Genomic DNA, 57671 nt, shown 5'->3' on the forward strand with positions numbered 1-57671 from the left:
TCCTGAGGGCACGAAGTTCACCCCTGGCGAGAATGCTCCTGGTGGTGTGACCATCGACAAGGACACTGGTGAGATCACGGTTACCATCCCTGGGGATGCTAAGCCTGGTGACAAGATCACTGTTCCGGTTGTTGTGACTTACCCGGATGGCACGAAGGACAACGTCGACGTCACCGTCACGGTTGAACAGCCTGACGCTCCTGCGCCCAAGCAGAACGAAGAGTTCGAGCCCGGCTACGAGGATGGTTCGGGTAAGCCTGGCGAGGACGTCAAGGTTCCTGCTCCTGGGTTCAAGGACAAGGACGGTAAGGACACTAAGGCTCCTGAGGGCACCAAGTTCACCCCTGGCGAGAATGCTCCTGATGGTGTGACCATCGATGAGAACACTGGTGAGATCACCGTTAAGGTTCCTGAGGATGCGAAGCCTGGTGACAAGATCACCGTTCCGGTTGTGGTGACTTACCCGGATGGTTCGAAGGACACCGTTGACGTCACCGTCACGGTTGAAGAACCTGAGGCTCCTGCTGAGAAGCCGGACTGGAATGACGACAAGGGTCAGCCTGGCGATAAGGTCGAGATTCCGAACACCGGTGGCCCCGTTGAAGACGGCACTACCGTTGAGACGGAAGGCCCTGGTAAGGCTGAGATCGATGAGGACGGCAAGATCACTGTCGACATCGATAAGGATGCCAAGCCTGGTGACAAGATCGTCGTTGTTGTGAAGGACAAGGACGGCAACGAGATCGACCGTGTGGTCGTCGAGGTTGAGAAGCCTGCAGACAAGCCGGCCGAAAAGCCGGACTGGAAGGACAACAGCGGTAAGCCTGGCGAGAACGTTGTGATCCCGAACGAGGGTGGCAAGGTTCCGGAGGGCTCGACCGTTGAGACCGAAGGCCCCGGTAAGGCTGAAATCGATGAGGACGGCAACCTGGTTGTCGACATCAACGATGACGCTAAGCCCGGTGACAAGGTCACTGTTGTCGTCAAGGACAAGGACGGCAAGGTAATCGATACGGTCACGGTGACTGTTGAGAAGCCTGAGGCTCCTGCGGAACAGCCCGCGCCCGGAGGCAACGACAACGGCACTGCTCAGCCGAAGCCTGGCACTTCGAACGGCAACGGCCCTGTGAAGAGGGTGCCGCTGCCCAGGACCGGTGCTGAGGTTGCAGGTGTGGCTGGTGCTGCGGCTGCTCTCATCGCAGCAGGCCTCGGCCTCGTGTTCTCGCGCCGCCGCCGCGAAGGCGAAGAGAACTGATCGCCTAACCGGTAATAGACCGGCATAACTAGTGAGGGTGAGATCGCATCGCGATCTCACCCTCACTAATCATTAACACGAAGAAAACCGACCACCCATAGCCACCACCGAAACGCGCGGGTACTCCGGAGAGCGCAGCCCAGTCAGGTGCTGAAGCTGCGGACAGCGACCAGAAGCATTCCCTGGAAGGTCGCCATAATCGAGCCCATTGCCGGCACGAGGATTCACCCACGAACGCAGCTGAAGTGAAGAAAGCGTCGGAGCCTCGCAGGGTGGTGCGCCCCGACGCGCACCGGGCCGGCCGCTCGTCGAGACCGAACGACACCTCCTAGAATGATCGGAGCCCGGTCACTACTGCGAGGAGGGAAAGCATGAATGCACCAAGCGTGCTGTTCGTGTGCGTGAAAAACGGCGGCAAGAGCCAAATGGCAGCAGCACTCATGCGTCACCATGCACACGGTGCGATCGAGGTGCATTCAGCGGGTACGAAGCCGGGAACGGCGCTCAATGAAGCTTCTCGCGCAAGCGTGGCAACCGTCGGAGGAAATTTTGACGGGGAATTCCCGAAGCCGATCGACCCAAACATCCTGCGCACCGCAAACCGCACCATCATTGTGGGTGGAGACGCGCACGTCGAACCGATCGAAGGAATGCGCGGCACTATTGAAAAATGGGATATCGACGAACCATCCCTGCGCGGAGTCGAAGGGGAGGAGCGCATGGCTCTTATCCGCGACGATATTGACCGACGCGTGCAGGCCCTGCTTGCAGAGCTGACCGCAAGCGCCGAGTAAGCGAAAGGACAATTGTGCAGGATACTGCCGCACCTCGGCTGTCCATTCTTGACCGCCTTTTGCCGCTTTTCATCCTTGTGGCGATGGGCGTGGGAATTGCGCTGAGCGTATGGGTTCCGCAAACCGCGGAAGTGCTCAACCACGTAAAAATTAGCGACATTTCGCTGCCGATCGCTCTCGGCCTCCTCGTCATGATGTACCCGCCTTTGGCGAAGGTGCGGTTTGAAAAAGCGAGGGAAATCGTGCGCGACAGGCGGCTCATGATCCTCTCGCTGCTTCTCAACTGGATCCTGGGTCCACTCCTGATGTTCACCCTCGCGTGGGTGTTTCTGCCGAATGAGCCAGAGCTAAGAACCGGTCTTGTGATCGTGGGTCTCGCGCGCTGTATCGCCATGGTGCTTGTGTGGAGCGATCTTTCGTGCGCGGACCGTGAAGCAACGGCCGTTCTCGTGGCGATCAATTCCGTGTTCCAGCTCCTCATGTTCTCGGTGCTCGGCTGGTTTTACCTGCAGGTCCTCCCGGGATGGCTGGGGCTTGATACCACCAGTGTGCACTTCTCCTTCGCGGCGATCGCGAAAAGCGTGCTCATTTTCCTCGGCATCCCGCTCGCCCTCGGCGTGCTTTCACGCATCCTCGGTGAGCGATACAAAGGCCGGGAATGGTTCGAGCACTCCTTCCTCCCGAAGGTCTCGCCACTCGCGATGATCGGGTTGCTTTACACGATCGTGGTGCTGTTTTGCCTCCAGGGCCGGCAGATCCTGCAGTACCCCTGGAGCGTCGCAAGTGTTGCCTTGCCACTGCTCGCCTATTTCGTGCTCATGTTTGGAATCTCGCTTATCGTCGCCCGCGCTTCGGGAATGAACTATGCGCAGAGTGCCTCCACAGCTTTCACCGCTGCCGGAAACAATTTTGAGCTCGCGATCGCCGTGACAATCGGAACTTTCGGGGCGGCATCGTCCGAGGCTCTCGCGGGCACGATCGGGCCGATGGTGGAGATTCCCGTGCTGGTTGCGCTCGTGTACGTGATGCGCGCCGTGGGGCCCCGCCTCTTCCCGGGGGATCCGACGCTACCGCGCGTCACGCACGGCGCCTGATCTGCGAGCCATGAGCGGTGGCGCGAGCCGGGTAGGGCTTCGACCGGCTACTCAAGGTGTTGCGCAGTCGATGTCGTGGACCTGACGGCCGAAGGGCCTCACCTCAAGACTGAGGCAAGACCCTTCGAGAAATTAGCGCCGCTAGCGTCTAAGCGGGGGCTGGTGCTGACGTATCGGTGTCGAGAGCCTTCTCCGCCTCTTCCTCACGCGCATAACGTTTACGGTGACTGAGCCAGGTGCTGAAGCCGAGAACAGCAATCAGAAGTACGCCCCATACGAAGTTGGAGGCGAAGGCTGAACCTGACCAGGAGCCAAGGACCATGTTGATACCGGTTTGGAGTTCTTGCATGGCGATCGCTCCGATGGCGATCATCCACAGACGGCCGGCGCCGCCGTAGGGGTCCATACCGGCGATCACGGCAATCAAGATGGCTTGCATGAGGTAGGAGCTGGCGAACGACACGTTCGCTGCGTTGGTTGACGCGAACATGAGAAGTCCCGCGATCGAAGCAAGCACCCCTGAGGAGGCATAGACCACGAGGATCGTGCGGTCCACGGGGATGCGGGCGAAGCGTGCCACCTTGTTTGATTCACCGATCGTGTACATGTGGAAACCGAAGCGGGTTTTCAACGTCACGAGGGTGAAACCGGCAAGCAGCAGCAGGAAGATCACGAATGACATGGGCATGAGCGCCACTGTTGTTGTTGCGATAATCCCCGCGTTCCCGCTTCCGTACACGGTCGCGCCTTTCGTGAGACCCGTGCTGATGCCGAGGTACACGCTCATGGTGCCGAGCGTGATAGGGATCGGGTGCACGCGCAGCGTGGCGATAAGGAACCCGTTGATCGCACCTGCAGCGGCTCCGACGACGAGGGCGGCGATACTGGCGAGGACAGTCGCCAGCGTCGAGCCCATTGACGGCAGGAGGGCCTCGCCTACGAGCGCGGCAGTGATCGCAGCCGTATTTGCTACTGCCACAACTGACAGGTCAATGCCGCCAATAAGGAAGGTGATCCCGATGCAGATCGCGAGCATCCCCAGCGGCGCGATCTGTCCCATCATGCTCTGCATGTTGAGAATCGTCGGGAAGGTGTGTGGCGCCATGATGCTGAGCGACACTGCGAGTACAACGACGAGTGCGATGAGAGTCCACACTTGGGCGCGAGGCCCGAGACGAGCGTCGTTCATTCTGTCACCACCATTCCTCGCCGGCGTTCAACACGGCGGTCGCGAATTGCCGGCACGCACACTCCGAAGAGCAAGAACGCACCGATGAAAAGGTCTTGCCACGCCGCGGGAATTCCAACGAGCACGAGGCTCGAGCCTACGACGGTGATGAGGAGGACGCCGAGCATCGTGCCGAGAACGCTGCCGCGACCTCCCGTGACTGCGGCACCACCGAGAACCACGGCGGCAAGTACCGTCATCTCCAGCCCCGTGAATGTCGAAGGGTCCGCGGCGCGGTTCATGGCGGCATAGAACAGGCCTGCCAATCCCGCGGTGGCACCCGACACGATGAACGCGGAGGTGCGAATGAGGTTGACCTTAACCCCCATGCGCTTTGCCGCCTCTTCATCGTCACCGATCGCGTAGATATAGCGGCCCCACCACAGACGGTGCAGCAAGAACGCAAGCACGACCGCGAGCACGATGAGAATGAGGACACTCGCGTGGAGCGAAACCGTGCGCCCAGCACTTTGCGTGGTGAAGAGCTGGGCGCGCGCGAAATCAGACATTTGCGCGGGCAGGCTGCGGATTCGTTCGGTTCCGACGAACGCCAAAAGCCCGCCTCGGTACAGGGTGAGCGTGCCGATCGTGACGATCATCGAGGGGAGCTTGAGCCACGCGACAAGGACGCCGTTGATGAGACCGAGGATGGCCCCGATGAGAACGGCGAGGGCGATTGCCACGAGGAATGTGCCCTGAAAGTCGATGGCTTGAAGTGTCACCGTCGTCAGGTACATGGATGACACAGCGATCGCTGAGACCGACACGTCGATGCCGCCGGTGAGCAGCACCAGAAGAACCCCAAGCGCCATGATTCCAACGACAACTGCGGATCGGCCGATGCCGAAAAGATGCGCGGCAGAGAGGAACGTGGGGTTTCCGAGAGCAAACACGATGCATGTCACCACGATGACGATGCCGAGGAGCAGTTCACGCTTAGCGAGCAGGGTTGCGAGCCACGACCTGTCTGGTGACTGCGTTGCCTGAGTTTCAGCCACAGAACTCATACCTGACTCCTTTGACCATTGATATCGATGATGTTTTCCTCGGTGAGCTCGGTAGCCTCCGCTTGTTTCACGATCTTGCCCTGCACCACGAAGGCGATTTCGTCGCACAGGCTCATGAGCTCCGCAGGTTCATCGGATACGAGAAGAACGGCGGTTCCCTCATCAGCAACCGACCGGATGAGATCGTGAATGTCGGCGCGAGAACCCACATCGACACCTACGGTCGGATTATTGATGATGACGACTTTGGGCCGTGGCGCGAGAGTGCGGGCAAGCAGCACTCGCTGTTGGTTACCACCGGAGAGCGACGAGGCTGGTGCGCTCACGCTCGGGGCTTTGATGCGCAATCGCGAACGCCACTCTTTCGCACTCGCCATGATTGAGCGCGCAGAGATGAGACCGCTTTTTCCACGCACGTTGTGCAGGTTGTTGACAGTCATGTTGTCGGCGATCGACCAGTCGAGGAAGAGCCCTTCAGTGAGCCTGTCGTCGGGCACGTATTGGATCTCCTTCTTTGAGCGAAGATCCTTCGTTGGCTTGCCGTTGAGCTCAATAGTGCCTTTATCGCAGCTGATGAGACCGGCGAGGGCGAGGCCAATCTCGATCTTTCCGCAGCCGACGAGTCCTGAAAGCCCGAGGATCCTGCCGGGGTGAAGCTCGAGATTAATATCGTGGAACTCGTGGCCAAGGCTTATCCCTCGAGCTGCCACAATCGGTTGTTCGGCGCGCTCCCATGCGCTCTCGCGGCGCTCATTGAGAACGTCGGTTCCCGTCATGAGTTTCGAAATACGTTCCAGATCGTAATCAGCCGCGGGGCCTGTTGCGATGAGGTTGCCGTCGCGGATTACCGTAACGTCATCAGCAATCTCGACTACCTCGCGCAGCTTGTGCGAAATGAAGATGAAGCTCATGCCTTGCGTCGCGAGGTGACGCACAGTTTCGAGGAAGGAGTCGATCTCATCTTGGGTCAGAGCCGCAGTGGGCTCGTCCATGAGGATGATGCGGCCGTCCGCAGAAACGGCGCGGGCAATTGCAACGAGCTGACGTTCAGCCGTCGAAAGGTCGCCGAGACGCGTGTTCGGCGAAATGGTCATCCCGAGCGTGGCCAGTGCTTTTTTCGCGCGTGCGCGGGCTTCGCGAGAGGGAACAATTCCGACGGGGGCTTTCGATCCGTCGAAACTGATGTTCTCAGCGACGGTCATGTTCGGGAAAAGGGCGAAATCCTGGTAGATCACGCGAACGCCGTGAGCCAAAGCATCGCGCGGGGTGACGGACTCGATGACGTTGCCTTCGAGTTCGATCGTTCCTGAATCCGGGGAGTAGGCCCCCGCAATAATTTTGGTCAGGGTGGACTTTCCGGATCCGTTTTCACCGACGAGCGCGTGCACGGTTCCCTGGCGCAGGGTGAGTGAAACGTCGTTGAGGGCCTTGACGGTTCCGAACGTTTTTGAGATGCCGCTGACGCGAACGGCAGCCTCACCGTTCGCGTCAGTAGCGTGTACGGGTTTAGTAGTCATAGTCGCCGGCGTTGTCCTTGGTCACGTTGATCCAGGCATTGTCGCCGTACACGACCTTGTCTTCGATGGTGATCTTGCCGTAACCGTCGATGCCGAGGTCAGTGCCTTCTTCAACTTTCTTGTCGTCGAGGAGAAGCTTGGCGATGGCGTTTTGAGCCCACGCAGCGTGGCCCGGATCCCAGAACTGGATCACGTCGATCGCGCCACTTTCAAGAAGGTCTTTGGTGTCCTTCGGGGTGGATGTACCAACCACGGCGATTTTGTCCTGAAGTCCTGCCTCATCTACTGCCTGGCCCACGCCAACGACGTCAGTCGAGGCGGAACCCTGCACACCTGCGAGGTTCGGGTGAGCCGAAAGGAGCTCTTGCATGGCCTCGTAGGCCTTTTGGGAATCGTCGCTTGTTTCGACGAAATCGCCAACCTGCTTCATCTCCGGGAAGTTCTTCTCCTGGTACTCCTTGGCGGCGTTGACCCACTCCATGTGCGTGGTGGAGGAGAGCGAGCCCACCATGATCGCGTATTCGCCCTTGTTGCCCATCTTTTCCGCGAGGAGCTTCATGAGGTTGATGCCGTAATCAGCGTTCTTGAACGCTTCAACGTCATAGTCAGCGTTTTTGATGGACGGAGCTTCGTGGGTCACGACCTTAATGCCAGCGTCCATTGCCTTCTTGAGCGTTTGCTCGACAGCATCGGGCTGGAAAGGCGTCACGCAAATCGCAGCGACCTTCGAGGCGATGAGGTCTTCAAGAACCTTAACCTGTGCCGCGGCATCGGCTTCGGATGAACCCTGGTAGTAGGCGTTTTCGCTCGTTTTCTTGGCGTATTCCTTGACGCCTTCTTCCATGCGGTTGAACCACGCGATACCGGTGAGTTTGGGAACGGTGACCATGGCGCCGGCGGCATTGCCACCGCCCTCACCGCCGCTCGTTCCGCCCTGGGTGGTTCCACACGCGGCGAGGGAGGGGATTGCGAGGATACCGAGCGATGCGAAAAGCATGGCGCGGCGACTTGGGGCGAATTCAGCGTTCATTGTTTTCTCCTTTGAAAATGGTGGGGATCAGGAAAGGGGGTTAGTTGTCGTGGACTGTTGCGGCAAGGGCTTCGAGGAAACGCAATGCCGCAACCTGGCCTGGATCTTTATGGCCGATGGAGCGCTCGCCTACCCAGGCGGCACGGCCGCGTCGCGAGGGTAGGGAGGCAGACTTTTCAACGACATCACGCGCGAGGCTAACGGCCTGGTCAACGCGCTCCTGGAGCGTCTGGCCCGCGGAGTCTTCGAAACTGTGCAGCACTGCATCGAGAACGTCGAGGACTGTCTTGTCACCGATGTCGGCACCGCCGCGCTCTGCGATGCGCGAGATAAGGGCCGAGAGGGCAACAACGGGTGTATCGCCCTCTTCATCATCTTTGGCGACTGCCGTGGCAGCAGCGAGTGTTCCTCCGCCGAGAAGCGCCGCAAAGGTCGAGGGGTTCGCGGAGGCGAAGGCCGTTCCTGCGGTGCGGAGGACTTCGTGTACTGCCGCATTTTCGGGAAGCGCGGTCAGAGCTTCGTGAACGGCGCGTGCGCCGGAGGATACGGTGATACCAAGGTCACCGTCGCCGAGTGCGGCATCGAGTTCGCGAAGCTCCTCCGCATGGGAAGGCAGCGTCGCTGTGACGCCGAGAAGGAGCTCTCGTGCGGGACCGGGATTATCGACCGTCGTGATGTCGCGTGCAGTGGTCGCGCGCGCGACGGGCACATCCTTTGCTTGTGCTTCCGTAGGCTCCGCGTGAGCACCGTGGGCCGAGCCGGCGGCTTGCTCGAAGAAGGGAGAATCGGCGGGAGCCGAGAGAAGTTCGGATAGCTCATCGTCGAGGTGGCACAGTGAAACGGAGGCGCCCGCCATTTCGAGGCTTGTGGCGTACTCGCCGATGTAGACGTGGGTGAGGCGTGCGCCGCGCTCGGTGATGGTCGCGTGGAGACGGCGATAAATCACGTAGAGCTCTTCGAGCGGAGTTGCGCCGAGTCCGTTGACCAGCACGGCAAGTTCGTCCCCTTCGCCCACGGGAAGCTCGCGAAGCAGCTCCGTGGTGAAGCGGTCGGTAATTTCGTCGGCGGTTTCGAGGGGACCGCGGTGCTGGCCAGGTTCACCGTGGATGCCGATTCCAATTTCCATTTCGCCTTCGTCGAGGGTGAAGGTGGGTTCACCGGCGGCCGGCAAGATTGTGGGGGAGAGGCCGACGCCCATTGTGCGTGTACGGTCGCATGTGCGTTGGGCGATCTCGGCAACCTGGTCGAGATTGTCGCCGCGTTCGGCAGCGGCACCCGCGGTTTTGTAGGCGAAGAAGAGACCCGCGACGCCGCGGCGGGTTTCGGCGCGCTCGGGCGGCGCGGAGAGGAGATCGTCGGTCCCGAGTACGGTGCGCGTGCGAATCCCGTCGCCTTCACACATGTCGGCCGCGAGGTCGAACGTGTATACGTCGCCGCCGTAGTTGCCGTAGAGGTAGAGCACGCCGGCGCCGTCGTCACTTGCCACGGTTGCGGCATGGATCTGCTCTGGCGAGGGCGAGGAAAAGACATTGCCGACGGCAACGCCCGAGGCGAGGCCCTGCCCGACGTAGCCGAGGAAGAGGGGGAGGTGGCCGGAGCCGCCGCCCGTGACGATGCCGACCTTGCCGCCCGTGCCCGCATCTGTGCGAACGATCGCACGGCGGTTGGGGTCGGCTGCCCGGAGCTTGTCGCCGTGGGCGAGCAGGATGCCGTCGATGACCTCATCGACGAAGTTCTCGGGTGAGTTGATGATCTTTCGCATGTCGGCTCCTTTGCCTTGTGGTGTGGGCGCGGTTAGTGGGTGGAGTTGGCCTGGATTTCTCGCAAGCTGTGCATGAGGGAGCGTTGGTCAATCCCGAAGGTGTCGTGAATTGCGCGGTAGTGGGTGTAGATCTCGTTGTAGGCCTCGTGGGCGGTGGGGTTGGGCCGGTAAACGGTCGCGATCGCTGACTCGGCTTTGCCGGCGCTCTCCCAGGTCAGCTCTCCTGCGGCGATCGCGCCGTGGAGGGCCGCGCCCAGGGCGGAGGTGTTCGCGGAGGAAGACACCTCGACCGGCATTCCGATGACGTCGGCCAAGATCTGCATGAGCAGGGGGCTCTTGGCGGGGATTCCGCCGCACACGATGAAGCGGTTGATCGGAACCTCGGCCTCTTCGAATGCTTCGAGGATGATCCGTTGACCGAAGGCGGCACCTTCGAGGAGTGCGCGGTAAATGTGGTAGTCGCGCGTCTCGAGGGTGAGCCCGACGATAGCTCCGGAGAGGTTCGAGTCAATGAGCGTGGAACGGTTGCCGTTCATCCAATCGAGCACGATGAGACCAGAGCCGCCGGGTTGCAGGGCCTGGGCTTTCGACTCAAGGACCTCGAAGGTGGAGGTCGCGGAAATGGAGGCGAGATCGGCGATGTCGGCCGAGGTCATGTTGTGGGCGAACCACCCGAAGGTGTCCCCGAAGCCCGCTTGGCCCGCTTCGTACGCCCAGTGGTCGGGGAGGATGCCGTTTTTGACGACTCCCTGGATTCCGCGCGGGGTTCGGTGCTCTTTCGAAACGACGAGATTGCACACGCTCGTGCCCATGACGGCGACCATGGTTCCGGGCTGGGCGGCGCCAGCACCGAGGAAGGCGGCATGCGCATCGATGTTGCCCGCGGCGACGGTGACGTGAGTGTCGAGCCCGAGCCGCGTGGCCCACTCAGAGGTGAGAGTCCCTGCGCTTTCGCCTGGAGTGAGGAATTCGTGTCCCAGTTTGTCGAGAACGCCCGCGAAGCCGGGTTCCAGCGAATCGAGGAAATCGGGGGAGGGGTAGCCCCCTGCTTCTTCGCGATAGTTGCCCTTGAAGCCTGCGACGGACGCTCCGCGCACCTCCGTGCCCACGAGCGTCGAGACGATCCAATCCTCTTGCTCGATGATGCGTGAGGTAGCGTCGTACACCTCCCGATCCTCGCGGAGGGTTTGCAGGGCTTTCGGCAGCACCCATTCGGATGAAAGACGCCCTCCGTATTGCGGCAGGAAGAGGCCGCCTTCGGCTTCGGCGGCGCGGTTGATGTCTTCGGCGTGGCTTTGCGCGGCGTGATGCTTCCACAGCCTCGCGTAGGCCAGCGGATGCTTTTTCCAGCGCGGGGAGCGCGGGAGCGGAACGAGATCGTCGTCTGTCAGCACGATTGTGCAGGCGGTGGTGTCAACACCGAGGCCAACGATCTGTTGAGGATCCACCCCGCTTCGGTCGACAACGGCGCGCACGACCTTTTCGAGGGCGACGAGGTAATCGTCGGGATCCTGCAGTGCGGTGTTGGGGGCGAGCTTTTCCCCCGAGGCGGCGAGCGTTTCGGTCATCACGCCGTGTTCGTAGAGGTGGGTCGCGGTTTCGATCTCTGCGCGGTCGGCAAGCCGCACCAAGACTGAACGTGCGGATTCGGTTCCGAAGTCGACGCCAATCGCGTATGTGCTGCTTTCTGCCATGTCACTCCTCTTCGAGTGGGTGTATGCGAGAGCCTCGGGCGGGTGGCCCGCTACCCCAGCGTGACGTATGCTCAAATGAGCGCTCTATGCCGCTCACATGAGCACATTAGCCCTTAGTGTGATCCATGTCAATCACGGTAGAGTGCGTGGAGCAGGCCAAGCGTCTGAGGAGACCAGGACATTTGAGGAGAGAGGCACCGATGGATGCCGAGTTGCCCGAGCCGCAATTGATTGCGTCTCTCGCGCGCCGCCACTACCTCGAAGACGTCTCCAAGGTGCAGCTCGCCAAAGAGTTCGGAATCTCCCGTTTTCGCATTGCGCGGCTCCTAGCAAAGGGCCGCGAAGAAGGCATCATTCGCCTTGAGATCATCGATCCTTCCACTGATCTGCCCATGCTCTCCGAGCCCCTCGCGAGCCACCTCGGCCTTCGCTACGTGCGGGTGATCGGTTCCAACGGGACAGACACCGATGTGCGCACGCAGCTCGGATCAATGGGAGCGCAACTGCTCGGCGAACTCGTGAAACCCGGGGACAACCTGGGCCTCGGGTGGGGGCGGACGGTGGCCGAGGTCGCGAAGAACCTCCGACACCTTCCTCCCATCACCGTCATCCAGATTTCTGGCGCCCCAGCGGCCGCACATGCGTCGTCGCCAATCGACAACATCCGCGAGGCTGTTCTCAGCGCCAACGGCTACATCCATGACCTCCCGGTTCCCTTCTACGTGCGCTCGCCCGAAATGCGCCGCCAGCTCTTCGAAACCCACTCCTATGTGCGTGGGCAATTCGAACACCTTGACACGGCCCTCGTGTCGATCGGCTCATGGGAACACAAAGAAACACAGCTCTATCGCGAATTCCCGCCCTCGGTGAGGGCGCGGCTCGATCAGGTCAAGCCCGCCGGCGAACTCGCAGGCATCTGGTTTGACGAGACCGGCAGGGTCCTCGCTCCCGAAGTCACCAGAATGTGCATGACTCTCGAAACTCACCACTTGAGCCAAACCCCCCGCGTCATTGCGGTCGCCGCGGGGGTGAAGAAAGTGTCGGCCATTCTCGGCGCGGCCCGCACCGGACTCATCACGGGCCTTGTCACCGACCGCGACACGGCTGAGGCTCTTCTCGACGCGCACTAGGGCGAGCGAAGCTGCCCGGTAACGTGGATACAGACACCATCGTTACCGCGTCCAGGAGCCGCCATGCCGAAGCCTCTCGTTCTTTCTGATATCCGCAATCGCGCGGGCGCGTTCATGGCGGAATGGCGCGATGCGGAAGGTTATGAAAAGGGCGAGGCACAAGAGTTTGTGCGCGGCCTCCTTCGATGCTTCGGCATCAGCGGCCGCACGGCCGCCGTATACGAGAAGCGCGGTGGACCTGCCCTGAAGGGCATTCGTTCAAGGCTCGCATTCTAGATGTCACGAATGACCATTTCTCCTGTCCTGAGTGTCAGGAGATTCGGCGGGTTGCCTGGGAAGAGAAAAGAGCCTCTTTTGCAGGTAAGACTATTGCTGATGTACCCGAGCTGTTGGCCGCTTGGGACGACGACCTCCCTCCTGAGAGTGTTCGAGTCGACGAGAACCGCTGGGGTTCGGGTTATAGATTCCGGTGTCCTGCTGGTCACCGAAACACGCGTCAACCTCTCAGCTATCTGTGTGGGGGCTGTTCTGCTTGCAAGGCAATTAAGACCAGGAAAGCAAATGCGGATGCTGCGGCAGCCGATCCCTCCGCGAGTAGGTTGACACCAGAGATCAGCAGCCAGTGGCACCCACCAAGAATGGCAATTTGCGCCTTGCGGACGTCTCTCCCGAGTCCCGTCGCATGGTCTGGTGGCGTGACCCTGTCTGCGGACATGAGTTCTAAGCCACTCCCCGAGAACGCGATAAATATGAGCGGTGGCGCTGCCCGGTGTGCCATACAATCCTTGATTCGCTGGCATACCACTATCCAGAGGTTGCCGAGGAATGGTCGCCAGACAATCCGCTCTCGCCGTGGGAGATCCGTCCGAACACCTCGCAACTGGCTGAGCCACCCCTTTGGGTATGCAAAAACGATCCGGCTCATGTGTGGCGAGCCATGCCCGCAGCGCGAGTCAATGGGTCGCAATGCCCGGAGTGCATCGAAACAGGAAAATCACGGATCGAGACCGAGTACTATTCAGCAGCTCTTGCGCACTGGGGAAACGCGAAATCTGGTTCCCGCATTCATTCCGCAAAGTTCCAGACTCACTCCTGCTGGACTGTTGATATTTGCGTGGATCTTCCATCCGGGAAACGATTCGCCATCGAATATGGCGGCTCGTAATGGCATCGCGACAAAGCGGACGTTGATCGCGTCAAGACCGTAGATCTCCTAGCAGACGGGTTCCTTGTTGTTCGACTCCGTGAAGCCCCACTCCCTTCGCTGAACATCGCACACCCGAACTACCGTGAAATCACCGTGTACTCCGGCGCCCAAAACCCTGTACACAATGTCGCAGTTATTGCTGAGACGATCATTTCTTGAGCGAGATTGCTTGCGAACTTCCATCCCTGAACGTGAACGTGATGGTGCCGTCGACGCTGATTTTGGCGTGGTCGACGAGGGTGTGCCATAGGTATGGCGTGAACTCGATGTGGTCGATGTCGAGTTTGTCGAGTTCTTCCTGGTAGTGGCAGTAGGCGGCTTGCCGGTTGTCGAGGTCGCTGATCTGGTCGAGGAGCCGGTGGTACTCCTCTAGGAGGGTGGCGTGTTTGCTGGTGAGTTTGTCGAAGCGGCTCTGGTATTCGGCCTGGTCTTGGGCGATGCGGGCGTTGCGGGCTATCAGCGCGTCGATCGTCTTGGCGGTCGCACCGACGCGCGCGAAGAGTTGGTCGGTTTCGATATGAAGGTCGGTGGAGTCCAGTTCGGCTCGTACGGCCTTGTCGACCAGCTCGTCGACCTGGTCCCGGCTGGCGAGGAAGTGGTGGACGGCGTCGAGGAACGCGGTGGTGATTTGTTCGTCGCTGACGTGAGGGGTCGCACACGGGGTTCCACCTGCGTATTTGTGGTTGCACTGCCAGATGTGTTTTTCGTATTTGGTGCCGGCATGCCAGGTTTTCGACCCGTACCAGACCCCGCACTAGGCGCACCTGATTTTGCCGGAGAAGGTGGGGTCTGCTGAGGGGTTGGTTGACTCCTGTCCACTCGTGCATGCGGGTGGGGTGAAGGAGAATGATTAGTGATGAAGTACGCAGAAGAGTTCAAGTAAGACGTCGTCGCGTTGGTGCGGGCAAGTGCCACGCAACGCGAGGTGTGTCGCGATCTTGGTATCTCGAGATCAGCAATGTCGAAATGGGTCGCTGATGCTGACAGACGTGACGCTGGCCTGCCGGTAGCAAAAGACGTGACCCCGGGGCGAGGATGCGCAGATTCGTGAATTGATGCGTCGGAACCGGCTCCTCGAGCAGGAGAACGAGGTACTCAGGCGTGCGGCGGCGTATTTGTCGCAGATTCATATCACGCCCCCAAAATAGTGTTCCCACTCGTCCAAGAGATGGCCGCGCCCGGTGCCCGCATTCGAGTGCCGGTGGCGGTGGCGTGCCGGGTGCTGGGGTTTACGAAGCAGGCGCATTACCAATGGCTGAAACAGCCGTTGTCTGCCCGAAAGATTGCTGACGCGCAGATCATTCAAGTATTGGGTGAACTCCACGAGGACGACCCCGAGGGCGGGTGCCGGGTGCGCGATCGATTCCCGCATGAAAGCGTCGCTCGCGGTTCGAGCGTTGGAGAACGCGCTCATGCAGCGTGGCTGGGTAGAAGGCGTGGTGGCGCGTAGCGATAGGGAAAGCCAATTTCGGAGTCGGGAGTTCCAGAAGGCGCTTAAGAAGCACAAGTTGAAAGGTTCGATGGAGCGTGTGGGGATAACGCAGCCATGGAGTTATTTTTCAGTTTGTTGCAGAAGAACGTGCTTGATCGGCAGCCGTGGCGTACCCGGCAAGAGCTCAGGCTCGCCATCGTGCACTGGGTTGAAGCGAAGTCTCACCGTAAACGCAAACCACGGGGCCTGGGAAAGTTGACACCGGTCGAGTGTGAGGGTATAAAGAGAGATGTAGTCGGTTTGGCTGCCTAATAGTGGAAACCCGAGTCAACCAAACCTTCAGCAGACCCTAGTTAGTTTTTTTGCAGTACCCCTTGTTGGGTGACTATCATTTGTTATGCGTTGATGGGGTTGCGTTGTCGAACCTTTTTGGCGGTCCTCTCCAGTACGCTTCTTGACGGTTGACGGACAACTGAAAGGGGGGGATGCTGAGTGGTACGGTCAATCTCGACAAAACTTCAGCAGTCTCCAACGCGTAGAATCGCGCTCACGGTTCTTGCCGCGTTCATCGCGGTCATCATGGTTTTCTGTTCGCAAGTGGTATACGCCTTAGGTAGTGGCGATACAAACGGCGACACCAAGGCTTATGAGCTAGAAGGTGTATGGAAGAACCAGCCAGAGGTTGTTACCTCGGGTCTCGATGTTCTTTCGATGGTGTGGCACCTGGACATCAACGATTCGGCGCCAGCGCCAGGCAACAAGCCCACTGCTGACAACCTCCTGTCTGTCACGGTGAAGAATGCGCACTTTGGCGAGATCCCCGCTGAGTGTCTCAGTGGAGATAAGGGTGCTTCAAAGATTTCAGAAGATAAGCGCACTCTGACTTGTGACATCGGTGAGCGCGATGAGGGTACAGCTCAGATGGTGCTATCGGGTGTCAAGGTTGATGGCCCGGCTGAGTCGAAGGTCTCTGCGAAGGCAACCTTCCGGGGTCTTGAAGCTGAGCTGCCAGAGATCCCGATCGTCGCGCCGTTCATCATGGACGCTAAGTTTGATGCTGGTGCGCCGAGCTCATTGACTGGTCAGCCAGACACGTACCAGGTCATGTCTTTCCCGTTCTCGTTGGCGCATTCAACGGGATCCGCGGCGGGCCCGGAAAGCGTGAGTTATGACATCACGATCAATGGTGTCCGCGGCGAAAGAATCACTACGCAGGATGTAGCGTGCGCGCCTATTGATCGCGTGCATTCTGGTTATCCGTACTCAGCTCCGGGTAAGCCGCAAGAGCAGACCGCTAACTTCCCTACATGCGAGTTCACTCTGGTTGACCCTGAGACGAACACCTTCCGATTGACGTTGTCTGATCTGGACTATGTTTCGAAGCGGCCGGAGCTTGACTCGAATGGTGTTCGTTTGCCGCAGGTTCAGCCGAAGCATCCGCGCGAAGTTATCGCCGCTGGAGAGCTGCGCATCAAGGTTCCGTATAAGGCCACCGGGCCTGGTTCGAACCGAAACACCAACGTGACGCTGAAAGCATCGACGCCGACGTACACCGCCGTCGATGGCTCAACGAGTGAAGACGACCCATCGAACAACCAGAACCGCGCCCCGATGATTCGCGGCAACTGGACGGGTGCATGGGTTGTCGGGTCCCAGCATCCGAAGGCATACCCAGGTATCGGATGGTCTGATACGTCGCGTGCTCCGGTGGGCTCTACTGTGATGTCGGTTTCCGGAATCGCTCCTCCGCGTGTTGAGGGCTTCTCTGACAACTGGATTTGCAACACCCTGGATACCGAGCGCGTCGATTTCGTCAACGCCCGCGTTGTTGCTGACCCCTACGCGAAGCCGAACGTCTACTATGGCGAAAACGTGGAGGACCTCAAGATCCTCTACTACACGGGTGAGGTTGAGGACCCTAACCTTTTCAAATGCGGAACTGAAGAAACCCCGTTTGATGAAGGTAAAGATGAAAAAGACGGCTGGAGCTACACCAAGCCTGCAGATCTCTCCACAGTGAAGGCTGTCAAGTTGCGTGTGCCTCGCGATAAGGGGCACCTGTCGAAGCTCCCGCAGTCATACTTCTACCTGGTTATCGAACAGAAGATTCACGATGACGTAGAGATTGGCGCAGACGTGTGGGCGTGGACTTCTGTTCTCAACGAGACACGAACCGACTGGACGATGGGTCTTGACGCGAAGATTGCTTATGACCGCGTCACTAACGAACGGGAGATCACTCCTGGGTTCGCATCCCCTGGCGTTATCACCGACGGGGTCCGCTATCCATATGCAGGCCCGGGGCGTGACCTTTTGCGCGTGGTTCCCTCGCTGCCTGTTGTAGTCAAGGACGTCGCCCAGCCGGAGTATGGTCCGGGTGAGGAAGCTGACTATACGATTCGTTACGGCCTCGAATCCGAGGTTGCGAACATGCCTAAGGATCAGGTGGTTATCGAAGACACCCTGCCGGCGGGCATGGAGTATGTTCCGGGTAGCGCTGACGTTGAGCCTGACGTGAAGACCAACGCTAACGGCCAGCAGGTTTTGACGTGGACGAAGGATGGCGTTGAGCCTAATATCCGCGTCTTTGAGGACGGCAACGCTTACGTCATTAACTACAAGGCGAAGTTGCCTAAGGACGCAAAGCCTGGAGCGGTTTACACCAACGAGGTCGCGGCATCGAGCCAGGGCCAGACCCGCAAGGCGACAGCTAAGGTGACGGTGCCGCGGGCCGGCTACACGTCGCTGAAGAAAAACGTTGAAACGCCTGTTGTTGAGACGACTCGGAACGGTGTTGCGGCTAACGAATGGACGCTTAGCCTGACGTCGAATGACCCGACACGTTCGAACCTCACTGACGTGATCGATGTGCTTCCGTCAAACGATGATTCCCAGGGTTCGAAGTTTGATGGCACACTCAAGGTGACCGGAGTTGAAGGTGCTGAAGGCGCGAAGGTCTACAGCACCACTGTGGACCCAGCTGAGATTGATGAAGACCCGAATGCCAAGGTCAATGGTGGCACCGGAACGCCGTCTGACATCTGGGAAGAAGGCGTGAAGGAGGACGCAACCGCGCTCCGCGTTATCACCAAAGCCCCGCTGGCATTTGGGGATAGTCAAACGATTACTGTGAAGACTGAGCTGCATCAAGCCCAGCATGGCGATGTTGTTGTCAACAAGGCCGTGGGTCGTGCTGAGAACACGAAACTGCGGATGCGTACGTCTGCGCAGTTCACGGTGCGTACGCCTGTCGACGTCAGCGTTGAGAAGGTGTGGAAGGACGAGAACGGCGAGACTCTTACGGAGACTCCGGACTCGGTGCAGGTGCAGTTGATGCGCCAGCAGGGAGATAAAAGCACCCCGGTGGGCGAGAAGGTTGTGCTTTCGGCCGCAAATGGTTGGAAGCACACGTTCGAATCGCTACCAGCCACGGTCGATGATGAGCCGGTCAGTTATACGGTGCAGGAAGACTCGGTTGAGGGCTACACCTCGCAGGTCAAGGTGGCGGACGCCGGTAGCGTCTTCGAGGTGACGGTCACGAATACACGTGAACCGGAGCCAACACCGGATCCGACACCGGATCCGACTCCTGAGCCGACACCGGATCCGACACCGGATCCGACTCCTGAGCCGACTCCTGAGCCGACACCGGATCCGACTCCTGAGCCGGCGCCAGAACCAACCCCGGAGCCAACACCGGAACCAGGTGAGGAACCAACGCCGGAGCCGACGCCGGAGAAACCGGGGGTTCCTGAGAAGGGGCTGCCTCGAACTGGTGTGGAAGTTGCAGGCTTCCTCGCGATCGCGACCACGTTGCTCGGTGTTGGATTGTTCCTCAGGAGGCGACCACGTAAGCAGTGAAACTGCTGTGGTGAGAACCTGGAGGAATAAAACGAACTGACGAGTATACCTCTGCAGGCTACAAAAGGGCTGGGCATGGACTTCAAAATCTATGCCCAGCCCATTTCGTTGTTAGCCGATTGGTTCTAGCATTGGTTTGATGGTGTAGGCGATCGCGATGGTGTCGTCGGTGTCTGGGTTGGTCATCGCCACGCGCCATGCGTTCGCGAACTGGTTGACCTCGCCATCTATAGGGATGGCGCCGGAGATCAAGATGGTGCCTTCTTCCGCGTCGCCGCGTTCGGTGACTTTCTCGATCCAATACTTTGGTGGCAGAAGCTCTGCGAGGGTTCCGTTCTGGATCTGTTTTCCGTTGCGGTCAGCAGCGGTGACGAACGCTTCAAGGCGGATCGCGTCGAGGTTTTCTTCAACGTCCTTCAGGCGCCATGCTTTCTTGCTCAGCACGTCTGGGGACGTTTTCTTGCTCCAGGCAACGCCGTTCTCTTCCAACGCGCGGTCGGTGAGACCGCAGGCCACGGTGGGCAAGACGTCGTTGGCGGTGAAGACTATGGCCCACTTGGCTTTGCCGGATGTCATGTTGTGCTGGAGGGACTGCTGAAGGTTTGGTTGACAGTTTTCCTTCTGTTTTTTAGGCCGTGAGTGGTGCGGCTGCTCCCGTGATGGTTCCGTATTCAATGCGTGTCAATTTACCGGGCGCGCGTTGGCGTCTCTTGCGGTGCTAGGTGCTTTCGATCCAGTGGCGATCGCTACGAAGAGCTCTTGGCGGTTGGCCCAGGATTGACGGTTAGGGACATTCTTTTGCACAAGGGCGCAGAATGACTCTATGGCCGCGTTATCCCCATAGGCTCCGGCCCTGCCCATGGGGCCCTTGGCATGGTAGGTCTTCAATGCGGCACGAAAACTCCTAGAGCAAGGTTGTGAGCCTCGATCGAAGTGGACGATCACGCCACGGGGATGTCCTCGTTTCCTCCTTGCGTCATCTAACGCGGCCACAGCCAAACCTGATTTTATCCGCGCACTAGTGGCGTAGCCCACGATTTTACGCGAGTGCAGGTCTTTGATCGCACACCGAGACAGTTTTCCTTCGCCTGTCCAATGCTCAGTAATGTCGGTCACCCACGCAGTATTTGGGGTATCGGCATGGAAGTGCCTGGCAGGCAGATCATCGTGGACCGGCCCACCGGCTTCTTCCTACGTGGTTTGCGCCTGGAGATCACCGAAGAAGATCTCAGCACTCGAGTACAATCGCCACACTCGTCGCTCAGAAATCTTTACCCCTTGAGCATGGAGTTCATCAGCGATCAACCGGTAACCGAACTCAGGATCATTGTGGTGGATCAGACGAATCTTAGCTATAAGCTCCTCGTCCCCTCCATCGTCTGTCCGAGAGCGGCTTAGCCAGCCACTTGTAGAATGCTTGGCGAGAAAACTTTAACACCCGAGTCGCGATCGTCAAGGTTGCCTTACCCTTTGCGACCTGTGCTTCCATGGTCGGGAAGATCCTTTTGGTTGGATTGTTTCCTGGCTCAAATAAGCTGCTGCAGCCCTAAGAACCTCGTTTTCCATTTCTAGTTCACGGATCCGTTTCAGGACAGCACTCATCTCTTTGGCCACCACGGGATCATTTGACGGGCTCATCCCATGAGCCTGCAGACGCGCGTCCGTCACCGCATCAGCTTTGAACTGCTCACTATAGACCTTCGGCATGATCAACATCCTTCCCGCCCCGCAACCGCGAAGCAACCCAAACGTCAACCAAACCCTCAGCAGTCCCGAGCATTTTCGAAGAATGTATCGGATGCAGTAAAGAGCTCTGGGAGATGTGAAGTATGCGGCGTTGCTGGTGGAGTGTTACAAGTTGATCATCGCATCCCTTTTGAGATTGACGGGTAAACATACCCCATGTTCTTGCTGAGTTAATGTCGCTGTGCCCTTTGTGTAATCGAGCCAAATCATGGCAATGTGAAAATTGTCCAACCTGGGCAGCTAAGAATCCAAAACCTGCGGTAAATGTATGTAGGCATCGCCATAAAATTACTTGAAAGGTGCCACCAAAGAGATTCGAGAAATTCGCCCTGTATTACAGGGTGTGGAATCTGTGAAAGCGTTTGATGCCCTGCGGCCATCTGTGTCTGCTCTACTTGTGCAATGGCTATTAGGGCTGCCCTCAAGCAATGGATCGAAAGTTGATAATTCCAGCGATTAGAATCGAACTCAGCGAAGTTTTTCAACTTGACACTTTGAACGTTAGCGGATCCCTCGACGCTCCTGCCGAGTGTGCTCCTGTATCCAGTGGCGGCTGGAGGTTGTGTCCGTAAGTAGTGATGTAGGTAGCTGTCGTCTCACCATCGATGCGCGGAAATTTTGACTGGTTCACTTCGACACGGAGGCAAACTCGGACTTTGCAGGGGCGTTTCCCCAGCTTGATAACCCAGCTCTAAATCCGTTTATCGAGTGCAAAATCGGTAGTCATCACGGCTGTCGGCGCCTGATTGTGGTGGTTCTTCGAACCGGGTTCTTGTATCCAACGTGAGTGCTTGTGCGAAACTTTCATGGCACGACGGGTACAAACAAGCGGGAACTACGATTTAGTCGCTTGATTGGTTCACTTCCAGCGGGTGAAGATCACTTGCCAATCTTCTGGGAAACGAAGAGCTTGCGGTAGTGGGGATCCCCGTCTTTACGCGGGTAATAGTGCCAGCCGATTCCTGACCAAAATTCGTCAGCGCCTTCGGAGAAAGCGATCAAGGGAAAGCCTGAGTAGTGGCTGATCAGATGCCTTGCAAACGCAGCCCCATAGTGATGTCGGCGAAGATCACGGCGGATTTCAAAGAACCAGATTTCTTTGGTCAGCACTTCCGAGTCGATCCCGATGTAGCTATCGGAGAGTGGCCAATCTGTCACCTCAGCGCGCCCGACTTCCACACCATCGGCAAGAAACTGGATGTACTCCTTGCCCTCCGGGGAGTCTTCGCCGACTCTTCCAGCCCTGTCGTGCCACCAGCAGTCATCGAATCCCTCGACCACCTGGAACGGCGTCACGTAGTCCTCAACTTGCTGAAGAACCCTCAGTTGTAAGCGATCCACCATTCCGAGAATACGCAAGCGCCCACCAAGTAGAGGCGGGCGCTTAGACATAGATACTGGGTTACTGTTTGATGGCTACTACTTGGGTGCTGCCGTCGCGGAATTGAAAGGTGACCCTGCCGTCGACATCGACGGTGCCTTTGTCGAGCAAAGCTACGCAGAGGTATGGGCTGAAGACCAACTGTTCAAGTTCAAGGTTGGCGGTCTCTTGCCTGTAGTAGTGGTAGGTGGCCAGCCGGTTGTGCTTGTTGTGGATTTCGTCGACCACGGCAGCGTGCTCAGCTAACAGCGCCTGGTGCTGTTCTTGGCTAGCGTTGAACGCCTTCTCGTAAACCTGTTGGTCTTGCGCGACGCGTGCGTTGTGGGCGATTAGTGATTCGAGCTTTTTCGCTACCTGGTCGATCTGGGCGATCAGTCCGGCTGCTTCGACTTCGAGGTCGCTGGTGTCGAGCGCGTCGAGTACGGCGTGGTTGACGGTGTCATCGGCAGGTGAGCCGAAGCGGAGGCGGATAGCCTCGAGGAACATGTACTTGAGTCGTTCATCGTTGATGTGCCCAGTAGTGCACATGGTGTCGCCTTTGTATTTGTGGCCGCAGCGCCAGATGACCTTTTCGTATTTGCTGCCTGCGTGCCAGGTTTTCGAGCCGAAGAAGTGCCCGCACTGGCCGCAGACAAGGGTGGATGAGAAAGGTCGGGTGCGGTGTTGGGCTCGCTGATTCGCGGTGCCTTTGGCGAGTTCTGCTTGGACGAAGTCCCACACTGCGGGGCTGATGATGGCCTCGTGGTTTCCGGTGACGTAGTACTGGGGTACTTCGCCCTCGTTGATGACTTGCTTCTTAGTGAGGACGTCTGCGGTGTAGCTCTTTTGCAGGAGTGCGTCTCCTTTGTATTTCTCGTTGGTGAGAATGGAGCGCACGGACTGGTAATGCCAGGTTTTATTCCCTGCTGCCGTGTAGGTTGCTGGCTCGTCTGTCAGGGTGTGCGCGATATGCCTGATGGAGTGGCCTTCCAGGTACATGCCGTAGATCCGGCGCACAGTTTTGGCTTGCTCGGGGTTGATGACGAGGCTGCCGTCTTCACCTTTGTCGTATCCGAGGAACCGAGAGTATGGGACGGTGACCTTGCCGTCGGCGAAGCGTTTGCGGTGCCCCCAGGTGACGTTTTCGGAGATGGAGCGGGCTTCTTCTTGCGCCAGCGAGCTCATGATGGTGATGAGGAGCTCGCCCTTTGCGTCGAAGGTCCAGATGCCTTCTTTTTCGAAGAAGACCTCCACGCCTTTGTCTTTGAGCGCTCGAACGGTGGTGAGCGAGTCGACGGTGTTGCGGGCGAAACGGGACACGCTCTTGGTGATGATCAGGTCGATCTTGCCGTCGAGCGCGTCGGTCACCATCTGCTGGAATCCGGCGCGGTGTTTGGTTGAGGTGCCGGTGATGCCTTCATCGGTATAGACCTTGACGAACTGCCAGCCTGCGTGGTCGCTGATGTAGCGGGTGTAGTAGTCGACTTGGGCTTCGTAGGACGTGACCTGATCGTCGTGGTCGGTGGACACGCGGGCATACCCGGCGACCCTGCGCAGGGTTGTTTGTCCAAGTGGAGCACCAGTGTGGAGCGCTCGGGTGGCGGGGATTGCTGTGACGGTGCGGGCCATTTAGCGTTCGCCTCGCTCGGCGCGCAGCCGCTCAGCCTCTGCCTTGGCCACGGCCCGGTACTTCGCCAGCGCTTCTGGTGGTGTTGGTGCTTGCCGTGGGTTGTCCAACCCGAGCCTTTTGGCTTCGGCCCAGCGAGCACGCACGAGTTCACCCCAGGCGGCTTTTCTTACTGGGGTCCACGAGCTCTTCTTCAGGTTTGGTCGCCACGTGTGCGAGCTGCTGGTGCCATCGGTGTCGTGGAACGTGTAGCGGTCTTTTCCCTGCACGTCGATGTGGTCGATACGCTCGGTGAACACGTCCTCGTCGAAGGCCTCGATACCCAGGACTCGGGCGATGAAGCCTTTGAGTGCCGTGTCAGAGATCTCGCAGGTGCCGCATCCGGTTTTCCGGCCTTTCTTCCGTTCGGTGCAGATCCAGTGCTCGGTGGAGATCGAGTTTTGGGTTTTCGGATTGCGTACGTTGCGCACGAACGAGCAGTTGCAGGACACGCATTTGATCTTCGACGTCAACGCCACAGTTTCTATGGACCAGTTCGCCCGGGCCCCGAGTTCGCGTCGGCGTGCAATCTCGGTTTGAACCGCGACGAAGGTGTCGCGGTCGATGATGGCGGGGATCGCGTTTTCCACCAGGTATTGCGGCAACTGGCCGGTGTTGCGCACTGCTCGTCCAGGCTTACCCTCCGGAGTGGACCATCGCCCTAACAGGAGGTCGCCGGTGTAGTGCGGGTTCTTCAGGATGTGACGGACCCATTCGCCGGGCAACTTGTTGTCAGCCAGGTGTGGAACCCTGCCGTCGGCGATGAGCTGCGCGGCCATCTTTTCGCACGAGATCTTCTTCATGTACTGGTCGAATATCCAGCACACCACGGCTGCTTCTTCTTCGATGATCTGGACGTCGGTGCCGTCAGCGGAGTCGGTGTAACCGTACAGGTGGAAGCCGTTCGCTTTTCCTTCTTCGAAGCCTTTCCAAATGCGCCACTTCACGTTTTGGCTGATTTGCTCTGATTCTGCCTGCGCGAAAGAGGCCAGCAGGGTGAGCATGAGTTCTCCGTCAGCGCTGGTTGAGGAGATGTTCTCTTTATCGAATCGCACCTCCACCTCGAGGTCTTTGAGCTCGCGGACGGTTTCGAGCAGGTCGACGGTGTTGCGAGCGAATCGCGAGATCGACTTGGTGAGGATCAGGTCGATTGCCCCTTCCCGGGCAAGGGCCAGCATTTCTTGGAACTGGGGTCGATGCGTGGGCTGCGTCTCTGCGTAGGCTCAACGTCTAGCTCAAGGGAATTGACCCCAGTCGGGAGTTAGGTTAGGCTAACCTAAGTGAAAGGGGGGTTTGTTGTGACAGACCGATCCGGTACAGTTCGACGCTCAGCTCGCGGAGGATTAACCGACTCAATTCTAGGTACCCGAAATCTCATGATGGTGGCCTCCCTGTCGGTGGTCGGCCTCATCATCCTCATCCCACTGAGCTACATCGCGCCGGCGGGTGCGGCTTCGCAGAGCGCAGTCTGGCTCGGGGTGTCCCTTCTCGGACTTTGGATCATTCCCTACCTCCTTCCTCTGACCGTTGTGCGAAGGCCGGGCGCTTCGCTGCTGGCCGCGCTGATCATCGGAGTTGTGAGCGTATTTACTACTCCCACTGGGCCTGCCGCGATTGTCGGTAACGTCATTGGCGGGCTCCTGGTTGAGTTTCCCATGGCGTTGATGCTGTACCGGAAGTGGACGTGGTGGGCGTATCTGATCTCCGCCGCATTCTTCGGGGCATTTAACAGCCTGTTGTACCTCACGCTGCTCAAGCACGCGGTGGGAATCTCGGTATCGGGACTGATCGTGCTGGTGGGAGTCACGTCGTCCGTCATTGGCGGTTTGGCCGTCGTCGGACTAACCCGTTTGCTCAACAATGCAGGCGTAGGGGTAGACCATCGTGAGTGAAACGCTGGCCTCCACTTTGAGCAGCGAGCAACGGTCTGTGAGCGAGTCCGCGCGGGCGCTCCTGGCGGTTGAGGATCTTTCCGTTCACTACTTGGGTCAGGACCGGTGGGTGCTGCAACGTCCAAGCCTGGTCCACCTGAGCGGTCAGGTAACGGCCGTCATTGGGCCCTCTGGATGCGGTAAAACTACCTTCGTCCGAGCCGTGTGCGGCCTTGTGCCCCACTGTCTGCCGTCCGAATACTCCGGCAGCGTTCAAATTGCCGGCGCCGAAATCGCCGACGCCACGGTCCAGTTGATCGCTACCAATGTCGCCTACGTGGGACAAAATCCGGATGCCGCAGTCATTACCCGTACGGTGTATGACGATGTCGCGTTTGCGCTGCAGAACCTCTGCCTGCCTGTTCCTGAGATTGATCGACGGGTACGCGAGGCATTGGCTGCGGTTGGTCTGGAGACCAAGCTGTGGGAGAGCCCATGGAGATTATCGGGCGGCCAACGCCAGCGCCTAGCGATCGCGGTAGCACTGGCTATGCAGCCCCGCTTATTAGTCCTCGATGAGCCAACATCGACTATTGACACGCAAGGCACGGACGAGTTTTACAGCGTCATCCAACAGCTGGTTAGCGATGGCGTGGGCATCGTGGTGATCGACCATGACCTCGACCCGGTCCTACCCCTGTGCGATCACGTCATAGCGCTCAACGCGCAGGGCGCGGTGATCGCGCAGGGAACTCCACATGAGGTTTTTCTCAGCCATACCGCGGAACTTGAGGCGTGCGGAGTGTGGCTGCCCCGTGCGTTACGCGACGAATCCCCGCACCACGCCTTGACCTGCGAGCAGGCGGGCATTCGAGTTCCCCGCATCACGGATATCTGTGGTGATTCGGTGCAATATCAGCGGCGCACCGAAGCAGGATGGGAAACCATCGATGCGATTGACACGCTCGACGGTGGAGGCAGCGCCACGGTAGAGCTGGCAGATTTCTGTGTTCCCGGACGTTCCCCAGCTATCTCTATGCGGCTACGGGGTGGCGAGTTTATCGCGCTTATAGGGCCGAATGGCGCAGGCAAAACATCCCTGCTCGCGGCGCTGGCGGGTCTCATACCATCAAAGGCACAACGCGCTACGGTCTGCGGAGAGGTTGTGCGGCGAGGGCGGCACCAGGTCGGCTACGTGTTTCAAAACCCGGAACATCAGATGGTTTGTTCCACCGTGGCTGGCGAAATCTCCACGGGGGATGTTTCCGCGTCTAAAGCCGAGGCTATTGTGGAGCAATTCCATCTCTCCCAGTATCGAGACCAACACCCGTTGACTCTCTCAGGCGGCCAGATTCGTAGACTATCGGTGGCTACGATGGTCGCCGAGAGCCGCGATGTGATTGTCCTTGACGAGCCCACGTACGGCCAGGACTGGGCGAATACCTGCGAACTCATGGCCTTCATCGACGAACTGCGCGCTGAGGGCAGAACCGTCATCATGGCCACCCACGACCTAGAACTTGCCCTATCACGCTGCAGCCACATCATCGCGCTACCTGCTGCCGTTAGCGAAACTCGTGAAAACGCCGCATCCGCAGCACCAGCGAACCCGCCTTCGCCGTCCGTGCCCCGTGGACTCTTCTCATCGTTCAATCCTGTGACGTTGCTATTGGCGCTAATCCCGGCGATGGTCATGGTGTTCGTATGCAAGGACCCGGCCGTCAATGTTGGAGTGCTCATCGCAGCGAGCCTGGCCATGGTAGCCGCGAGAGCGAGTCGCGCTCGAACGGTCATGTCACTGCTAGCACCCTGGGTCATCGCAGCTGTGCTACTGCCGGTGTTCCGCTACAACTACACCATTGAAGAGGTCAGCCCACTCTACAATTACGGTGGCGAGCCTGCGGCAGCGAGCGGTATCGGGGCAACGTTGTCCCTCATGCTGCTTTCAGGCATCAGCACTCATCCGGAAGCGCTGCTTCGCACGTTGACGACGACGTTCAAGCTTCCCTATCGGGTCACTGCGGCGGGAGCTGCGGCTGTCGCCTTCGTCACTCGTTTCCGGCAAGATTTCCAGCTGTTGCGCACAGCGCGGGCATTGCGGGGTATTGGGGCATCATGGGGGCCGTTAGCGCCCGCAATTCGATGGGTGGGTTCCCTCGTGCCGCTGGCGATCCTCGCCGTCCAGCACGGCGAACGGGTTGCCCTGTCGATGGATTCACGTGGCTTTAGCGCCTATCCGCGGCGCACGGAACTCCAACACACACCGTGGCAGGTGCGAGATTGGTGCCTGGTGGGCCTCCTTTGGGCCGTTACTGCGTTGCTGTGGTGGTGGCGCCAATGAACGTTTCGAAAGACTCGACTCGACAGGAGCCCGATGTGAGTATTTCCGTCGCCGCACTAATCCGCCCGGCCAAGGGCGCGATGGTCCTTTCCGCAGTCCTCACAGCCTTCGGCGCTATCGTCACGCTGGTGCCGTTCGTCGCCTTACACAACATGGCCGCGATCTGGCTTGACGGGCAGGTGCGCACCGGCTGGACCGGAAAGCCGTGGGTTTGGGCCGTGATAGCGGTGCTTTCGCTGTTCGTGGGCCAATTGCTCTACCTGTTTGGATTGGGTGTCACCCACGAGGCAGAAGCCAAGCTCCGACATCGGTTGCGCGGCAATGTGGTCCAAGCGCTGGGCAGTTTGCCCTTGGGTAGGGTCTCGCAGGTGCCGCACGGGGCCATCCGCAAGATGGTGTGTGACGATACCGCAGCTATCCATACTCTCGTTGCGCATGTTCCCGGTGATGTCACCAACGCCGTGGTCTCGATGGTCGTAGGCCTCGGGTATCTCGTGTGGGTCGATTGGCGACTGGCGCTCGCGCTCTTTGGAACGTGGGCCGTAGCGATCATGATCATCGTCAGCACGACCATGCGCGGCTATAGCGATATCACCGAGCGATTCGGACATGCCCAGACCGCACTGGCCGCAGCCACCGTCGAAATGCTTGAGGGCATTAAGGAGATCAAGAATTTCCAGGCCACCGATGCGACCCGAACGCGCTTTAACGCCGCCCGCCAGCAATTTTCTGCCATCTCCTTCGACTGGGTTCGTCGCTCCGGCAGAGCGATTAGTCTGCTCGGTTCGCTACTGCGTCCAGCCACGGTCTTCGTCACGGTCGCGTTACTGGCGGCGCTATTCGTCGCGCAGGATTGGAGCACGCTGTCGGCGACGCTGCCATTCTTCCTGATCGCTCCCGGCATCCCGGAGGGGTTCACGGTGCTAGTCGGTCTGATGCAGCATATCTATGAGTCGCAGCTGGCGGCTCGCACCACGGCAGAGCTGCTTTCCGAGAAACCCATGCCCGAAGGCAGCCGCACCCAAGAAGAGGGCCCAAACCCCGGCCAAGTTGAGGTCTGTGAGGTTTCCTTCTCCTACGAGCCTGACGTGCCCGTTGTGCACGGTGTCTCCTTTACGGCTGAGCCCGGAACGGTCACGGCTCTGGTGGGCCCGTCGGGCGGAGGGAAGTCCACACTGGCCCGGCTGATTGCGCGCTTTTACGACGTCAATGATGGCGTGGTACGCATCAGCGGTGTGGATGTACGCGAGGCGAGTTTTTCGTGGCTACTTTCCCGCGTCGCGATCGTCCTACAGGACGTAACGTTGTCGAACGATTCGGTCCATACCAATATCGCGCTGTCGAAACCGTCGGCAACGCGCGCCGAGGTCGAGGCAGCAGCCCGTGCGGCATGCATCCACGATCGCATTATGCGTCTGCCCGAGGGGTATGACACCGTGCTTGGCGAGGTTGGTGGCTTCCTCTCGGGCGGTGAGCGGCAACGCATCACCCTGGCGCGAGCATACTTGCAGGATGCGCCGATCTTGATTCTCGACGAGGCCACCGCGCAAGCAGACCCCCAGTCGGAGCGTGCGATCCACGAAGCGCTCAGCACCTTGGCATCCGGGCGCACGGTGATCATCATCGCGCATCGACTCGCCACCATCCGAGACGCCGACCAGATCCTCGTGATTGAGGACGGCCACATCACTCAGCGTGGTAGGCACGAGGACTTGGTCGACCAAGCGGGGACCTATAGCGAGATGTGGCGGGCCCAAGAACTCCATTACATGGCCTAAGGAGAGACACGCTCATGTGGAAACTAATGATCAGGGTCGTCAACAGGGCCGAGTTGCGTACGTTGGTGGGCTGGTTCGCCTTCTCCGCTGTCCTACAAGGCATCACACTGGCGTTGATGATCCCCTTCCTTCGGGCATTATTCTCCCGCTCTGAAACCCTTGGCACCTGGCTCGTCGTCGTTGCCATCCTCGGCGCGATCACGGTGACGGTCGACACCTTCGCGATGTACCGCTCCTATCGGATCAGCGTCTATGAAGTATGCGATACCTTAATTGATCGCGTAGCAGATCATGTCTTGCAGCTGCCGCTTGGGTGGTTTAATGCTAAACGCGAAGCGGACGTGGCTAATGCGACATCCAAGGAGATCAACACCCTGTCGCATCTGGCATCAATGGTGATCCCGAACCTGTGCAACGCCTTCATCGTGCCGTTGGTGATGCTCGTTGCCACCGCATTCATTGAGTGGCCGTTAGCTGTGGTCATGGCAGTGTCGATCTTGCCGTTTATTCTCACGTGGCGGAAAATGTCGGCGGCAACAACCAGAGCCAATGACATGGAAGACCGTACCTCGGCCGCCGCAGCCGGCCGGTTGATTGAGTTCGCCAGGCTACAACCGGTGCTTCGAGCCACGGGTGCCTCGACGTCGTGGGACCCCGTACAAGAGACTCTGCAAGCCGACTCTGAGGCGACGTTGGCCGGGCTTCGGATCAAGGGCCGACCTGCCCAAGGATTCAACCTCATCGCTAACGTGACTTTCGCGGTGGTGCTCGCCTTGGGGCTGTCGTTCGTGACCGGAGCGCGTCTGGACCCGATTGCGTATCTGGTGATCGCGGCGGTCAGTGCGCGCATGCTGCTGCCGCTCACAAAAGCCGCGCTCTACGCATCTGAGGTCGATAACGCCGCAGTGGCGTTGCGCCAGATGGGAATAATCCTTGATGCCGCGCCACTTGCCGAACCTGATTCCGAGCAGGCACGGGAACCGCGTGGGACGTCGATTGAATTCCGAGGAGTGTCGTTTTCCTACGAGTCAGGCCGGCCTGTCCTAGACGATGTCTCGCTCACCGCCCCGCAGGGAGCAGTCACCGCACTAGTGGGGCCGTCAGGGGCCGGGAAGTCAACGATCTTGCGTCTCACCGCAAGGTTTTGGGATGTCGACGCCGGTAGCGTGACCATCGGCGGGGTGGACGTGCGCGAGATTCCAACCACGCGGATCATGGAGCTGACCTCGATGGTGTTCCAGGACACCTACCTGTTTGACACCACGATCCGGGAGAATCTGCGGATTGCGCGCCCCAATGCGACGGACGCCGAGTTGGAAGAGGCAGCTCGCAAGGCGAGACTTGATCGGGTGATTGAGGCGCTGCCTCACGGTTGGGATACCGAAGTGGGGCCTGCCGGGCAGAGCCTGTCTGGAGGTGAGCGCCAACGAGTGGCAATCGCTCGGGCATTCATCAAGGATGCTCCGATACTGCTGCTCGACGAGATTACCTCGGCGCTGGACGGCGAGAATGAATCGGCGATTAGCGACGTCATCAGTCAACTATCTGAGGGCCGCACTGTGATCGTGGTAGCGCACAGACTATCCACCATAGATAGCGCCGATCAGGTGGTCTTCCTCGAACCCTTAGCGGACGGTGCTATCGTCGCCGAAACCGGCACGCCTAAGGAATTGTCTAGTCGGCCCGGACGGTTCCACGATTTCGTGGCTGCCGCCGATGCGTCGTCTCGTTGGCAGCTGAGACACACCTCAGATTAGCGGACGCGGTCCCGGTGCCAGGCGCCAAGCCCTAAACCCACAGCTCGAATCGGAGTACCTCGACACGTTTGGCACACGTGGTGCTGTCGCGAACATGGCGCTAGTGGGATCATGTGCGAACAGCATCTCGCTGATGAGCGAGGGCGCTACTAATCACCAAGGGAGTTGAGTCCCTCATAGTGGTGTAGCGGGGTGGTCGTGCTGGACAGCAGGGCGGTCACCGCGTGATCCTCGAGTTTCGTCCCCTACAACTCACTCGCGAAAGGCCACACGATGACCGCTACCCATATTGTCGACCCTGCCGGGCTGCTTGGCGAACTGCTTGCCGAGGCGTCACCTGTTGCAGACTGTGATCAACGAGTTGCTGTCTGCGGATGCTGATGCGGTTGCAGGTGCCGAGTACGGCCGCCCAGATCCTGACCGACGGGCCCAGCGCAACGGCTACCGCCACCGGCTTCTCGATACCCGTGTTGAGACCTTGGACATCGCGGTCCCGAAACTACGCCAGGGCACCTATTTCCCTGAGTGGCTGCTGGAGCGTCGCAAGCGCGCCGAGTCCGCATTGATCACTGTTGTTGCCGACTGCTATCTCGCTGGAGTCAGTACTCGCCGGATGGACAAGTTGGTCAAGACGTTGGGAATCGACCGGCTGTCGAAGTCCCAGGTCTCTCGCATGGCCGCCGAGTTGGACGAGCACGTCGCCGAGTTTCGACACCGCCCACTAGGCGATGCTGGGCCGTTCACGTTCGTGACCGCCGACGCGTTGACGATGAAAGTTCGCGAGGGAGGTCGTGTGGTCAACGCGGTCGTCATGCTCGCGACCGGGGTCAACGCCGACGGGCATCGCGAAGTCTTAGGGATGCGGGTCGCCACGAGCGAGACCGGCCCGGCCTGGAACGAGTTTTTCGCCGATCCGGTCGCCCGAGGACTGTCCGGGGTCCGGCTGGTCACCTCCGACGCCCACCGAGGCATCGTGGAAGCGATCGCGGCGAACCTGCCCGGTGCCGTCTGGCAGCGTTGCCGCACTCACTACGCCGCGAACCTGATGAGCATCACTCCCAAGAGCTTGTGGCCGGCGGTCAAGGTCATGCTCCACTCCGTCTATGACCAGCCTGACGCCGATGCTGTTCACGCCCAGTTCGACCGGCTACTGGACTACACCGCCGAGAAACTCCCCGACGTCGCAGACCACCTCGATGCCGCCCGCGCTGACATTCTCGCGTTCACCAGCTTCCCGACCGAGGTCTGGCAACAGATCTGGTCGAACAACCCCACCGAACGGCTGAACCGCGAGATCCGGCGCCGCACCGATGCGGTTGGGATCTTCCCAAACCGGGAAGCGATTGTCCGGCTCGTCGGCGCCGTCCTGGCCGAGCAAACCGATGAATGGGCAGAAGGCCGCCGCTACCTCGGCCTGGAAGTCCTCGCCAAGAGCCGCCTCAACCTGATCACCACACCCACAACCACGACCGATGCCGACATGCCCGCACTCGCAGGCTAAAACCCCAAACGAGAGGAAAACGCCGTTACACCACTACAAGGGACTTGACCCCCAACTTGCTAAAAGCTTTGTAGTTGACTAGGAGTGCAGATGGTCGTCGGCCCACCTGCAAGAACGAATAGCAAGCGGTATCGTCTACAGGTAGAGGTGCTACCCGCATCATTTGTCGAGACCCCGCGTCTATTCTTGCGCGCGAGATCCCGACTGGTTCACCCCCTCTACGGACGCCAGCCGGGTAGTGACGTGCCAGATACTCAGCGGTACAGCAGGCTAATCTCCAAACGTCCGCGGCAGCCGGAATTCCCAGTTCATAGCCGGTAATGACGCTATCCGATAGCGCCACTCCGCACTGGGGTCTTGTATCCATCGTGACCGGTTGTGCGATCCGGCGTGTGGCTGCGGCAACTTCCTTATCATCGCCTACCGCGAGCTTCGCGCCCTCGAGCTGAAGATCCACGAGCGGCTCCAGGAATTGAACAGTGGCGGCGTTCAGCTGGACCTCATGGCGGAAGATCTTGTGCACGTGCGCCTTCGCCAGTTCCACGGCATCGAGATCGAGGAGTGGCCCGCGACAATTGCCCGCACCGCGATGTTCCTCGTGGAGCATCAGGCAAACCAGGCCATGAACCTCACTCTCGGCTATTCGAAGCCGATGCTTCCCCTCCAGGATTCCGCCCAGATCACCGTGGGCAACGCATTGCGCCTCGATTGGCGCGAGCTCGTGCCGGCGGGCCCGAACACGTTCATCATGGGCAATCCGCCGTTCATTGGGCAGTACACGAAGGCAGCGGATCAAACGGAGGATATGAAGCTCGTGTGGGGCGAGCTTTACGACGGTTACCTCGAGTACGTGACCGCTTGGTTCAAAAGTCGAGCGATTTCTTCCGTTCCGTCACTGGCGGCCGCTTCGCGTTCGTGTCCACAAACTCCATTGCGCAGGGCCAGCCCGTTCCCGCGCTGTTTGGCCCGCTTTTCGACGTGGGCTGGCGTATCCGTTTCGCCCACCAAACCTTCGCGTGGCAGAGCGAAGTACCCGGAAGTGCCGCCGTTCACTGTGTCATTACCGGCTACGACAAGCACGAACGCAGCGCCCCGCAACTGTTCACGTACGACAACGTCAAGGGCGAACCGCAGCAGGTTCCCGTGAAGCAGATTAATGCCTATCTCGTGGATGGGCCGAATCTGCTCGTGTGGAAGCGATCAAAGGCGTTGAGCCCGCAGCTTCCGAAAGTTGTTTTCGGCTCTAAACCAGCTGACGGGGGCAACCTTATCGTTGAGCCTGCCGAGTACGCCGCGGTCGTGGGAGATCCCATCGCAGCGAAATATCTACGGGAGTTTCGTCAAGGTCGGGAAGTCGTTCGAGGTCTTGATCGTTGGTGCCTGTGGATGGCCGATGAAGACTTCGAGCCGAGCGATATCCAACGTTCGCCGATACTGAAGGAACGGGTTGAAGCCTGCCGAGCGTGGCGGTCACAGCAATCTACGGGCGGTGATGCGTACAAGCTTCGTGATACTCCACATTTGTTCCGAGGGAACAAGCATCGCCCGCTGGTTCCGTACGTGGGGATCCCCGCTGTGGTTTCGGAAACCAGAAATTTTTACACCGTGCACCATCTCCCGGAGACAGTTATAGCCGGGAACCAGCTTTTTACTGCCGAGGATCCCGATGGTTTCCTCTTCGGAGTGATCTCCTCGTCGATGTTCATTACCTGGCAGCGTGCAGTAGGTGGCCAGCTTAAATCAGATTTACGGTTCTCGAACACGCTCGTGTGGAACAACCTTCCGCTTCCCACCGTCGAACCGGAACTGCGCGAAAAGATCATTGAGGCGGGCAAGGGCGTGATTGCGGCGCGTGAGCTGCACCCCGAGCGCTCTCTCGCCGAGCACTACAACCCCCTCGCGATGAGCCCGGCGCTTCTCAAGGCCCACGCCGCCCTCGACCGTGTTGTGGACAAAGCCTTCGGCGCAAAGAAGCCGCTCCACTCGAACGAGGAACGCCTCGCGCTCCTCTTCGACCGCTACGCCGAGATGACCGCCGCCGAAAACGAAGGCTCGCGGTGGTAGTGCTTTTGCGGGCGTCAAAGCGCGACTTTGGCGGTCGCGGCGGCTTCTGCCGATCGACCCTGCATGGCTAACATCGACTAAAGGCGATATTATCGATCTATGGCGATGTATATGGGTGAAGAAACCTCCCTCGAAGAACGTGAGAACTGGGTGACTCTCTTTAAGAGTCTCGCCGATAGTCATCGGCTTCAGATCATCCAGCATTTGCTGTTAGGCGAACACCGCGTGACGGACCTCGTCGAGCACGTGGGTCTTGCGCAATCGACAGTGTCAACGCACGTGGCCTCGCTACGAAAAAGTGGGCTCTTCGCAAGCCACACGCATGGCCGCGCGACGTACTACACCTTGGCGCATCCCGAGGAAACGAAGACGCTTCTCGCGGCGGCAAAGGCCTTCTTCGACGGCACCGAAAAACTGAGGCAAACCTCGCAGCCGGAGAGCACGAGCCATGACTAAACCATCCATGTCGCGCAGGCGCAAGCACTCTCACGAGGCACACGACCACAGCATCTCTGCCGACGCCGACCGCACGACTCTGTGGGTGGCCTTGATTGTGCTGAGCGTCTTTATGGTCGCCGAAGTCATCGTCAGCCTTCTGACTGGCTCCCTCGCACTGCTGTCGGATGCCGGGCACATGCTGTCCGACGTCGGAGCGATCGGGCTAGCGCTATGGACCATTCGCCTCGCCGCTCGGCCTGCCCAAGGGGCGTGGACCTGGGGCCTCAAACGCGTGGAAACCATCTCCGCCGCGGTCAACGGCATTACGCTCCTGATCGTGGCTGGAGTCATCGCTGTGGAGGCAGTCCGGCGTCTGTTCGAACCACCCGAGGTCGACGGTGGCCCCGTGCTCATCGTTGCCCTGGTCGGGGTGGTCGTGAACATCGTCGTCGCGTGGTTGGTTGCTCGCGCCAATCGCTCAAGCCTCAATATCGAAGGTGCTTACCAACACATTCTCACCGACCTCTACGGCTTCCTCGGAACCATTGTTGCCGCGCTCATCATCATGGTGACCGGGTGGACTTTTGCCGATGTCCTTGCGTCCCTTCTGGTGTGTGCCCTCATGGTGCACGCAGCGTGGAATCTCTTGCGCGCCGTCGGCCGAATTCTGCTCGAAGCAGCCCCGGAAGGAATTGACCTCGAGGAAGTCACCACCCACTTTCTTGAACTTCCCCACGTGCAGCGCGTGCATGACCTGCATGTGTGGAGCGTCGCGAGCGACCTGCCGGCACTATCAGCCCACATTGTTGTCGACGACGAGTGCTTTACCGACGGACATATTCCCGAATTACTCGGCCAAGTGCAGCATTGCGTCGCGGGACATTTCGACGTTGAACACTCCACCTTCCAGTTCGAGCCGCCTCATCACGGGTCAAAAGAACTCTCCGTTCACCCTTGAGCCGGCAAGGAGCACTGATCCGGCACTCTCCCGAGCAACGGAAGGGGTGCCTGCAAGCAAAGTTCCTCCTTGGCGAACGAGATGAGCGTGAACTTGAGTGCCTGGGCTCTATAGATAATCGCAAAAGTCCGCCAGCTCCTGGCCGACGCGAGAGATGTACGTCGGCAGCGCCATGCCTGTCATTGACGAGTAGTGAGTGATCCGAGCGACCTGAGTGCCATCTCCGCAACACTCCCGAAGTGCGCGCAGGGATGCGGGAGCATAGAGGGCCTTGTAGACCTGGGCGCCGAGCCCAACGATGAGCGGGTTCCGGCTACCTAGAGTTTGGGGTTCCTCGCAAAACCCGTCCACCTGCTCGCTGACGAAGTTGGTATCCCGTAAAAGCTTGCTGATGGGCGTTGACTCGCTGCTTCGGAACGGAGCGACTTTACCTCCCTGCATTTTTACGAGATCGGTGATGTAAGCACCTTCGAGTCCATTGGCTTTGCATGCATCACGGAGACGCCTATCGCTTGTGCGACCACACTCTTCATGAAAACTGGCGAAGCTTAAGCGATCAGTGACGGCGGTGATGCCCGCAGCTCTCTCGGCAAAGTTGAGGGCGACGAGTACAAGATCTGTGCGTAGCGAGGGGAGCTCGGTATCCAACTGTTGCTGGCTTCGCACTTCTCCAAACGTGCGAACTACAGAATCGAGCTTCAATAGTGGAGCGCGGATGGAGTCGGGGCTCCACGGAGATTCATTCCACACGGTCCAACTCCCACACAGCCCGTAGCGCGTGCGCATTAAGTCGAAGATTTGGTAATCCACTGACGAATCCCTCGAGATTAGTTCTTCAGTTAGTTGGCTCTGAGGGTAGCGTTGGAGAGGACTGGTTTTGAAATCGTTAGGACGTCCACCATGACTACCGACAATACCCCCACAATCGATGAGTTTCGGCCGGTGGTTTTAGCCGTTCTTGCTGACGGCAAAGTTCGTGGTTTTCGAGAACTATGTGAACTTGTCGCTGACGCCGCTGGGCTTACAGCTGAAACACGAGGTGAGCGGCTTGATTCCGGTCAGATGCGCTATCGACACCGAATCGGGTGGGCATGCTCAACCATGACTAAAGCTCGATTGCTTGATCGCCCTAAGCAGGCGATGTATCAAATTACACCCGACGGTCTGACGGTTGCGCGTCGCAATCTTCCTATTTATACCGGCAAGGATCTCGCGGAATGGGAGGCCTGGCGCGAGTATCAAAGCGAGGTCGCGGCGCGGCGATCGGCCGATGACACCCCTGCCGGTGCGGTTCCGGAGATCGAACAAGATGCCGATCCGGTCGAGGCCATCGCTGCGCGGTCGCGGGACTTTAACGCTCAGGTGGAAACCGATCTGCGCAAGCGTCTTCAGGAAAACTCCCCTGAGTTCTTCGAAAAAGCCGTCATCGACTTGTTGTGGGCAATGGGCTACGGCGGCGATTATGGCGAGAAGCAGCATGTTGGGCGCTCGGGCGATGGCGGGATTGATGGCATCATCCACCAGGATGCACTCGGCCTCACGAACGTGTATATCCAGGCGAAACGCTATGCCGACACCAACAGGGTGGGAGAACCCGAGATCCGTAACTTCATCGGCTCTCTCGATGCGCAGGGCGCAAACCTCGGCGTATTCATCACGACCTCAACATTTCTAGACCGAGCGAAAGTTACCGCTGCCGGTTACCGTCACGGGCGGATCGTGCTGATCGACGGCTTGCGCCTCACGAAGCTGATGCTCGCCTACGGCGTCGGCGTCGAGAAGGCCCACGAGTTCACGCTCTATTCCGTGGACGAGGACTACTTCGAAGAAGACATGCAGTAGAAAGGCCCGCCAAGCGTTGCCGCGCAGCGGGCCGAGAGGCAAGGGCAGAGCTCTTACTTGGAGAACGTGATCTGCGTGAACTTCTCCGTCTGCTCGCGGATGCCCGTTTCGGTGGGGAACCGCTCGATGGAGGAAGCGCCGTAGAAGCCGACGATGCCGTCGGTGTTATCGAGAATGTATTGAGCATCCTCGGGATTGGCGATCGGGCCGCCGTGGCAGAGGCACAGGATGTCCGGGTTCACGCTTCGTGCAGCGTCGGCAAGTTCCTGGACCTTTGTCGCTGCCTCTTCGAGGCTGAGCGCGGTCTGCGCCCCGATCGTGCCGGAGGTCGTGAGGCCCATATGGGGCACGAGAATATCGGCGCCTGCGGCGGCCATTTCTTTCGCCTGTTCGATGTCGAAGACGTAGGGCGAGGTGAGGAGATCAAGCTCATTCGCCATGCGAATCATGTCGATCTCAGGGCCAAAACCCATGCCGGTCTCCTCAAGATTGGCACGGAAAACACCGTCGATGAGGCCAACCGTCGGAAAATTCTGTACGCCCGCGAAACCGATCTCTTTGACCTGCTTCAAGAAATGCGGCATTACGCGAAACGGGTCTGTGCCGTTCACACCGGCGAGAACGGGAGTGTGCTTTACGACGGGAAGCACCTCGTTCGCCATCTCCATGACGATGCCATTCGCGTCTCCATAGGCGAGGAGCCCGGAAAGTGAGCCGCGGCCAGCCATGCGGAAACGTCCCGAGTTGTAAATGACGAGAAGATCAATCCCGCCGGCCTCCGCCGACTTCGCCGAAATACCCGTTCCGGCACCGCCGCCGATGATGGGTTTTCCGCTTGAGACTTTCGCGCGCAGCTGCTCAAGAATTTCCTTGCGGGACATGTCAGTTCTCCTTCTTTCCCGAATTGTTGCGAATAAGTTCATGGAGGCGCTCTGCCATTGCTCGACCAAAGCCCTCGTCGTTGACAGCGCATTCGTACTCATGAATGGGGACACCGCTGCCCTCGAGGTTTGTTTTCACAGCGTCAAAAAGGGCGGCATCTGCCTCGGGGTCATAAAAGGGACCGCCCTCAACATCGATGCCGCTCAAGCCTTTCGTGGGAATAAACAGCTCGCTAGGCCCCGTTGCGGCAGCGAGCTTTGTTCCAATGCGCCGACCGAGCTCTTCCGTTTCACTGCGGGACGTGCGCATAAGAGTCACCGTAGGGTTGTGCACGACGAACGTGCGCCCATCGAACTTACTCGAGACCGTGTCCTTCGGCCCAAAGTTCACCATGTCGAGAGCGCCAAGGCTCACCACCTGAGGCGTGCCCATCCGCCCCGCCATCTCAAGTCGCTCAGGGCCAGCGCTGAGCACCCCGCCCACGAGATCATCGGCAAGCTCTGTTGTCGTCAGGTCACAAACACCGGCAAGCAACCCAGACTCAATAAGCTTCTCCATCGCGCGGCCGCCCGCTCCTGTCGCATGGAAGACGAGCACCTCATACCCCAGCTCAGTGAGGGTCTTGCGGGCTTCATCCGCGGCCGGCGTCGTGAGTCCAAACATCGAAAGCCCCACGAGTGGGCGGTGCTCGCCGGAGGTGCTCGTGAGGCGAGCTTCGTAAGCCTTCGCCATTCCTGCGATGCCCGCCGCGGCGTTACCGAACACCATCGCCGAAATCCGATTCACCCCCGCGACATCCACGACCGAATACATGATGGTCGTGTCAGTTTCGCCGACATACGGAGAAACGTCGCCCGAGGCCATGGTCGACACAAGCAACTTCGGAAAGCCCACCGGCACCGCCTGCATCGCGGGTGCCGCCACAGACGAACCGCCCGAGCCGCCGACAGCAAGAATGCCGTGAATACGCCCCTCTTCCGCGAGCTTCTGCACGATCTTTGCGGCGCCGCGGCCCATGACAGCCATCATTTCGCCGCGGTCGCGGCGCTCCCGAAGTTTCGCGGCATCCTCGCCGGCAGCGTCGATAACCTCGTCGGAAGAAACATCCGCGAAATCGGCCGTGGAAAATGAGCCGACATCGACGGCGAGTACTCCCACCCCAAGTTCCGCAAGGTGCTCCTTCAACCAGGCATAATCCTCGGCCTTCGTGTCGAGCGTTCCTACTAAAGCGATGGTCGTCATCAGGCACTCCTTCGTCTTCGACTCACTCCACGCTACGCCTCGGGCTTGTGTGCAGAGTAAAAAGGGAGTGGCTTCTTTGAACAAGAGGTTTAGCCGTGATCGTAAAGGTTGCCGAAGCGAGGTTGCAGGTGATACCGAAGTGAGAGAAGCGGAAAGCCATCATCACGAGGTTCCGGCCTAGCTCGAACCTTCGCACCGGTTCTGAGAGGCGGCATGCCGCGGCGTCTCTTCATCGACCTCATGCGGCTTCGAAAGACTCCGCATTGCGTCGTGCGGGATCACCAAGAGCTTCTTCTTTCCTGATTAGAAAGTTGACGACCAGGGAGCTTCGCGGGGCGGAGTCGCTACCATCCCCGCTCCTTGCCTCAGGCCGCGAGCAATGGTCGTAAAAGATTCGAAATCTGCTCGTTGATGGGCGTGCTCGAATGGAGATCCAAGCGGTCAATGATGGCCTGACGAACGTCGGGCGCCAGCACTTCCAGGAACGCGCCGGGTCCAAGTCTTTCTGGTCCAAGTTCTTCGGGCGAGAAGCCAGCTTCGGCTTTAGCTTGGAGTTCGGCGATTCCCTCGGGTGTAAATCCGGGTACAGTGTCAACGACTTCGTAGCTCATCGCTTCCTCCTTGGCATGTGCACCTTTCGAACCGGCATTGCGTGAATCACCATCCAGAAGTCACTCCGATTGAGCACGGACGACCCTTTTCGCTTAGGACGCGTGGGCGGCCTCAGCCTCAGCTTAAATTTGAAAGAAGTGGACGACAACCATTGCCCAGCCGATATCTCAATCATCTTGTGCAGGCAGAGAGGTATCAATGCACAGGTGGAAAATGTGGAAAACGTTGGTGGGAGAATTGCGGGAGAGTCACGTGCATGTCGAGGCATCCGGTTAAGGCCCGGCAAGCGTCGGAAACAAAACTGCGAACGACATGGTTGCCTGCCCACCCAACTGGACCACCATCCAGCGGCCGCGGAAACGCTGTGCGCCCGCGCCGTGACGGAGCACTCAGGTTTGTTATCTGTTCGTGATGTTAACTGGGTCCCGCAAGGGGAGCTCGAACAGCTTGTAGGCCACGAACTTGACGATTCGGGAGAGCTAGATGTTTTACGACATCGACGACAAGGCCGTGCGCGGCACGATTTCGAATACCAGGGGAACCGTCCCCGCGATCGAATCATCCAACAGAGATCTCAAGAACGGCGCGTCGGACTTGGGGGGATCGCTGCTGCGCAGCAAACAAACGTCGGCTGCGCTCGCGGGGGACGTTGCGTCAGCTTTCGAATCAGCGGGCCAGGCGCTCGTGGAAATGGTGAACAACAACATCGATTCCACGGACGATGCGGTGCAGAAGTACACCCAGGGCGATCAGCTCATGTGCACGGCGGCTAATGCTGGTAACCAGCAGGCCCATGTGAGCGATATGCCCGGCATGCAGTGAAAATGATCGACGAGTGAGGAACTGCAATGACTTTTGACGTACCGGAAATCGAAGACCCGTCGATCGTGACCGGTGGTGCCTCGGAGATCCGCACCGCTGGCGAGAATGTCCAACAGAAGATGAGGGACACCTCGAATGCCTGGCAGCCCATCAGCGGGCAGTACCACGCTCCTGAGGAGGGTCAGGTGCACCGCGCCATGAGGACCCCCGAAGAAATGGCTGACGAAATTATGAAGTCGGCCGGCAAGGTTGCCGACGGTTTGGATACCTACGCGGACAAACTGGGGCCGCTCAGGACGCGAAAGACTGACCTCGAAAACGAGATCAAGGAGTACGAAGCGGCGAAGGCGCTAGCGGACCCCACTGACGCTGCTGCTCAGGCCTCGCTTGCCGCGTGGGAACTGAGATTGCAGAATAAGTGCACCCAGCTGCGGATTGACCGTGATGCGGCGGATTCGGCGTGCGCGAACTCGATCAGAAACACGACCGAGAGCGCCGGCGCCGTGATCGGGAAAAAGCTCCTGGGGGCCATCACCCGCGGGAACAATGTTGAAGGTGCCATGGGGGCGCTGCTCCAGTTCGGGAAGCTCGGTACAGACTTCGTCAAGTACTACAGCACGTACTTTTTCTATACGAACGGCAGCATCAAGATTCGGCAGGGGTGGGCACCTAAGCTTCTGCAAAATATCGCTAAAAAGGGCGAGTTCGGCAAGGGGCTTGTCAAGGGCCTGACCGGCTGGGACGCGGATGCCGTTACCAATGGTGGTCAGTTCCTCGCGAAGAACTCGCCGATGAACCCCCTGGCCAAGCCCAATTCGTTCGGTGGCGCGCTCCAGGCGGTCATCGGCCGCAGCATGCTCAAGCTTGAAGGCAAGCATTCTCGAGTGCCGCACGCGCACAGTCAGGGGCTGACGAAAGCCAAGTGGGGCAAGGTCGCTACGGGCGCGAAATGGGTATCCCGGGCAGGCACAGGGATCTCGGCTGCGACTACCGCGATGGACTCGTGGCAAACCGACTCCAAGGTTCACCCGAACATGGGCAACGTGGAAAAGGGCGCGCGCGCTGGCGTGTCCGCTGCGGGCGCTACCGCAGGCGGCTGGGCCGGCGGCAAGGCCGGTGCGGCCATGGGCGCTGCGATCGGTTCCTTCGGTGGCCCGGTTGGTACCGTGGTGGGCGGTGTTGCCGGCGGGATCATCGGCGGCGTCGCTGGCGGAGCGGCAGGTGGTTGGCTTGCGAACAAGGTGAAGGATCCCATTGGCAATCTTTTCGACTGACGCGCAAAAAGCGCCGAGCTACGGCGGTGTGCATAGTTCGCGTAAGTCGAAAACGAGGATGTGAGGAGAGGCAATGCCCGATTCGGGTAAGGCAGTACCCGCAGAGATGACGACCTATACGCACCCGGACATGGTCGTCGATGTGTTCGCACCTCGCGGGTGGGAAGAAGACACGTCGGGAGCTGACCGAGGCGTCTTCATTTACCTTTCGGATGAAATCTGGAACGAGCAGTTCCGCCCGAACATCGTGCTCATCCAGAGGAAGGCCGAGGCGGGCATCGAGACCCTGGAAGGGCTCGCGGCGATCCAGGACGAGGTCGAGGATTCCTACGCGGATACGCTCGACGAATACCGGCTCATGCATCTTGATGCGGACACCGTCGGCGTTCAGGGCGTGCCGGGGCTGCAACGCATTGCGACGTACACCAACCCCGACGGCATCCCGCTGGTGATGTTCCAGTGGACCGCGGTGCACAACGGCGTCCACGTTGACCTCACCATCACGTACCCCACCGAGCTGCTGGGCGAGAGAGCGCAGCTGATCTTGAACATGGGGCACAGCCTGCTGTGGAAGGAGTCGGCACAGTGACTGAGCAGATCAACACGGGCAGCGACGGCACAGCGGTGGAACTCGGCTTCGAGAGCTTCATGATGCTGCTCGAAAAGGGAATTCCCAACGAGGGCCTTCGAGTCGTTGACGTGAACGATCAGGTCGTGGCAAGTGATGGTCGCGTTGCCGACGGCACCGAGGGCATCTGGCGCACCCTCAAGGACTATCGCTACCAGCTTACGATCACGTCGGTTGCCGGCAACGGAGCGGAAGACAACCGCTTCCTGTGGCTCGGGCCGGACGGCTGCGTGAGCGCCCAGACCGTTTTGACGGGCGAGGTCTCTGCTGCGCCGAGTTTCGTGCTCAAGTCGCATCAGCTCTCGAGCAGGTATGCCGTGCTGTTTGATCTCTCGGATCTCACGCCCGTCGCCGACAAAGACTTCACGTCGAATGACTCGGTGAAGATCGACGCGGAAACGTGGGAGAACCTCGTTCTCGAGCCCGGGGAGGAAGACAAGCTCCATAAGGCCCAGCAGGATGCCGCCGCGGCCGTGCGCGAGGTCTCACCGGGCGTGGCCGGCGACGTAACCCAGGGCCTCTACGAGCAGGTCGTTGTGGCCTCGGAGAAGCAGACCGAGAATGGCCCGAAGCCGATCGCGACCGCGTGGGTCTCGACCCCGCACGGCTACCTGTCCTTCTACTCCGAGCCGCGCAAGATCTTCGGTAGCTCCCACTACCTTCAGCCAACCGATGCGTGGGTGCTGTATATGATGGCCGCCCATCAGCTCCCCTCCCAGCAGCAGATCTCCGCGTGGTGAGGAGTACCGCCGCTCGGCGGTGGCGTGAGAGGGGGATGGACGCATGAAGATTCTTCTGTGGACCCTCATCTTCGTTGTCACCACGGCGATCTTTGCGTTCTACATGTTTCATGTGCGCTACCAGGAAAACGCCGAGTGGTACGACGACTACCGCGAGATTCCGAACCTGTGGATCCTGCCCTATTGCACGCCGGTTTTCAGCGTCGGGGCGTTGCTCATTCTCCACGAGGAGCTGGGAGCTCCGGGAGGCGCATTCGTGGCTGAGCCGCTGCGGATCCTCGGGATCATCACCGTATTCATGATCCCCATTGGCATTCTCGGCGGCGTCGGTGTGCCGCTGCCGTGGCCGTTTGCGCCCCGCTGGGTCGTGGAGCGCCGCAAGAAGGACCGCGAAAAGAGGCGGAAGCGCAAGGCCTCGCGCGCCTAAAACCCAAGACCGGGGCAGCAGCGCCTAGATGCCCCGCGCCGCCATCACCTCGCGCACGCGGCTCATGCGCTCCTCGTGCTCGCGAGCGCTATACGCGCCGAGCTTCAGATCATCCGTGAGGCGACCATCCACGAGCATCACGAGGCGGCTCGCACGCGCTGCGACCTGCGGATCATGCGTCACGAGAATGAGCGTTGTGCCGGCGTCATTGAGGCGCGAAAGCACATCGAGAATCTGCTGACTCATTGCCTGATTGAGCGCGCCCGTGGGCTCATCACCAAACACCACGCTCGCGCCGTTAATGAGTGCGCGGCAAATCCCCGCCCGCTGCAATTGCCCGCCGGAAGCCTGCCCGGGCAGATGATCGGCGATCGACGCGATCCCGATGTCGGTCATGAGTTCTTCGGCACGCGCCACGATTTCACCGCGCGGCCGCTCACCCGCGAGGAGCCCGGGCAGCACGATGTTGTCGCGCAGGTCGAGACTCTGCAGAAGATGCGGTTCTTGAAAAACGAAGCCGATGTGGCGCAAGCGAACGTCGGCAAGCTCCCGCTCACCAAGCCCCGTGAGTTCCCGCCCGCCGAGCGTGACCGTGCCTGCCGTGGGCCGGTCCATTCCCGAAAGCATGTGGAGAAGGGTGGTTTTCCCCGAGCCCGAGGGGCCCATGATCACCACGAACTCCCCGGCGGCAACGTCGAGATCAATGCCGTGCAGCACGCGTTGGCTGTAATCCTTGATGATTCCTGACGCGCTCAGCATGAGATCCTCCTAGTCGCGAAGGGTGAGGGTGTGAAGGCGAAGGGTGGACGTGCGAGTCGCGAGCAGCACGCACGCGAAAACTGCCGCTGGAACGAGCATCCACGCAACCCACGGATTGGGCATGAGGGAGATTCCTGGGGCACCCATCTGCCCCATGACTAGCCGGAACAGGGGCTGGGTGGCGAGAGAGGCGAGGGCCACGCCCGCGGCAACGCCCACAATTCCGACGCTCGCCAGCTGCACCATGTGCACGCGCGTGAGGGCAGTGTTTCTCATCCCCAGAGCCTTGAGCGACGCGAGTTCACGCCCGCTGCGCGCGATGAGAAGCACCACGAAAAGGGCCACGATGAGGAATGTTTGCCCAAGAGCGATCGCCGCCGCGATCCACGTAACGGTGCGCAGCTGTGCGATCGCGCCGCCCATCGTTTGCGAGGCGTAATCCGCCATGTGCGTGACCCGTGCCCCGGGGAACTCGTGCGAGAGCCTCGCGGCAACGGCGTTGGCATCCTCACCGGGGGCGAGGCGCACGTACACGAGCTCCGCGAGGGGCCTGGTGGGGGCAGCAAATGCCGCCTTTGCGGTCATGCCGCCATTCGTGATGTCTTGGTACACCCCGGAGATCCGCAGCCGTCGGACCTCACCCTCGCCGCGAAGCGTGACCGTTTCGCCCACGCTCGCGTCGAGCGCCTTCGCTTCGTTCACGGAAAGAGAGATCTCCGATGCGCTCGCGGGCGCGGCGCCCTCCTGATAGGTGAGCGGAAAGGCCGCGTGGTCACCTACCTCAACGAGCACGCTTTCCCACTCGCCTTCGGGGTTTTGGGCCTCGAAGCGGCCCGTGGTGAGATGCGCGGTCTCGGTGACCGCGGGATCGGTTGCGAGGCGCGAGAGGAGGGATGCGGGAGATTCGGCGTTCTCACGCACATCGATCCGCAAGTCCGCAGAGCCCACGCCGAGATAGGTGGCGAACTGCGGGTTCGCGAAGGTCGCGGCAATGTTTGCGGGCACGATGATCGCGAAAGCGCTGAGGGCGATCACGGCGATGAGCAGCAGATTTTGAGGATTGAGCGCGCCGCGTACGCCAAGAAAATCGGGAACTGTGAGGCGTGTGCGGGCAAGCTGCCACCGCGGCGCGTGTCGAACTCGCCGGCGCGTGTTTCCCGTGCGCAGCGCTTCTGCGGCCGACATTGTGGCGATGCGACGCATGAGCAGCCAGCATGAAGCCACGATCGCGAGGGTTCCCAAGGTTGCTACGCCTACCGGGGCCGCCACGAGCGCCACGTGGAAGTGAGGTTTACCGATGTACATGAGCACGCCCCGGCTTGCGAGGGTTCCAAGCGGGAACGAAATGAGAAGGCCCGCGAGCGCACCCGCCGCGGTGAGAGCCGCGTACTTGAGAATGAAAAGACCCTTGAGTTTTCCGATCGGTGCGCCGATTGCTTTGAGCGTCGCGATCTCCGCCATATCGGTGTGGAAGGCCGCGAGGAAAGCGAAGCGCAGGGCGAGGAGGGCAATCACGATCAGCAGCCCCGCGATGAGGGTGGCGACGATCGCGAGGAGCAGTGCGCTGAGCGCATTCATGAGCGCGAAGATCGTGGAATCAACCATGACGCCTTGTGCGGGAAGTCCCGCGTGGATGTAGGCGTCTTTGACCTCCTGGAGGCTCGCGCCTTCCTTGAGCTGGAATTCGATGAGGTATTCGGGCTCGAGGTGTGCGCGGGCGGCCTCGAAGTCGCTTTCGTTGACGACCAGGCGCTTCGAGGTGACCATCGATGGGTTCATTTGGGCATCGCGTGCAAACCCGGCAACCGTCAGAACTTGTTGTGTGCCCCCGAGCTCAAGCGTGACCGTGTCTCCCTTTTTCGCGAGATTCTCCGCCTCGTAGTACACGGGAAGCCACACGTCGCCGGGGGAGGGGGCCACGCGGTTGCCGTGTTCGTCGAGGAGCAGGTCGAAGCGCTCGGGGGAGGTGACGAGGGCGGGCTCGAGTACGGAATTGGCCTGGTTCTCGCCCGCGATCGTGAGGCGTGCTGTGGGAACCGGAAGGGTTTCCATGACGTCGGTGTCGGCGATGCCCGATTGGGTGCGCGCCCACGCGGTGATGTCGTGAGGATTGAGGGGACCGGCGTGCATTTGAACGATGTCGGGAGGGCGGGAATCGGCCCAGAAGCTCTCGAGGGCAACGGCAGTGCGGGAGAGAAGAACGGCGCTTGTGCACGCGAGGAGGGAAGCGACGGCAACGATCGCAAAGAGCACGAGCGAAACTACACGGTTGCGCCGGAGATCGGCGCGCAAGAGGCGCCAGAGCATTGGTCCCCCTGGAGGTTGCGGTAGTACTTCCAGTGTAGTGCTCGGACCCGCGCCGCAGGTCCCGAATGAAGGTGGAAATAACGGCGTGAGACCCCTCTGTTTCAGTGGCGCCTAGGAAGTTTTCTCTACTCGAGAAGGGGGGGCAGGGTGGCGGCGGGGCGCCGGTAGCTGTACTGTAAATGAGAACAGTTACCATTCGAGGAGGGGTTCATGCGGATTCTCCGCTCCACCTGCGCCACGCTCGCGGCTTTCACGCTCGCCCTCGCGCCCGCCTTTGCGGGGCCCGACGACGACCGTACGGTCCAGACGAACGCGCATATCGACGCGCCCAAGGTCTTTTGGGACAAAGACGCCAAGACATTCCAGATCAACTCCCAATCCAACGGGAAAACACTCCCGCTGGACAAGACCACCAACTGGGTTGGACGTGGCTACCAGGACGACGGCACGCAAAGCTACATCTTTGACGTGACGAAGGATCCGCGCCTCGCGTTCCTCGGAAAGGAAGGCGACCACCTCTACATGGCGCCTCACAGTCCCGGGCCGGGCAACACCCCGATCTGGTCAGGGTTCGGCGCCGACACGGCAGTGCCCATCGAAGAGTTCCAGGACGAGAACTTCACCATCGAGCTGACGGGCTTCAACGGCCCCGGCGAGATGAACATGTTCAACTACTCGAGCTACGGCAACCTGCCGGTCACGCATCTGTTCTCCTCGCACGATCACAACTCGCGCGCCGTGTGGCTCGACCCGGGCACGCACACCCACAACTTCACGACCTTCACGAAACCTGGCCGGTACGAGGTCACCTACGAGGCGAGTGCCCGGAAGTCCGACGGCACCTTCACCTCCTCGAAGCCCACCACGCTCGTGTGGCGCGTGGGTGGCACCAACCCCGCCGACGAAAAGCTCGGCGACGTCAAGACGGCCTACGACAAGGCTGCTGGAGTGACCGGCGAATCTGCCCCGACCTTCACCATCGCCCCGCACACCGGCAAGAAGAAGGACGGCGACGAGCGCCTCACCGACCTCACCTTCGATGCAGGCAACGCCGAAGCTGAAGGCACAGTCGTGTTCTTCATCGACGGCTACCACCTCGCCGAAGTGCCCGTGAAGGGCGGCAAGGCCACGTGGAGCGAGATGATCGGCTCGCAAAAGTCGACCTTCCAGGCCGTGTTCGTGCCCACGAAGGGCGCTGCTCGCTGGATCAGCGCGCCGCTCACCTCGAGCACTGGCCAAGCGGCCACGTCAACGAAGGACGCGGGCGACTTTCCCACGGAAACCCCCGACACTGTCGCAACCGGCTTCCCCAAGGGGGAGGTGAAGGTCAGCTCACGCGACGTTTCGGTGAGCGCGAAGGCTGGCAAGAACGACACCCTGATGAAGCTCTCCACGAAACCTGCCGACGATTCCCTCACCTATCACGTCTCGGGCGGGTTCTACGAAAAGGGCTCCCAGTACGCGACGTGCGACGTTGATGTTGTCAGCGGCCCCGGCCGCCGCAGCTTCGATATCGACCATGAGGCTTGCATGGGTGACGCGTATGACCTCCGCCTGACCCTCGAGCCGCTTCCGCGTGCCGCCATCGGCAACACCGAAGTCGCAGACTTCGGCCCCGTCAGCGCCAAGGGCAAGGAAATCTCGACCCAGTTCTCCGAGAACGGAGCAACGGGCACCCCGGACGCGCCGGAAGGCGGAGATGCGTCGGACCCGGGCGCCGGAGATGAAGGGGCCGACGGTTCCCTCCTCAACACCCCCGTGACCATCAACAACGGGCACGTTGACCTGCGCGTCATGGACGTCGACGAAAACTTCTCCGTTGCCCTCGGCGACGACTCGCGCCAGCACGCGAAGAAGTCCGTCACTCGCACAATCGACTCGGTGACGCTCGAGGTCACGAAGCTCGCGAAGGCGACGCGCGGCGGCAACATCCTTGCCGACAAGAGCTACGACGTGCTCGGCCCCGAAGGCACCGAACTGTACGTTCTCCCGCAGGCCCAGCAGCAGGGGCGCGTGTGGCCGGGCTTCTCGAGCGAAGAACTCGATCGCGACAAATACCCTGAGGGTGCAACGATGACGCTCACGCCCGTCAGCGCCCCCGAAGGCGGTAAGTGGTTCGCGTACACCGAGAACCTCGGCACGATCCAGAAGATGTACGCCACGAGCGAGAAGGCTTCCGACATCCCGCTTCCGCCCGGCACCCACATGCACACCGCGTGGGCCTTCACGAAGCCGGGGACGTACACGATCGACGTCACGGCGCGCGCGAAGCAGGCGAGTACCGGCGAGCGCAGTGCCGGTGACGGCGAGGCTACCGCCAAAACCCAGCGTCTCACCTTCGTTGTGGGCGAGCAGCCGGGCGGCGACCAGGGCGATGCGGAGGGCCAGGTGCCGTCAAGCGAAAACCCGGCCCAGCCAGCTAACCCCGCTGGCGATGCCGGTGACGCCGATGGGACCGGAGCTGAAGGCGGTTCTGCGGGTGCCGGTGCCTCTGATGCCGGTGGCAGTGCTCCCGCGGCGTCCGACGCCGGCGCATCCGATGCAGGCGGCGACGATCAGCTGAGCGGCCTCCCGCGCACCGGCGCGAGCGTTGGCCTGACCGTTGCTGCTGCGAGCGCGCTCGCGGCCGGCGGTGCGGCACTCACAAGGCGTCGCAAGAACAGCTAAACGCTCACAGCTGCAGAAAAGGGCTCGCGCTTCTCCAGGGAGGCGCGGGCCCTTCATACTGCTTCTTCCCGTCCCGCTTTCCTCGTCCCGCATTCCTCGTCCCCCTTTCCTCGTCCCGCATTCCTCGTCCCCCTTTCCTCGTCCCCCTTTCCCCGTCCCACTCTCTCCGTCCCACTTTCCCTCCCCGTCCCACATCATGAAGAAAGCGGGCCTTGGCGCTGTGCCGGGCCGGGAGCGTCGTCGAATCTTCATAAAGAGCGACGGCCTTTCGGGGATCGACAAGGTGAGGGTTTTTCGGGGGCGCGGGCCCTTCATACTGCCTCTCTCCGTCTCACTTTCCCTCCCCGTCTCACTTTCCCCATTTCACATCGTGCATGCTGCTTCTTCCCGTCGCAGATCATGAAGAAAAGTGGGGTTTGGTGCTGTGTCGGGCCGGGGGGGGGCGCCGTCGAATCTTCATAAAGAGTGACGGCTTTTGGGGGAGTCGAGGAGGTGGCGGTGTTTCGGGGGCGGGCCCTTCATGCTGCCTCTTCCCGTCTCAGATCATGAAGAAAATCGGGCTTCGGCGCTGTGCCGGGCCGGGAGCGCCGTCGAATCTTCATAAAGAGTGACGGCTTTTCGGGGAGTTGGAAGATGACGGCTTTTTGGGAAACGAGAAGGTGGCGCCACCTGGGGGAGTTGGAAGGCGGCGCCACCTGGGGCATGGAGAAGAGGGTCGGCTCTAGACGAGGGTCCGCTTCGTTAGTCGCAGCTGCACGTCGGCACATTCCGCGACCCGCCTCGAGTGGGTCACAACGATCACGCACTTACCGGCTTTCGCCGCGCCCCGCAGAATCTCGATCACCTCTTCTGCCGTGTCCTCGTCGAGGTTGCCCGTCGGCTCGTCCGCGAGAATCACCGGCGCCTTCGACACGAGCGCACGCGCGATCGCAACGCGCTGCTGCTGCCCACCCGAAAGGCGAAGCACATTGCGGGTCGCTTCGTCCTTCGTGAGACCGAGATTTTCGAGGCTTTCGACGCCTGCCTTCTTATCCACGAGACGAAGGTTTTCGAGCGGAGTGAGGTAGTCAATCAGGTTGTAGTTCTGAAACACGAGAGAGATCTGCTCGCGGCGATGCTTCGAATACCCCGTCTGTGCAATATCGGTTCCGTTGAACCGCACCGTGCCACCGGTGGGCGCTTCAAGGCCCGCAAGGAGGCTCAACAGAGTGGATTTGCCCGCACCGGATGCGCCGACGATCGCGTAGAGCTTCCCGAGCTCAAAGGTTGTCGAGACGTCCTCGAGAACCCGGCCGCGAGACTGTTCGTAGGTGTAGCTGACGTGATCGAGGTGAAGAATGCTCATGATGTGCTCCTAGCTCATAGAGGCGAGAATTGACTTCGGGCTGCGCCGAAAAACAGGAATAAGAACCGCTGCGACAGCGATGGCGACGATGAGGGCGCCCACGCCAAGCGCAGCCAGGGCCGCGAGTGGACTCGCGGAAGGGGAGAGGACTTCGAGAACCGGGTCGTGAGAGCGGGCCAGGAGAGCCTCGCTCACGGTAGTCGTCGCGAGGAGCCCCAGCCCGAGTGCGAGCACCGCCGCGACGGCCACGAGCGCGCAAATCTCCGTGAGGAACTGGCGAAGGATGCTCCCCTTCGACCTGCCAAGGGAGAGCAGAATCCCGATCTCGTGAAGGCGGCCGCGCGCCCAAAAGGCGAGCACGAGCACGAGCACCGCAATGCTCACTGCGCTCAGTCCAAGAACGAGCCACGTGAGAAGGCGTTCTACGCCGGCGATCGAGGCAAGGACGGTACGAAACTGCGCCGAATTATCCTCGAGGCTCAGGTGAGGGCGGGCCTTATGCGCCTTCGCGAGGACAGCGGGAAGCGCCTCAGCGCTCGCGGTGCTGTATCGTGCGAGGGTCATCGACGCCGGGTCGGTCAGGGGCGACATGTCTTCGGCCGCGGCGAAAATACGGTTCTCGGCGGCGCCCGCAGGAAGGCCGGACGGATTCTCAGCGCGACCGCTAAAGATGCCGGTCACGACGAGTCGCACGAGCTTGCCGTCACGCACGAGCGTGAGCGCGCTTCCCACCGACAGGTGGTTCTTCGCGGCAAAGTCCTTGTGAACGAGGGCGCCGTGCGACGAAGACTTGAGGTGCTCGCCCTGCTCAAGCGTGAAAAGCTTGCCTTGAAACAGCGGATTCAACTGCGAATTAGTCGTCGCCGTCGCCGTCATTTCATTCGCGAACTCCGGGTCAAGCTGCACTGCTCCGGCCGCCGTGACGGGACGGTGACCTTTTGGTTTCACGAGAAGATCTGTCTCGTACGCACTTGAGGTTACGCCGGGAAGTTTCGCGAGAGCGTCGGCATCGGTGCGGGCGAGGCTGGCGTCGGAATTCTGCGCCGTGAAACCAGCCCCAACGTTCCGATCGATCGCGCCACTAATATCGCCCATCGTGGCGCGCACGCCTGATTGCGCCACAAGCCCCGTGAAAATCAAGGTCATGAGCAGGAGAAGAATGATGCTGCGTGCGGGGCGCCTGCGCAGTGAAAGCACGGCGAGGCGCACCGAAGAAAGGCCTCTCATTTGAGTGCCACCAAAAGCTTCTTCGGGGCCGTGCGAAGCATCGGGAGTGCGGCGAGCAGCACGCACACGATAATGACGACGGCCGCCGCGATCGCGACGTATGCAACATCCTGATTGCCGAGGCTAACGTGCAATGAATCGAGAGTCTTAAGTGCGCTCGACGATTCGAGATCGGCGCCGGCCTGCTGCCCGGGAGCAAAACCATTCTTCGCAGAAGAATTGACGCTTCCCAGCACCGAAGAGCCAATAGATTGCGCGATAAACGTGCTCACAAGATACGAGATCCCAATCGCTGGAATGGCGATGAGCCCAAGCTCCATCCAGTACTGGCGCAGCATTCCACCCTTGGTGGTGCCCACCGAAAGGAGCACACCCGTTTCCTTCTTGCGTTCCCCGAGCCAGAGGAACAGCATGAGGCTCAAAAGCGCGATGGCCAGGACGAACGTTGCGATTTTCGCGCCGTTCATGATCGAGCGAACGCCATCAACCGCACCGGTGATGCCCGCGAGATACTGCGTCGACGGGGCAAGCTGATAGTTGCGCCAGTCGATCCCAAGATGGCTCGCTTCCTCCGCGACCGTCTTGAGTTCGGCGCCCTTCTTCACGAAGAAGTTAGCGTCCTGATAAATCTCGGTCTTTGCCGTCCATCCGTAGAGCTCGCGAGTCGTGTTAAGATCCGTGAATAGCGTATTAGCGAAAAGCTCGCTGCGCTGGGCAACTGGCCTCGGGTTATTGCCCGAAAAAAGGCCGACGATTTCCGTTTTGACCTCGGTCGTGGACTTGTTCTGGTTATCCACATCGAATTGGTTGCCCTTCACGGTGATCTCATCGCCCACCTTGAGGCCATTTGCTTTCGCGAGATCCTCGTGAATGAGGGCCTTGTGCGAGTCCCCACTGCGCAGGTGGCGGCCTTGCGTGAGGGTGAGAGCCCCACCGCGGAAGCTGTTTTCCAGCTCAGAGCCGTTCACGCCCCACACGTTGGCGGCGTTGCCGAACTGCTTTTCCTTTTGCTCGTCGTACTCGTTGTGGTCGAGCTTCTTGACGTTCGCGCCCACGAGGTCCGCCGTGACGTTCTGGCGCGCGACGTAGCTCTCGACGCGCTTGAGCTTCGCGATCTTCTCGATATCCGCACCCTTCACGGTGCCTGCGCCGCGGGGTGTTCCCTGATTGAACTGCGGGTTGTTTTGCAGAACGAAGCCCGCGCCCGTGCGCCGATCAACCTGCGCTCCCGCCGCATCGGCGGCGCGCGTCACCGAACCGGTCACCATGAGCGCCGACATCATCGCCGCGAAAATTCCCAAAATAATGAACGACTTGACGCGTTGACGTGAAACGTAGCGCCAGGCCCGGCCGAAAGACGACACGGAACGATCCTTTCCAGAAGGCAACATTAGGTGTTTGAGCCGCCGCATAACAGCGTGCGGCAACGACGAAAGAACCTAACGAAGCAGTCTGGAATGGTTCCCAGCTTGGGGTGGGAAAGCCCGGTGAGAGCGGCAGCTCCTCGGGGAAAACTCCGGGATCGAAACGGGTAAAAAGTCCCGAAAGTTACTCGTTTTCTGCGAGAACGCCGGAAATCCCGGATCAATCCCCTAAAACGCCGCGGGGGAGTGAGCTGCGACTAGTCGAGGAAGCCTCGCAGAAGCGCCTCGGTTCCCGCGAGATGTTCCTCCATCTCGACCGAGGCCACATCCGGCCGTCCGCGAAGAATGGCCTGGACAATCCTTTGATGCTGCTCGCACGAATGCTCAATATTGGGCTGGAGCAGAGGGATCTGGTCAAGAAGCTCGTTGACCCGCATGCGGATATCGGCGAGAACCGGAACGAGGGAGGGAGCGTCAACGAGTTCCCCCATGAGTAGATGCAGGCGCGTGTCGTACTTGCGGTAGTCAGCCAGGTCGGCACCCTGGCATTCCTCGTGGGCGCGCCACAGCCGTTCGCGGCTTTCGCGTGAAAGCTCCTGGCGGGCGAGCCTGCGCACGATCCCCACCTCGACAACCGCCCGAAGGGCGAGAGTGTCGATGATGGACGCGACGCGGCTCGAGGTTTCCGAAAGCGCGCTCGAGGTGGGAAGCGGATTCTTTGCGAACGTCCCGCCGTAACGGCCCCGTTTCGCTTCGAGGTAACCCGCCTCAACGAGAGCCGAGATCGCCTCGCGAACGGTGTCGCGCGAAACCCCGAGCATCGATGCGAGCTCGCGCTCCGGAGGAAGCTTTTCCCCCGGAGCAACGAGCCCAAGTTTGAGCGATTGGACAAGCCTGTGCACGGTCCCCTCGAAAGCGTTCGATGCCGCTCCTGGCTTCAACAGAACCCAGGAGTTCAGCACGGGGGCGGGATCAGGCAGCTCAGTCATCGCTCAACATCTTGTCACAAGCGTCGCGGCTCAGAGCGGCGTGACGTAGGCGGCGCTGAGGCCACCGTCGACGAGGAACGTGGACGCCGTGATGAAGGAAGCGTCGTCACTCGCCAGGAACGCGACGGCTGCCGCAAGCTCCTTTGCGTCACCGAATCGCCCAACGGGAACGTGCACGAGCCGGCGCTGAGCACGCTCGGGGTCCTTGGCGAAAAGCTCCTGAAGCAGGGGAGTGGCGACGGGCCCCGGGCACAGGGCGTTGACGCGAATGCCTTGACGGGCGAACTGCACGCCGAGCTCGCGCGTCATCGCAAGCACCCCACCCTTGGAGGCCGTGTAGGAAATCTGCGAGGTCGCCGAGCCCATCACTGCCACGAAGCTAGCCGTGTTGATGATCGAACCGGACTGCTGCTTCGTCATGTGGCGAAGCGCTGCGCGCGAGCACAGGTAGACCGATTTCAGGTTGACGTCCTGCACCTTCTCCCACGCGGGAAGCTCGGTCGTCTCAATCGAATCGTCATCCGCGGGCGAAATCCCGGCGTTGTTGAAGGCAATATCGACCGAGCCGTACACGCGAGCTGCTTCGTCGAACAGGTGGTTGACCTGCTCTTCGCTCGTGACGTTCGTTTCGACGAAGAGGCCGCCGACCTCCTTGGCAGCCGCCTCGCCGTTTGTCGCATCGAGATCGCCGATGACGACCGTGGCGCCTTCGGCCGCGAATCGGCGCGCGGTCGCAAGCCCAATACCGGAGCTGCCGCCCGTAATCACGGCGACCTTGCCCTTCAGGCGTTGGGTGAGATCAATCTTGTCGATAGTCGTCTCTGACATGTCAAAACCTTTCTACAAGGGGTGGATGATGGCTAGTCCTGCGCGAAAAAGACATTCTTGGTTTCGGTGAAGGCGAGGGGAGCGTCGGGCCCCTGTTCCCTGCCTAGACCGGACTGCTTGAACCCGCCGAACGGCGTGGAATACCGCACCGATGAGTGGGAGTTGACAGAGAGGTTTCCCGCCTCGACGCCACGCGACACGCGAAGCGCGCGGCCGATGTCGCGAGTCCAGATCGACCCCGAAAGCCCGTATTCCGTGTCGTTTGCGAGGGCGAGTGCATCGGCCTCGTCCTCGAATGGCAGCACGGTGACGACGGGGCCGAAAATCTCCTCATGCACCGTCCGGTGCGTGCGCTCGGGCGTGAGCACGGTGGGCGGGAACCAGAAGCCGGGGCCCGACGGTGCACTCCCTCTAAAGGCGACAAGCGATTCGTCGTCCACGTATCCGGTGACCTTGTCGAGGTGGGCTTTCGCCACGAGCGGCCCCATTTCGGTGTCGTCCTTCGCGGGGTCACCAACCCGGAACGCTTTGACGGCGGGTTCAAAGAGCTCCATGAACTTCTCGTACACGGATTTCTCGACGAGGATCCGTGAGCGCGAGCAGCAATCCTGCCCGGCGTTGTCGAAAACCCCGGCGGGGGCTGCCGCGGCTGCCTTTTCGAGGTCGGAATCGGCAAACACGATGTTCGCGTTCTTTCCGCCGAGTTCGAGCGTGAGGGTCTTGACCTGTTCGGCGCAGCCACGCATGATCGTCTTTCCCGTTGCCGTTGAGCCGGTGAACACGACTTTTCGCACGTCGGGATGCGTGACGAACCGGTTGCCGACGACCGACCCTTTGCCGGGAAGAACCGTGAGAAGGTCGTCGGGAAGGCCGGCCTCGAGGGCGAGCTCGGCAATGCGGATCGCCGTGAGCGGTGTCCATTCGGCAGGCTTGAGAACCACGGCGCAGCCCGCCGCGAGCGCGGGTGCGAAGCCCCACGCGGCGATTGGCATGGGGAAGTTCCACGGGGTGATGATGCCGACGACGCCTACCGCCTCATGGAACGTCACGTTCACGCCGCCCTCGACGGGAATCTGCTCGCCGATGAGCCGTTCGGGCGCTGCTGCGTAGTACTCGAGGACATTCGCAACGTTTTGCGCTTCCCACCGGGCTTGCCCAATGGGGTGGCCGGCATTGGCAACCTCGATCTGGGCGAGCTCCTCGTTGCGCTCGGCGACGATGCGGG

General features: G+C 60.3%; 45 protein-coding genes and 5 pseudogenes (1 of these 50 running past the window's edge). 26 read left to right on the forward strand and 24 right to left on the reverse strand.

Translation table 11 applies throughout. From position 1 onward, the window contains the following. From E6X30_RS08845 to arsB, 3 genes are all read left to right on the forward strand, one after another. Positions 1-1255: YPDG domain-containing protein (locus E6X30_RS08845; protein WP_316336053.1), on the forward strand; the 1255-nt coding region annotated here is incomplete at its 5' end. Positions 1256-1626: 371 nt separating this feature from the next. Beyond that, positions 1627-2049 carry a low molecular weight phosphatase family protein gene (locus tag E6X30_RS08850; RefSeq protein WP_016663549.1) on the forward strand — a complete coding sequence of 141 codons (423 nt, stop codon included), beginning with the start codon at positions 1627-1629 and terminating at the stop codon, positions 2047-2049. A gap of 14 nt (positions 2050-2063) precedes the next feature. Next, the gene (arsB, locus tag E6X30_RS08855; RefSeq protein WP_316336054.1) at positions 2064-3143 is read left to right on the forward strand and encodes an ACR3 family arsenite efflux transporter; all 1080 of its coding nucleotides are present in this window, start codon (positions 2064-2066) and stop codon (positions 3141-3143) included. A gap of 148 nt (positions 3144-3291) precedes the next feature. On the opposite strand, the gene E6X30_RS08860 is transcribed toward arsB, so the two are convergent. From E6X30_RS08860 to E6X30_RS08885, 6 genes are read right to left on the reverse strand one after another with little or no spacing between them, the layout of a single operon-like run. Then, positions 3292-4332, reverse strand: coding sequence for an ABC transporter permease (locus E6X30_RS08860; RefSeq protein WP_016663551.1), 1041 nt, complete (start codon positions 4330-4332; stop codon positions 3292-3294). Next, the gene (locus E6X30_RS08865; protein WP_016663552.1) at positions 4329-5378 is read right to left on the reverse strand and encodes an ABC transporter permease; all 1050 of its coding nucleotides are present in this window, start codon (positions 5376-5378) and stop codon (positions 4329-4331) included. The genes E6X30_RS08860 and E6X30_RS08865 overlap by 4 nt, the downstream gene beginning before the upstream one ends. After that, complete coding sequence (locus E6X30_RS08870; RefSeq protein WP_016663553.1) at positions 5375-6895, reverse strand: sugar ABC transporter ATP-binding protein; 1521 nt, start codon at positions 6893-6895, stop codon at positions 5375-5377. The genes E6X30_RS08865 and E6X30_RS08870 overlap by 4 nt, the downstream gene beginning before the upstream one ends. Further along, positions 6885-7925 carry an autoinducer 2 ABC transporter substrate-binding protein gene (locus E6X30_RS08875; protein ID WP_016663554.1) on the reverse strand — a complete coding sequence of 347 codons (1041 nt, stop codon included), beginning with the start codon at positions 7923-7925 and terminating at the stop codon, positions 6885-6887. The genes E6X30_RS08870 and E6X30_RS08875 overlap by 11 nt, the downstream gene beginning before the upstream one ends. Positions 7926-7965: 40 nt before the next feature. Beyond that, positions 7966-9687, reverse strand: a complete 1722-nt coding sequence (locus E6X30_RS08880; protein WP_016663555.1) for a dihydroxyacetone kinase family protein — start codon at positions 9685-9687, stop codon at positions 7966-7968. A gap of 32 nt (positions 9688-9719) precedes the next feature. Beyond that, on the reverse strand, positions 9720-11381 hold the full coding sequence (locus E6X30_RS08885; protein WP_316336055.1) for a ribulokinase: 1662 nt from the start codon (positions 11379-11381) through the stop codon (positions 9720-9722). Positions 11382-11581: 200 nt separating this feature from the next. On the opposite strand from E6X30_RS08885, the gene E6X30_RS08890 reads away from it, so the two are divergent. The 7 genes and pseudogenes from E6X30_RS08890 (at position 11582) to E6X30_RS08910 (ending at position 19011) form a co-directional block, all read left to right on the forward strand. After that, complete coding sequence (locus tag E6X30_RS08890) at positions 11582-12511, forward strand: sugar-binding domain-containing protein (RefSeq protein WP_316336056.1); 930 nt, start codon at positions 11582-11584, stop codon at positions 12509-12511. 63 nt (positions 12512-12574) lie between these two features. Continuing rightward, positions 12575-12787: a hypothetical protein gene (locus tag E6X30_RS08895; RefSeq protein WP_101687160.1), complete on the forward strand. Its 213-nt coding sequence runs from the start codon at positions 12575-12577 to the stop codon at positions 12785-12787. Between the two features lie 346 nt (positions 12788-13133). Beyond that, complete coding sequence (locus E6X30_RS10375; RefSeq protein ID WP_101687161.1) at positions 13134-13235, forward strand: zinc-ribbon domain-containing protein; 102 nt, start codon at positions 13134-13136, stop codon at positions 13233-13235. Positions 13236-13280: 45 nt separating this feature from the next. Next, entirely contained in the window at positions 13281-13676 is a 396-nt protein-coding gene (locus E6X30_RS10380) for a zinc-ribbon domain-containing protein (protein ID WP_101687162.1), read from the forward strand. 424 nt (positions 13677-14100) lie between these two features. Further along, positions 14101-14514 (forward strand): hypothetical protein, encoded by a 414-nt coding sequence (locus E6X30_RS08900; RefSeq protein WP_034371358.1) that lies wholly within the window; start codon positions 14101-14103, stop codon positions 14512-14514. Positions 14515-14613: 99 nt separating this feature from the next. Next, positions 14614-15462, forward strand: a pseudogene (locus tag E6X30_RS08905) (IS3 family transposase). A 180-nt stretch (positions 15463-15642) separates the two neighbouring features. Beyond that, positions 15643-19011 carry a Cna B-type domain-containing protein gene (locus tag E6X30_RS08910; protein WP_316336057.1) on the forward strand — a complete coding sequence of 1123 codons (3369 nt, stop codon included), beginning with the start codon at positions 15643-15645 and terminating at the stop codon, positions 19009-19011. Between the two features lie 111 nt (positions 19012-19122). Here the strand turns inward: E6X30_RS08910 and E6X30_RS08915 are convergent, their stop codons facing one another. The 6 genes and pseudogenes from E6X30_RS08915 to E6X30_RS08940 all read right to left on the reverse strand — a co-directional run. Beyond that, positions 19123-19686 carry a DUF2848 family protein gene (locus E6X30_RS08915; RefSeq protein ID WP_141742330.1) on the reverse strand — a complete coding sequence of 188 codons (564 nt, stop codon included), beginning with the start codon at positions 19684-19686 and terminating at the stop codon, positions 19123-19125. A gap of 46 nt (positions 19687-19732) precedes the next feature. Continuing rightward, a pseudogene (locus E6X30_RS08920) lies at positions 19733-20718 on the reverse strand (IS3 family transposase); the annotation flags it as partial. Between the two features lie 918 nt (positions 20719-21636). Continuing rightward, a complete protein-coding gene (locus E6X30_RS08925; RefSeq protein WP_034371366.1) occupies positions 21637-22149 on the reverse strand; it encodes a hypothetical protein in 513 nt (170 codons plus the stop codon). Between the two features lie 10 nt (positions 22150-22159). Continuing rightward, positions 22160-23746, reverse strand: a complete 1587-nt coding sequence (locus E6X30_RS08930; RefSeq protein ID WP_065247000.1) for a recombinase family protein — start codon at positions 23744-23746, stop codon at positions 22160-22162. Beyond that, positions 23747-24730 carry a recombinase family protein gene (locus E6X30_RS08935; protein ID WP_257876778.1) on the reverse strand — a complete coding sequence of 328 codons (984 nt, stop codon included), beginning with the start codon at positions 24728-24730 and terminating at the stop codon, positions 23747-23749. It abuts the gene before it with no gap. Beyond that, positions 24704-24973 (reverse strand): annotated as a pseudogene (locus E6X30_RS08940) (recombinase family protein); the annotation flags it as partial. The pseudogene E6X30_RS08940 and the gene E6X30_RS08935, both read right to left, overlap by 27 nt. Before the next feature lie 186 nt (positions 24974-25159). Here E6X30_RS08940 and E6X30_RS08945 point away from each other — a divergent pair. From E6X30_RS08945 to E6X30_RS08985, 9 genes and pseudogenes are all read left to right on the forward strand, one after another. Beyond that, positions 25160-25675, forward strand: a complete 516-nt coding sequence (locus E6X30_RS08945; RefSeq protein WP_316336058.1) for an ECF transporter S component — start codon at positions 25160-25162, stop codon at positions 25673-25675. Then, positions 25668-27995 (forward strand): ATP-binding cassette domain-containing protein, encoded by a 2328-nt coding sequence (locus tag E6X30_RS08950; RefSeq protein WP_316336059.1) that lies wholly within the window; start codon positions 25668-25670, stop codon positions 27993-27995. The genes E6X30_RS08945 and E6X30_RS08950 overlap by 8 nt, the downstream gene beginning before the upstream one ends. A 35-nt stretch (positions 27996-28030) precedes the next feature. Further along, on the forward strand, positions 28031-29773 hold the full coding sequence (locus E6X30_RS08955) for an ABC transporter ATP-binding protein (protein ID WP_016663570.1): 1743 nt from the start codon (positions 28031-28033) through the stop codon (positions 29771-29773). Between the two features lie 14 nt (positions 29774-29787). Then, complete coding sequence (locus E6X30_RS08960; protein WP_034371382.1) at positions 29788-31530, forward strand: ABC transporter ATP-binding protein; 1743 nt, start codon at positions 29788-29790, stop codon at positions 31528-31530. 273 nt (positions 31531-31803) lie between these two features. After that, positions 31804-33031, forward strand: a pseudogene (locus E6X30_RS08965) (IS256 family transposase). A gap of 376 nt (positions 33032-33407) precedes the next feature. Then, a pseudogene (locus tag E6X30_RS08970) lies at positions 33408-34765 on the forward strand (DNA methyltransferase); the annotation flags it as partial. 105 nt (positions 34766-34870) lie between these two features. Further along, positions 34871-35095, forward strand: coding sequence for a type IIL restriction-modification enzyme MmeI (locus E6X30_RS08975; protein WP_316336089.1), 225 nt, complete (start codon positions 34871-34873; stop codon positions 35093-35095). A 99-nt stretch (positions 35096-35194) separates the two neighbouring features. Next, complete coding sequence (locus E6X30_RS08980; protein ID WP_316336060.1) at positions 35195-35551, forward strand: metalloregulator ArsR/SmtB family transcription factor; 357 nt, start codon at positions 35195-35197, stop codon at positions 35549-35551. Continuing rightward, positions 35544-36491 (forward strand): cation diffusion facilitator family transporter, encoded by a 948-nt coding sequence (locus E6X30_RS08985; protein ID WP_316336061.1) that lies wholly within the window; start codon positions 35544-35546, stop codon positions 36489-36491. The genes E6X30_RS08980 and E6X30_RS08985 overlap by 8 nt, the downstream gene beginning before the upstream one ends. 108 nt (positions 36492-36599) lie before the next feature. Here E6X30_RS08985 and E6X30_RS08990 read toward each other — a convergent pair whose 3' ends face one another. Next, positions 36600-37301, reverse strand: coding sequence for a hypothetical protein (locus E6X30_RS08990; RefSeq protein ID WP_316336062.1), 702 nt, complete (start codon positions 37299-37301; stop codon positions 36600-36602). A gap of 90 nt (positions 37302-37391) precedes the next feature. Here E6X30_RS08990 and E6X30_RS08995 point away from each other — a divergent pair, with 90 nt between their 5' ends. Continuing rightward, positions 37392-38333, forward strand: coding sequence for a restriction endonuclease (locus tag E6X30_RS08995; RefSeq protein ID WP_316336063.1), 942 nt, complete (start codon positions 37392-37394; stop codon positions 38331-38333). A gap of 53 nt (positions 38334-38386) precedes the next feature. Here the strand turns inward: E6X30_RS08995 and E6X30_RS09000 are convergent, their stop codons facing one another. From E6X30_RS09000 to E6X30_RS09010, 3 genes are all read right to left on the reverse strand, one after another. Then, positions 38387-39214, reverse strand: coding sequence for a phosphoenolpyruvate hydrolase family protein (locus E6X30_RS09000; RefSeq protein WP_316336064.1), 828 nt, complete (start codon positions 39212-39214; stop codon positions 38387-38389). Between the two features lies 1 nt (position 39215). Then, the gene (locus E6X30_RS09005; RefSeq protein ID WP_316336065.1) at positions 39216-40457 is read right to left on the reverse strand and encodes a Tm-1-like ATP-binding domain-containing protein; all 1242 of its coding nucleotides are present in this window, start codon (positions 40455-40457) and stop codon (positions 39216-39218) included. Positions 40458-40822: 365 nt separating this feature from the next. Continuing rightward, positions 40823-41068, reverse strand: a complete 246-nt coding sequence (locus E6X30_RS09010) for a hypothetical protein (RefSeq protein WP_082738795.1) — start codon at positions 41066-41068, stop codon at positions 40823-40825. A 484-nt stretch (positions 41069-41552) separates the two neighbouring features. Here E6X30_RS09010 and E6X30_RS09015 point away from each other — a divergent pair, with 484 nt between their 5' ends. From E6X30_RS09015 to E6X30_RS09035, 5 genes are all read left to right on the forward strand, one after another. Beyond that, positions 41553-41891 carry a hypothetical protein gene (locus E6X30_RS09015; RefSeq protein WP_316336066.1) on the forward strand — a complete coding sequence of 113 codons (339 nt, stop codon included), beginning with the start codon at positions 41553-41555 and terminating at the stop codon, positions 41889-41891. A gap of 26 nt (positions 41892-41917) precedes the next feature. Then, the gene (locus E6X30_RS09020) at positions 41918-43165 is read left to right on the forward strand and encodes a hypothetical protein (RefSeq protein ID WP_316336067.1); all 1248 of its coding nucleotides are present in this window, start codon (positions 41918-41920) and stop codon (positions 43163-43165) included. A gap of 73 nt (positions 43166-43238) precedes the next feature. Further along, entirely contained in the window at positions 43239-43754 is a 516-nt protein-coding gene (locus tag E6X30_RS09025) for a hypothetical protein (RefSeq protein ID WP_316336068.1), read from the forward strand. Continuing rightward, on the forward strand, positions 43751-44533 hold the full coding sequence (locus tag E6X30_RS09030; RefSeq protein WP_316336069.1) for a hypothetical protein: 783 nt from the start codon (positions 43751-43753) through the stop codon (positions 44531-44533). The genes E6X30_RS09025 and E6X30_RS09030 overlap by 4 nt, the downstream gene beginning before the upstream one ends. Positions 44534-44576: 43 nt before the next feature. Continuing rightward, entirely contained in the window at positions 44577-44960 is a 384-nt protein-coding gene (locus E6X30_RS09035; protein WP_096882290.1) for a hypothetical protein, read from the forward strand. 24 nt (positions 44961-44984) lie between these two features. Here E6X30_RS09035 and E6X30_RS09040 read toward each other — a convergent pair whose 3' ends face one another. Together E6X30_RS09040 and E6X30_RS09045 are read right to left on the reverse strand one after the other, a co-directional pair. After that, the gene (locus E6X30_RS09040; RefSeq protein WP_096882289.1) at positions 44985-45719 is read right to left on the reverse strand and encodes an ABC transporter ATP-binding protein; all 735 of its coding nucleotides are present in this window, start codon (positions 45717-45719) and stop codon (positions 44985-44987) included. Positions 45720-45728: 9 nt separating this feature from the next. Continuing rightward, positions 45729-48026, reverse strand: coding sequence for an ABC transporter permease (locus E6X30_RS09045; protein WP_316336070.1), 2298 nt, complete (start codon positions 48024-48026; stop codon positions 45729-45731). 210 nt (positions 48027-48236) lie between these two features. Here E6X30_RS09045 and E6X30_RS09050 point away from each other — a divergent pair, with 210 nt between their 5' ends. Then, positions 48237-50693, forward strand: a complete 2457-nt coding sequence (locus E6X30_RS09050) for a choice-of-anchor M domain-containing protein (protein ID WP_316336071.1) — start codon at positions 48237-48239, stop codon at positions 50691-50693. 721 nt (positions 50694-51414) lie between these two features. Here E6X30_RS09050 and E6X30_RS09055 read toward each other — a convergent pair. From E6X30_RS09055 to E6X30_RS09080, 6 genes are all read right to left on the reverse strand, one after another. Then, the gene (locus tag E6X30_RS09055; protein WP_070457725.1) at positions 51415-52038 is read right to left on the reverse strand and encodes an ABC transporter ATP-binding protein; all 624 of its coding nucleotides are present in this window, start codon (positions 52036-52038) and stop codon (positions 51415-51417) included. 9 nt (positions 52039-52047) lie between these two features. Further along, entirely contained in the window at positions 52048-53265 is a 1218-nt protein-coding gene (locus tag E6X30_RS09060; protein ID WP_083286179.1) for an ABC transporter permease, read from the reverse strand. After that, positions 53262-54629, reverse strand: coding sequence for an FtsX-like permease family protein (locus tag E6X30_RS09065; protein ID WP_316336072.1), 1368 nt, complete (start codon positions 54627-54629; stop codon positions 53262-53264). Before E6X30_RS09065 ends, E6X30_RS09060 begins: the two co-directional genes overlap by 4 nt. 257 nt (positions 54630-54886) lie before the next feature. Next, entirely contained in the window at positions 54887-55618 is a 732-nt protein-coding gene (locus E6X30_RS09070) for a FadR/GntR family transcriptional regulator (protein ID WP_016663592.1), read from the reverse strand. Between the two features lie 30 nt (positions 55619-55648). Further along, the gene (locus E6X30_RS09075) at positions 55649-56446 is read right to left on the reverse strand and encodes a 3-oxoacyl-ACP reductase (protein WP_034371421.1); all 798 of its coding nucleotides are present in this window, start codon (positions 56444-56446) and stop codon (positions 55649-55651) included. Between the two features lie 32 nt (positions 56447-56478). Next, positions 56479-57671, reverse strand: partial view of an aldehyde dehydrogenase family protein gene (locus E6X30_RS09080; RefSeq protein WP_316336073.1) — the 3' portion only. It continues 166 nt past the right edge of the window; the window shows 1193 of its 1359 coding nt (coding positions 167-1359); the start codon falls outside the window, past its right edge; the stop codon is at positions 56479-56481.

Origin of the sequence: Dermabacter sp. (assembly GCF_032550575.1) — a bacterium.
Classification (GTDB): domain Bacteria; phylum Actinomycetota; class Actinomycetes; order Actinomycetales; family Dermabacteraceae; genus Dermabacter; species Dermabacter hominis.

Excerpts from the sequence above, each read along its gene's own strand:
- E6X30_RS08850 (WP_016663549.1), top strand. The coding sequence starts at position 1,627 with ATGAATGCACCAAGCGTGCTGTTCGTGTGCGTGAAAAACGGCGGCAAG.
- E6X30_RS08860 (WP_016663551.1), bottom strand. The coding sequence starts at position 4,332 with ATGAACGACGCTCGTCTCGGGCCTCGCGCCCAAGTGTGGACTCTCATC.
- E6X30_RS08865 (WP_016663552.1), bottom strand. The coding sequence starts at position 5,378 with ATGAGTTCTGTGGCTGAAACTCAGGCAACGCAGTCACCAGACAGGTCG.
- E6X30_RS08870 (WP_016663553.1), bottom strand. The coding sequence starts at position 6,895 with ATGACTACTAAACCCGTACACGCTACTGACGCGAACGGTGAGGCTGCC.
- E6X30_RS08875 (WP_016663554.1), bottom strand. The coding sequence starts at position 7,925 with ATGAACGCTGAATTCGCCCCAAGTCGCCGCGCCATGCTTTTCGCATCG.
- E6X30_RS08880 (WP_016663555.1), bottom strand. The coding sequence starts at position 9,687 with ATGCGAAAGATCATCAACTCACCCGAGAACTTCGTCGATGAGGTCATC.
- E6X30_RS08885 (WP_316336055.1), bottom strand. The coding sequence starts at position 11,381 with ATGGCAGAAAGCAGCACATACGCGATTGGCGTCGACTTCGGAACCGAA.
- E6X30_RS08890 (WP_316336056.1), top strand. The coding sequence starts at position 11,582 with ATGGATGCCGAGTTGCCCGAGCCGCAATTGATTGCGTCTCTCGCGCGC.
- E6X30_RS08895 (WP_101687160.1), top strand. The coding sequence starts at position 12,575 with ATGCCGAAGCCTCTCGTTCTTTCTGATATCCGCAATCGCGCGGGCGCG.
- E6X30_RS08925 (WP_034371366.1), bottom strand. The coding sequence starts at position 22,149 with ATGTCTAAGCGCCCGCCTCTACTTGGTGGGCGCTTGCGTATTCTCGGA.
- E6X30_RS08930 (WP_065247000.1), bottom strand. The coding sequence starts at position 23,746 with ATGGCCCGCACCGTCACAGCAATCCCCGCCACCCGAGCGCTCCACACT.
- E6X30_RS08945 (WP_316336058.1), top strand. The coding sequence starts at position 25,160 with ATGATGGTGGCCTCCCTGTCGGTGGTCGGCCTCATCATCCTCATCCCA.
- E6X30_RS08960 (WP_034371382.1), top strand. The coding sequence starts at position 29,788 with ATGTGGAAACTAATGATCAGGGTCGTCAACAGGGCCGAGTTGCGTACG.
- E6X30_RS08980 (WP_316336060.1), top strand. The coding sequence starts at position 35,195 with ATGGCGATGTATATGGGTGAAGAAACCTCCCTCGAAGAACGTGAGAAC.
- E6X30_RS08985 (WP_316336061.1), top strand. The coding sequence starts at position 35,544 with ATGACTAAACCATCCATGTCGCGCAGGCGCAAGCACTCTCACGAGGCA.
- E6X30_RS08995 (WP_316336063.1), top strand. The coding sequence starts at position 37,392 with ATGACTACCGACAATACCCCCACAATCGATGAGTTTCGGCCGGTGGTT.
- E6X30_RS09000 (WP_316336064.1), bottom strand. The coding sequence starts at position 39,214 with ATGTCCCGCAAGGAAATTCTTGAGCAGCTGCGCGCGAAAGTCTCAAGC.
- E6X30_RS09005 (WP_316336065.1), bottom strand. The coding sequence starts at position 40,457 with ATGACGACCATCGCTTTAGTAGGAACGCTCGACACGAAGGCCGAGGAT.
- E6X30_RS09010 (WP_082738795.1), bottom strand. The coding sequence starts at position 41,068 with ATGAGCTACGAAGTCGTTGACACTGTACCCGGATTTACACCCGAGGGA.
- E6X30_RS09015 (WP_316336066.1), top strand. The coding sequence starts at position 41,553 with ATGTTTTACGACATCGACGACAAGGCCGTGCGCGGCACGATTTCGAAT.
- E6X30_RS09020 (WP_316336067.1), top strand. The coding sequence starts at position 41,918 with ATGACTTTTGACGTACCGGAAATCGAAGACCCGTCGATCGTGACCGGT.
- E6X30_RS09025 (WP_316336068.1), top strand. The coding sequence starts at position 43,239 with ATGCCCGATTCGGGTAAGGCAGTACCCGCAGAGATGACGACCTATACG.
- E6X30_RS09035 (WP_096882290.1), top strand. The coding sequence starts at position 44,577 with ATGAAGATTCTTCTGTGGACCCTCATCTTCGTTGTCACCACGGCGATC.
- E6X30_RS09040 (WP_096882289.1), bottom strand. The coding sequence starts at position 45,719 with ATGCTGAGCGCGTCAGGAATCATCAAGGATTACAGCCAACGCGTGCTG.
- E6X30_RS09045 (WP_316336070.1), bottom strand. The coding sequence starts at position 48,026 with ATGCTCTGGCGCCTCTTGCGCGCCGATCTCCGGCGCAACCGTGTAGTT.
- E6X30_RS09050 (WP_316336071.1), top strand. The coding sequence starts at position 48,237 with ATGCGGATTCTCCGCTCCACCTGCGCCACGCTCGCGGCTTTCACGCTC.
- E6X30_RS09055 (WP_070457725.1), bottom strand. The coding sequence starts at position 52,038 with ATGAGCATTCTTCACCTCGATCACGTCAGCTACACCTACGAACAGTCT.
- E6X30_RS09060 (WP_083286179.1), bottom strand. The coding sequence starts at position 53,265 with ATGAGAGGCCTTTCTTCGGTGCGCCTCGCCGTGCTTTCACTGCGCAGG.
- E6X30_RS09070 (WP_016663592.1), bottom strand. The coding sequence starts at position 55,618 with ATGACTGAGCTGCCTGATCCCGCCCCCGTGCTGAACTCCTGGGTTCTG.
- E6X30_RS09075 (WP_034371421.1), bottom strand. The coding sequence starts at position 56,446 with ATGTCAGAGACGACTATCGACAAGATTGATCTCACCCAACGCCTGAAG.